This window comes from Janthinobacterium sp. BJB304 (assembly GCF_002735765.1).
Lineage (GTDB): Bacteria > Pseudomonadota > Gammaproteobacteria > Burkholderiales > Burkholderiaceae_D > Janthinobacterium.
Genome location: NZ_PDZN01000004.1, coordinates 112,922 through 170,592 on the forward strand (window position 1 = coordinate 112,922; position 57,671 = coordinate 170,592).

Consider the following 57,671-nt stretch of genomic DNA (forward strand, 5'->3'; position numbering starts at 1 on the left):
CTGAACTTTTCCTGTACCCCGTACCGATTTTTATTGTTGTTTCAAGCCCGGCTGTCTTTGCGAGTCCGGATTGCCCGGACCAAAAAACTGGCGCTTGATGCCGTGCGCTGACGTGGCCAGCCGGCTTTTTTTTCACTGTTGATAGCGCTTGTTGCACCTACCATTACCCCATGAAATTTATTATTGCTCTAAAGGATCAGGAAGTCAAAAGATATGTCAGCATATCCTTAATACTTGTTTGTAAATTGTTGATTTAATTGGATAAACCATCAAATTTTTCATCCATTTCAATGAACCTTTTTGTCCCTTTTAAATCATCATACGACAATTCGCCAGCGCGTGCCGGTGCGTGCCGTGGCGCTGCCGTTGCCGGCGCCACGGCGGTCGGGCGCCGGTGAGGCCGGCCATCTTGCGCTAAGATGCCTGCATGTCTGATGGCCCTGCGCGCCGCGCGCGCGTGCCAGCATTTTTATCGCCACCCTATAAGGAACACCCATGATGAACCCCCAATTGCGCGCGATCGTCCGCGGCATGCCGAAAGCCGAATTGCATATCCATATCGAAGGCTCGCTGGAGCCAGAACTGATTTTCGCACTGGCCGAGCGCAATGGCGTGCCGCTGGGCTATGAATCTGTGGAACACTTGCGCAGCGCCTATGCTTTTACGGATTTACAGTCTTTTCTCGACATTTATTACGCTGGCGCAAGCGTGCTCTTGAAAGAGCAGGATTTCTATGACATGACGCAAGCCTACCTGCGCCGCGCCGAAGCCGATAACGTGTTGCACACGGAAATCTTCTTCGACCCGCAAACGCATACGGCGCGCGGCGTGCCGATGGCCGACGTGATCAACGGCATCCACCGTGCCTGCCAGGACAGCCCCGTCAGCGCAGCCCTGATCCTGTGCTTCCTGCGCCACCTGAGCGAGGCAGAGGCGTTCGAGACCCTGGAAGATGCGCTGCCGCACCGCGACAAGTTCATCGGCATCGGCCTCGACTCGTCGGAAGTGGGCAACCCGCCCGAGAAGTTCACGCGCGTATTTGCCCGTTGCCGCGAGCTGGGCCTGCATCTGGTGGCCCACGCGGGCGAGGAAGGCCCGCCGGCCTACATCCGCACGGCGCTTGACGACTTGAAAGTCGAACGCATCGACCATGGCGTACGCTGCCTGGAAGACGCGGAACTGACGGCCCGCCTGGCGCGCGAACAGATCGCGCTCACCGTCTGCCCCCTGTCGAACACCAAGCTGCGCGTGTTCGACCAGATGCATGACCATAACCTGGTGCAACTGCTCGACGCGGGTCTGCTGGTGACGGTGAACTCGGACGATCCCGCCTATTTCGGCGGCTACATGAACGACAATTTCGACGCCATCTTCGACGCGCTGCCGCTGGGCCTGTCGCACGCGCAGCGCCTGGCGCGCAACGGTTTCATCGCCGCCTTCCTGCCGCAGGCGCAAAAAGATGCGTTTCTTGCCACCGTCGATGCGTATTTCGCCCAGCACGTGGCCGCCCACGGCATCGCGCAATAACGCATCACAACCAACTCGCATAAAGACCCGCCGCCCATGTTCCGCCTCTCCCTGAAAATGACCGGCCGCGACTGGCGCGCCGGGCAACTGCGTTTCCTGCTCGTCGCGCTGATCGTCGCCGTGGCGGCCCTGTCGGCCGTCGGCTTCTTCGTCGACCGCCTGCGCGCGGGCCTGAACCGCGACGCGCACCAGCTGCTGGGGGCCGACCTCGTCATCAGCGCCGACCAGCCCGTCAATGCGGCCTGGCGCGCCGAAGCGCAGAAGCGCGGTTTTATCCTGGCCGACACGGTGACGTTCCCCAGCATGGCGCAGGCGGGCGAGGGCGAGCGATCGCTGTCGCAACTGGCGTCCATCAAGGCCGTCTCGCCCGGCTACCCGCAGCGGGGCAAGCTGAAAATCACGACCAAAGCGAGCGAAGCGCAGGATGCCGTGGGCCAGCCGACGGACCAAGTGCCCGCACCGGGTACCCTGTGGGTCGATGCGGCGATCCTGTCCAGCCTGAACGCGAAGCTGGGCGACACCCTGACCTTGGGCGACAAGGCCTTTACCGTCACGCAACTGATCGCCAGCGAACCGGACCGCGGCGCATCGTTCCTCAATTTCGCCCCGAGGGTGATGCTGCCCTTGAGCGACCTGGCCGCCACGGCGCTGGTGCAGAACGGCTCGCGCGTGTCGTACCGGCTGCTGCTGTCGGCGCCGCCCGCCAAGGCGGCCGAGCTTGCGCAATATCAAACCTCGCTGGAAAGCCAGATCAAGGCGCAGTCAATAAAAGGCGTGCGCATCGAATCGCTGGAATCGGGCAGCCCGCAGATGCAATCGACCCTGGACCGCGCCGACCGTTTTCTGTCCCTCGTCGGCCTGCTGTCGGCCATGCTGGCGGCCGTCGCCGTGGCCATGGCGGCGCGCCGCTTCATGCTGCGGCACCTCGACGCCTGCGCCATGCTGCGCTGCCTGGGCTTGACGCAAAACCAGGTCACGGCCATGTACGTGATCGAATTTTTATTGGTGGGCCTGGTGGGCAGCGTGATCGGCGTGCTGGTGGGCTTCGGCGGCCACCTGGTGCTGCTGGAGTTGCTGGGCAAGCTCGTGCAGAGCGACTTGCCGCCCGTCTCCATGCTGCCCGCGCTGCAGGGCGTGGCAACCGGCATGCTGCTGTTGCTGGGCTTTGCCCTGCCGCCGATTTTGCAGTTGCGCAATGTCCCGCACAACCGCGTGATCCGCCGCGAACAGGAGCCGCCGCAGGCGCTGGCCCTGGCCACCTACGGCCTCGGCATTGCCGCCTTCGTCGTGCTGCTGTTGTGGCAGGCGGGCGACGTGAAACTGGCCTTGCTGACGGCGGCCGGCTTCCTCGGCGGCTTCGCGCTGTTCGGCCTGGCCGGCTGGCTGGGCATCAAGTCGCTGAAAAGCCTGCGCGGCGCCTTCAAGCATCAGGGCTGGCGCTTTGCCGTCACGTCATTGCAGCGCCGCCCGGGCGCCACCGTCATCCAGGTGGTGTCGCTGGCCTTGGGCCTGATGGCCTTGCTGCTGCTGACGGTGGTGCGCGGCGACCTGATGGTGGCCTGGCGCAACGCCACGCCGCCCGATGCGCCGAACCGCTTCATGATCAATATCCTGCCCGAGCAGAAGGACCCGATCGCCGCGCGCCTGGCGCAGGCGGGCGTGGCCAATGCGCCTTTGTATCCGATGATACGCGGGCGCCTGGTGGCCGTGAACGGCAACGCCATCACGGAAAGCACGTACGAGGATGACCGCGCCAAGGGCCTGGCCGACCGCGAATTCAATCTGTCGACGATGGCCACGATGCAGGAAGAAAACAAGCTCGTGGCCGGCAAGTGGTTCAGCGACAAGCCCGGCGCGCCGGCGGAAGCGTCGGTGGAGGAGGGCATCGCCAAGACATTGAAGCTGAAGCTGGGCGACAAGCTGCGCTTCGACATCGCCGGCCAGAGCGTCGAAGCGGCGATCACGAGTCTGCGCAAGCTGGAATGGGGTTCGATGCGCGTCAATTTCTTTGTCATCATCAATCCGGCCGCCATGGCGGACACGCCGCAGACGTGGATCACGGCCTTCCACCTGCCGCCTGCGCAGGCGGACCTGGGCAACGCCCTGCTGCGCGACTATCCGAATTTGACGGTGGTCGATGTGGGCGGCGTGCTCAAACAAATCCAGGGCGTGCTGGACCAGGTGGTGACGGCCGTCGAATTCCTGTTTGCCTTTACCTTGGCCTCGGGCTTGCTGGTGCTGTATGCGGCCTTGATGGGCTCGCAGGACGAGCGCACGCGCGAAGCGGGACTGCTGCGCGCCCTGGGCGCCACGCGGCGCCAGCTGGCGCAGGCGCAGCTGATCGAGTTTTCCCTCGTCGGCGCGCTGGCCGGCTTGCTGGCGGCATCGGGCGCGGCGGCCATGGGCTGGGCGCTGGCGACGTACCAGTTCAAGTTCGCCTGGAGCTTCGCGCCGGGCGTGTGGGCCTTTGGCCTGCTGGCCGGCGCCCTGTGCGCGATCGCCGGCGGCTGGCTGGGCTTGCGCAATGTCCTGAAACATCCGCCGCTACAGACCTTAAGGGAAGGCTAAACACTGACGCCGTCGCCCGCGCCCGCGCGTAGAAATTGCGCGTAGGACATCACCGGTTGTCCCAGCTGGTGCGCCGGCACGTCGAACAGGGCCCAGAAATAGGTCACGCCGCCCAGGCAGATGGTGGGCGCGGCGCAGTAGCGAAACCAGTTCTCGCCTATCTGCGCTGCGTACATGCCGTCGCTGTCGGCGTCGGAAAAGTAGGGAATCACGCGCATTTCCAGCAGGGCCAGCAGCAATGACTCGGGCGCGTCGCTGTCGCGCGCCATTTCATACTGCGTGTGCAGGCTGCGTTCCGTCTCGATGATCATCAGCTTGGCGTGGCCGTCGCGCGTGAAGAACAGGATGCCGCTGGGATTGGGGAAAATATAAAACTCGACGAAGCCGTGGCGCTGGCACAGCTCGTGCACGACGGCGGCCAGCGCCTCGTCTTGCAGGAAACTGTAGTCGTGCAGCATCAGCAGATCGCGCACGGTTTCCGATTGCTGCAGGAAGAATTCGCGCTGCAGGGCAACGATTTCCTGTTCCAGGATGTCGAGCGCATCGTCGTCGCTCTTCTTGATGTAGCGGTCGATCAAGCCCCGGTTGAAGGCCGTCACGGCCACCTTTTCATCGGCCGCGCCCGTAAATAGAATCTTCTTGCACGGCAAGTCGCGCACGGCCTGGCAGAATTCCAGGCCATTCATCTGCGGCATCGAATAATCGACCACCAGCACGGAAGGCACGGCAAAGCGCTGCGCCTGGCCGCTGATGCGCCAGATGCGTTCGATGTCGAGCGCCACGTTGCACTGGTCGGGCGGCAGGTTTTGCGTGTCGAAATTGACGTGCAGCGGCGTCTCGCCCGGCTGCGTACTCTGGCGCAGCCAGTGCAGCGCGCTGCTCGTGTCGTGGAAAGTCTTGCGCGCCAGGCCGGGATCGAGCTGGAACGCCAGGCTTTTCAGGAAGGAATCGCTGTCGTCGATCAATACGGTCAGGGTCGGATGGGTGTAGACGGGCAGTTGCATGCGTCACCTCGCGCGGTGGATGGATGGAAAACGGTTGTGCGTGGGCACGGGCAGGGGCTGGGGAAATTCCAGCACGAAGATGGCGTAGGCGCCTTCGCGCGCGACGCAGCGGATGCGTGCCTGCCAGGCTTGCATGATTTGCCGGCACAGGGCCAGGCCGATGCCGCTGCCGTTATGCGAGGGATACGAATAGAAGCGGTCGAAGATCAGCGGCAAGCGGCTGGTGGCGATGCCGCAGCCCGTGTCGATGAACAGCAGGCGCGGCACGGGATGGGCGCCATCGATGATGATGCGCACTCTTCCCTTGCCGGCGCGGTGGATGCTTTTCAAGGCATTGCGCAGCAGGTTCAGCAGGATGACCACGCACAGTTCCGACTGGCCGGGAAACGTGAAATCGGCGCGCACGTCGACCTTGACGATGTCGCGCTGGGCCGTGCTGGTAAATGGGTAGCGGCGCAGCACGGCCGTCACGCTGTCGTGCATGGCCACCGCCTCGTTGGCTTCGAGCTTGCGGTTGACGGCGCTGGCGCTGAGCAGGAACAGATCGATCATGTGGTGCATATGGCGCACTTCGAACTGGATGCGCGCCAGCGCTTCCCGGCTGGCCTCGTCCGGCGGCTGCCCTTGCAGGTTTTGCTGCAGGCCGCGCTGCAGGCCGCGCACGTTTGCCTCGACGCTGACGAGGGGCGTGCGCAATTCGTGCGCCACGCTGCCCAGGCCGGCCGCCAGCCCGGCCAGTTTCTCCTGCGCGCCCACGTTGCGGCCCACCTTGACGACGGACAGCACGGCAATCGTGAACCAGTGCACGGGCAATTGCTGCAAGACGTCGCGGCTGAGCAGGAAGGCGGGATCGCCGGCCACGGCAAACGCCAGGCAAGCCAGCAGGGTGCCGCCCAGGTAGGCCAGCACGGCGATGCGCGTATCGAAGTGAAACAGCACGACCAGCGCCACCAGCAGTGAATGCATCCACAGCGTCGAGGCGTGGTTCATCAGGAACATATATGTAAAGAAAAACGGCAGTTCGAAGGTCAGCCCCAGGAACAGGTAGACGCTGAACCAGGTATTGCTGAAGCGGCCGGGCCACAGCGCGGGCAGGAACAGCAGCGCCGCCACCGTGCGCAGCAGCGGCGATTCGTATTCTTGCGGAAAGAAGTAATGCCACAGCGCGTAGTACAGGGGCATGCCCAGTGCACCGATGAGCGCCAGGGTGCGCACCTGCGCACGCCGCACGGGCGTGTGTTCGATGGCGTCGTGGAAATGCAGGAAAGGCTGGAGCAGCTTGCCTTGCCACCGTTTTCCGGAAGGGGACTGCGCATGCATCATGATCAGGGGGGCGTGTTCGTTGAGGCTTATCAATGCAACATGATCGGCGGGTTCCCTCTGTATCAGCACAATATCGGCACAACTGTTGAGCTGTATCAAACTCTTGCCGGATGACTCGCGCATGTTGGACGCGGTAGTTCCCACCGCAACCAATCAGGAGTCCCTATGTCACACGCCCTTTCCCCTCTGTCGTCCCGCGCCATCCATGCCGAGCAACGGATGCCCGCCTTCGTGCGCGCGCGCATGGATGAGCACTATGTCGAGCGCATCGAGAAGCTGCTCGGCGGCGAACACCTGCATGAATGGCAAGCCGTGCCGGCCGGTGCGGTCATGCTGGCAGGTAATGATTACCTGAACATCGCCGGCGAGGCGGCGCTGCTGGCGGCCCAGGCGCGCGTCTTGCAGGGCGGCGGCGCCATGCTGATGTCGTCCGTGTTCCTGCAGGAAGGCAGCCGCCAGCACCGGCTGGAACACAAGCTGGCGGATTTTCTCGGCAGCGAGGCGTGCGTGCTGGCGCAGTCGGGCTGGGCCGCCAACGTGGGCTTGCTGCAAAGCCTGGCCGGCCCCGGCATTCCCGTGTATCTGGACATGCAGGCGCATGCGTCGTTGTGGGAAGGCGTGCAATCGGCGCAAGCCGTGCCCGTCGCTTTCCTGCACAACGATGGCGCCCACCTGCAGCGCCAGCTCGACAAGCATGGCCCCGGCATCATCATCGTCGATGCGCTGTACAGCACCAACGGCAGCGTGGCGCCGCTGCTGGACATGGTGGAAATTGCCGAACGCAGCGGCAGCATGCTGATCGTCGACGAGTCGCACTCACTGGGCACGCACGGCCCGCAGGGCGCGGGGCTGGTGGCGGAGCTGGGCCTGGCCGAGCGCGTGCATTTCCGCACGGCGTCGCTGGCCAAGGCGTTCGCGGGGCGGGCGGGGCTGATTACCTGTTCGGCCCGTTTCAAGGGATATTTTTTGTCCGCTTCGCGGCCCGCCATCTTCAGTTCCTGCCTGCTCGAACACGAGCTGGCGTGGTTCGATGCGGCGCTCGACTTCATCCGCGCCGCCGATGGCCGCCGCGCCGCGCTGCACCGCCACAGCGTGCAGCTGCGCCAGGGGTTGACGGATCTCGGCTACAACGTCAGCGACGGCACCGAGCAGATCATCGCGCTGGAAGCGGGCAGCGAACCCGATACCTTGATCCTGCGCAAGGCGCTGGAACGGCACGGCATCTACGGCGCCGTCTTTTGCGCGCCGGCCACACCGAAGAACCGTTCGCTGGTGCGCCTGACCCTGAATGCGGGCTTGCGCGAGGACGAGTGCGCAAGGGTGCTGGCCGCCTGCGCCGCCATCCGCGACGAGACGGGCATGGCGCGCTGGCCATCGACGCGGCGCCTGCGCAAGCTGGCGCTGGTGTAGCGCGCGTCAGCCGTTCGCGGGCTGGTTGCCGGCGATCGTGCCCAGCAGCATGGACAGGGGCGCCAGCTGGTCCGCGCTGGCATTGCCCAGCAATTCCTGGCCCAGCGCCTGTGCCGTCGTATGCGCGTGCGCCAGCAATGCCAGTCCCGCTTCGGTGATGGCGGCGTAGCCGACGCGCGCATCGCGTGCATCGGCCTGGCGCGCCACCAGGCCAATTTTTTCCAGCGGCATCAGCGAGCGCGTGATGCCGGATGCCGTCAGCGCCAGGCGCTCGGCCAGGTCGATGCGGCGCAGGCGTCCGCCGGGCGCGCGCTGCAAGTGGTACAGCAATTGGTAATCGCTGAAGCTCAGGCCGTGCAGATTGCCCAGGATGCTGTCGAAGCGGCGCACGATGAGCGCCTGGGCGCGCGCCAGGCGCAGGCAAAAGTCCAGCGCGCCGCCGCCGTCCGGCGTCGGGAGAGTGTGTTCGGTCATGACATCCTTTTCATTTGCTGCGCAGTGCGTGAGTGCGCAAGTATAAAGCATGGCCGCTCAATAGCGTGCTTGTCCCTGTTCCAGCAGCTGCGCCTGGTGCAGCGCCAGCAGGGCGTCCAGCTCGGCGTCCGCATCGAAGGCGGGATCGGCGGATTGATCGACGGTGTCGATGATGTCGAAGCGGAAAGCCGCGGCGCCATCGCGCCGCCAGTCGGCCTGCAGCGCGGCATTGCGGTGCTTGCCCAGGTTCAGTTCGAAGCGGTGGCGGTTCAGCGTGCCGGGCGCGTTGCGGCTGCGTTCGAGCAAGGTGCATCCGCTGGGCAGGTGGCGCAGCGCGATGATGCCCAGCGCGGGCGCTTGTTGCCGGTAAGCTGCTTTCAAGGCTGCTTGCTGTGTTTTATCCATGTTGTGATTTCCTTAAGCTTGGGTGACGTAATCGGTGCTTGCGATGTGAGCAATATCCGTGAACAGGGCGGCGGCGATGGCGGCGGCCAGCAGCAAGGCGCCGCCGGCGCAGAACAGCTCGCCAACGCTCACGTGGCGCAGCAGCGCACCCGTGGCCGCCGCCGACAGGGGCGCCAGTCCCAGGAAGATGCCCATGAACACAGCCATCGCCCGGCCCAGCATAGCGGGCGCCACGCGCCGCTGTATCCAGGTAAAAATGGCCACCTGCACATAGCCGCCCAGTACTCCCGTGACGGCCAGCAGGGCCGCGCCGTGCCAGGCGCTGCTGATCTGTCCCAGCGCCATCAACAGGCAAGCCACGATGGCGTCGGCGGCCAGCAGGGTGGCGCCGAAATGGCGGCGCAGCCAGGCGCCGCCCAAGCTGGACGCCAGCATCCCGGCCAGGGTGCCGGCGCCGTGCGCGCCCATCAGCATGCCCAGCGCCGCGGCGCCGTGCAGGCGCTCGTTGGCCAGCACGGGCAAGGCGACTTGCAGCGGACCCATGACGAAGAAGGCCACCACGGCCCAGTAGGCATAGCAGCTGCGCAGGGGCAAGTCGCGCCACACCATGGCCAGGCCCGCCGCCATGTCGCGCCACATGCCTTGCGGCGCCGCAGCCGCAGCCAGGGGCCGCAGCCTGACTTGGCGCAAGGTCCACGCGGAAAACACAAACGTCAGCGCATCGATGGCGAAGGCGGCGGCCAGCGCCGCCATGGAGGTGTGCTGCCCGTTACCGTGGGCACCCAGCACGAGCGCCGCCAGCAACGGACCGGCCAGCAAGGACAACTGGCGCACACCCATCTGCAAGCCATTGGCTTTCTGCAATGATGCTGCAGGCACGGCTTGCGGCAGGATGGCCGTGCCGGCCGGAATGCCGAAGGCGGACGCGACGCCGAGCGCCAGCGCGGCCGCATACGCGAGCGCCAGGCTGCCCAGGTCCAGCACCAGCAGCCCCGACAGTGCCAGCAGGATGGCGGCGTTCGCATATTTGCTCAGCAGCAGCACGCGCCGGGGCGAATAACGGTCGGCGATGGTGCCGCCCAGCAAGATGAGCACGGCGCGCGGTGCGCCCATCAGGGCCACGGCGATACCGAGGCTGAGGCTATCGCCCGTCAGGCTCAGCACGAGCCAGGGCAGGGCCAGCAGGCTGAACTGATCGCCCAGCATGGAGACGAGTCCGCCGCCGAGCAGCCAGCGGAAGTTGGTATTGCGCAGCAAATCAGTGTCTGTGGCGGTTGGCATATTCGTCTTGTCCCTGTTTTTAAAATTGCATAGTAGTTGATAAAAGCTTGATTAGTCAAGTATATTGCCATTTATTGCGGCAGGGAGCGCTGGCGCTGCATGGAGCGCCGATGCTTGCGCTATCATGGCGGCCATGACTGATACCACTGCCCCCACCCTGTACGAGACCATCGGCGGCGCCCCCGTGCTGCGTGAAATGGTCGACCGTTTTTATGACTTGATGGAACTCGAACCCGAGTTCGCCGGCATCCGCGTCATGCATCCGCCCTCGACCGACGGCTCGCGCGACAAGCTGTATTTCTTCCTCACGGGCTGGATGGGCGGCCCGGATTTGTATATCGAGAAATTCGGCCACCCGCGCCTGCGCGCCCGTCACTTGCCCTACGCCATTGGCACCAGCGAGCGCGACCAGTGGCTGCGCGCCATGGCCTGGGCCATGGAAGACACGGGCATCGAAGAATCCTTGCGCGTGCGCCTGATGGAATCGTTCTATCAGACGGCCGACTGGATGCGCAACAAAGCTGACTGATCCCATGAGCCCAATCGAGTTCTACAGCCTGCTGGGCGCCGCCATCGCCGCCATCGTCCTGTTGTTCTTGCTGCTGCTGCGCCCCCGTGGCGCGGCCGGCGATGGCGCCACCACCCTGGCGCTGGTGCAGCAGCACCAGCAGCAAAGCCTGGAACGCATCGACCGGGTCGAGCGCGAAGTGCGGCTGCAATTGCAGGCATCGGCGCAAGCCACGCGGCAAGACCTGGCCGCCGGCCTGGCGCAATTCCAGGCGGCGACCCTGCAACAGCTCGACAGCCTGCGCACGCAGATGCAGGCGCAGGGGAAAGTCGGGCGCGAAGAACAGGCGCAAAGCCTGGCGCGCTTTGCCGAGAGCACGAATCAAACCCTGTCCCAGCTGACGGAATCGAATGCGCAGCGCATGCTGGAAGTGCGCGCCACCCTGGAGAACAAGATCCGCGACTTGCAGGCCGACAATGGCGCGCGGCTGGAAGAGATGCGCAAGACGGTCGACGAGAAACTGCACGCCACCCTGGAAACGCGGCTTTCCGCCTCGTTCCAGCAAGTGTCGGAGCGGCTGGAAAAAGTCCACCAGGGACTCGGCGAGATGCAGCAGCTGGCGCTGGGCGTGGGCGATTTGAAGCGGGTGCTCACCAACGTCAAGACGCGCGGCACCTGGGGCGAAGTGCAGCTGGAAATGCTGCTGGAGCAGGTACTTACTGTCGACCAGTACGCGAAGAACGTGGAAACGTTGCCGGGCAGCGGCGCGCGCGTGGAATTCGCCCTGAAGTTGCCGGGCATGGTCGATGGCGGTCCGCCCGTGTGGATGCCCATCGATGCGAAATTTCCCAAGGAACAGTACGAGCGCCTGGTCGAGGCGGCCGAGCGGGCCGATGCGGACGCCGTGGCCCTGGCCGGCCGCGAACTGGAGCGGGCCGTGCGGGGCGAAGCGAAAACCATCGCCGAGAAATACCTGGCGCCGCCGCTGACGACGGATTTCGCCATCCTCTTCCTGCCCACGGAAGGCCTGTATGCGGAAGTGCTGCGCCGCCCGGGCCTGGCCGACGAATTGCAGCGCGTGCACCGGGTCAGCATTGCCGGGCCATCCACCCTGACGGCCTTGCTCAACAGTCTGCAGATGGGTTTCCGCACCCTGGCGCTGGAAAAGCGCTCGTCCGAAGTGTGGCAAGTGCTGGGCGCCGTCAAGACGGAGTTCGGCAAGTTCGGCGACGTGCTGTCGCAAACCCGGCTGACCCTGGAAAAGGCGGCGAAGAATATCGAAAGCGCGGAAGTGCGCAGCCGGCAGATGGCGCGCAAATTGAAATCCGTGGAAGCCTTGCCGGGCGAGGCGGCCGCCTTGCTGCTGGGTAAGGCGGACGGCGGCGCCGGCGACGGCGAGTAGCGCGCCGCCTCAGGCCGCCCGCGCAGTGCGGCGGCGCAGCGCGCTGTAGCCGATCAGCGCCAGTCCCGCCAGCAGCATGCCCCAGGTTTGCGGTTCCGGCACGGCCGGCAAGACGGTCGGCACCGTCGGTGGCAAGCTAGGGATGATCACGGTGGGCGGCACGATGATGCTGCTGCCCCGGTCCGGCGGCACGCTTCCGCCACCACCACCACCACCGCCCATGCCGGCCGGCGGGCCGATATCGCTGACGGTACGCACGTAATCGAAGGGCAGGAAAGGAATGCTGGCCACCTCGGGCGGCATGGCGCCGCCCGTGAACGAGCCGCCGCGCAAGGCGTCGGGATTGTCGATCAGGGGCACGCCTGCCGTTTCCGGGGCGGCGGGCGCGGCGGCAGCGGGTGCTGCACCGCCGGGAGCGGCACCACCGGCCGCCGGCGGCGCCGACGCGGGCGCCTGCGTGATGCGGCTGACGTTGCGGCAAATCGTCGGCACCAGGATGCACTGGCCCTGCACGCAATACACGAGGCCCCGTTCCTGCATCTGCTCGTTCCAGCCCGCACGCGTGACGTTGCGGCAGACGCGGCCGGGGCCGAAATGCATGTCGCTGATGCGCGCGTTGTAATTGCCCTTGCCGCGGATGGCGTCGCGGCTGATCACCACGATCTCATCGTACTGGCGCGCGCGCATGCGCGCCTTCAATTGTTCGCGCACTGGCGGCGCGATATCCGTATAGCGGTCCACGGCCGCCACCACGTCACCCATGAACGGGTCGACGCCGGGACGGTTCCAGTTGCAGTTGTCCAGCACGTCGGCGCGAGCCACGCCTTTCGCATACGCGGGCAGGGGAGCCAGAGACAACATGCCGAATAGGACTGCCGCACCCAGCATGCAGGTGCTCGCCAACCATGGGCCGTGTTTCATTGTTAGTTTCCTCGTGAAAACAATATCAAAATTGAACTTTTGCGTGAGTTCGAATGTTATCACCGAAGAAACTTCAATATCAACTAATAAATGAAATTATTACAATTAGTGTTGTGTTTATTGATTTATTTTGACAAGAAATGATTAATATTTTTATCTCGGCAGGCGCAGGTGTGCCACGCAGGAGAAAATTGATTGCGAAGGGGAAATGCAAACGGCCCGCGCAGGGCGGGCCGTCAAGGAGAGGGGGAGGGCAGTTGCTTTACATCAGGCCATGGAACAGCACAACGTCGACGAGGTCGCCGGCCGCCACGTGGCCTTGCGCTTCATGCAGCACGATCATGCAATTGGCTTGCGTCATCGAGCGCAGGATGCCCGAGCCTTGTGCGCCCGTCACGCGCACGTGCTGGCGCCCGTCCGCGCCGCGCTCGACGATGCCGCGCTGGTATTCCGTGCGGCCCCGTTTCTTGCGGATCGGCGCTTGCGCCGCCACCTGCAGCAGGGGCAGGCTGGCCGTGTCCGTGTCCGCGTCGGCGCCCATCAGGCGCAGCAGGGTGGGGCGGGCGAGGAAATAAAACGCCGCCATCACGGCCACGGGGTTGCCGGGCAGGCCCAGCAGCAAGGCCGTGTCGCCCTCGCTGGCAATCCGGCCAAAGGCCATGGGGCGGCCCGGGCGCATGTTGATCTGCCAGAAGGCCACGTCGCCGAGGCGGGCCAGGATGTCGCGCGTAAAATCGGCCGCGCCGCTGGACACGCCGCCCGAGGTGATGATGACGTCGGCCTTGGCGCAGGCGCCGCGCAGGGCCGCTTCCAGCGCCTGCGGATTGTCCTTGACGATGCCCATGTCGAGCACCTCGCAGCCGAGGCGGGTCAGCATGCCCAGCAGGGTGTAGCGGTTGCTGTCGTAGATGCAGCCCGCATCGAGCGGCTCGCCGATCGAGCGCAATTCGTCGCCCGTGGAAAAGAAGGCCACGCGCAGGCGGCGGCGCACGGGGACGGCGGCGATGCCCAGCGAGGCCAGCAAGCCCAGTTCGGCCGGCCCGAGTATCTTGCCTTGCAGCAAGGCCGGCTGGCCCTGCATCAAGTCTTCGCCCTTGAAGCGGCGGTTGTCGCCGGGGCGGATGCTGTCCGGCGCCAGCGTGATGCTGGTTTCATTGACTTGCAGCACCAGTTCCTGCGGCACCACGCTGTCGCAGCCGTCGGGCATGACGGCGCCCGTCATGATGCGCGCGCATTGGCCGCGCTCCACTTTGACCGTGCCGGGACGGCCCGCCAGGATGGTGTCGACCACGACCAAAGTCACTGGCGTGCCGCCGCCCAGGTCGGCACCGTGCAGCGCATAGCCATCCATGGCGGAATTGTCGTGCGCGGGCACGCTGATGGGCGAGATGATGTCGGCCGCCAGCATGCGCCCGAACGCCTGCGGCAGCGGCAATTCCTCGATCCCGGTCACGGGCGCGACGGTGTCGGCCAGGATGGCTTGCGCCATCGGCACGCTCAATCCCCGCGCCTGCAAGGCGGCCAGCTCGTCCGGGGTATTGATGTTGCCGAACGCGGCGCCATCCTCGAACAGCACTTCGGCCAGCTTCAAGGGGCCGTGCCAGGTGCGCATGCGGCGTTCGCCGCCGCGCAGGTAGGCATCGAGCTGGGGCAGGGCGGCAGTCTTGACGAGACAGAAGACGGGGTGCGGCCGGCGCACGGCCGATCCCGTCGCCGGATCGGTTTCCTCGGTGACGGCGATGGCGAGGTCGGCATCGTTTTCGACCAGGCCGGCGGCCAGGCGCGCGGCCAAGTCGGGCGGCAGCAGGGGCGAATCGCACGGCACGGTGAGCAGGTAGGGCGTGCCGGCGTGCCGCATGCCGCTGTGTAAACCTGCCAGCGGACCCAGCTGGCCCGGCAGCACGTCCGGCCAGACTGGCAGGCCGAAGCGCGCGTAATCGCCTGCATCGGCGTGGACGCTGATGGCCAGCTGGCCCACTTGCGGCGCCAGGCGCTGCAGCACGTGGCGCGCCAGGGGCTGGCCATGCAGGGGCAGCATGCCCTTGTCGCGCTGGCCCATGCGCGTGCCCAGGCCGCCGGCCAGGATCAGGCCGGTAATGTCGTGTTTGTTGATCATGTCAGGTAGGAAAATGGGTGCATGCGCCATGGTAGCAGCGGCGGGCGTGCGCCGCGCCCGATTCAGCCGCCGATGTACGACATTTCCACTTTCTTTTTACCGTGCTCAAGCGCGCCGCCCGTCAAATCCGTCTGGCTGGTGCGCAATTGCGAATAGCGGTCGCCGCGGCCGCGCCACAGCTGCGCCACGGCCGAGGAAATTTCCGCGTCGCTGTGGCCGCCGCGCAGCAGGCTGCGCAAGTCGTGGCCGCTGCTGGCGAACAGACACGTGTACAGCTTGCCTTCGGTCGAGAGGCGGGCGCGGCTGCAGTCGGCGCAGAACGCTTGCGTGACGCTGGAAATGAGGCCGATTTCGCCGCCGCCATCGGCGTAGCGCCAGCGCGCCGCCGTCTCGCCCGTGTAGTTCGGGTCGATGGGCAGCAAGGGCATGTGTTCGCCGATACGACGCACCACCTCGGCCGACGGGATGACTTCCTGCAAGTTCCAGCCGTTCGAGGCGCCCACGTCCATGTATTCGATGAAGCGCAAGATGTAGGGCGTGCCCTTGAAGTGGCGCGCCATGGGCACGATTTCCTGCTCGTTCATGCCGGCCTTGACGACCATGTTGATCTTGATCGGTCCCAGACCCGCCGCATGCGCGGCATCGATGCCTTGCAGCACGTCGGCCACGGCGAAATCGACGTCGTTCATGCGCTTGAAGGTGGCGTCGTCGAGCGAATCGAGCGACACGGTGACGCGGTTCAGGCCCGCATCCTTCAAGGCTTGCGCCTTTCTGGCCAGCAAGGAACCGTTGGTCGTCAGGGTCAGGTCCAGCGGCTGGCCCGACGGCGTGCGCAGTGCGGCCAGCATGGCGATGAGCTTTTCGATATTCTTGCGCAGCAGCGGCTCGCCGCCCGTCAGGCGGATCTTTTCCACGCCATGCGCGACGAACAGGCGCGCGATGCGCGTGATTTCCTCGAACGACAGCAAATCCGTGTGCGGCAGATACACGTGGTTCTTGTCGAACACGTCCTTGGGCATGCAGTACACGCAACGGAAATTGCAGCGGTCGGTGATCGAGATGCGCAAGTCGTGCAGGGGCCGGCCCAGTTGATCGTTCAGCAGGCCTGTTGGCGCTTCCAGGGCGGCCGGGATGGCCGGAGCGGCCCGTCGCCGTTCCGTCATCATGATGATTTTTTCTGACATGAGCCTAATAATCTTGCTGTTTTTCTAATTCCGGCGCCGCATAAGGGCCGCCGGATTCGCTAACCATACCACGATCGGGGCGCGGTCGTCGGCGGCCGGCTAGAAACCCGCTTCGCGGCGCGCCACGCCCGCGGCCGCGCGCAGGAAACGCCATGCCGGCGCTTCCCATTCCCCGGCGATGGCGACCCTGCCGCGCCAGGCAGGGCTGCTGGCCGGCAGTTCGGCGTCCGCATCGAGCAGCACCCGGTACACGGCCTGTTCGGGATACAGCACGCCGTTCTTTTCGCGCACCAGCACGTCGCCGCCGAACAGCGCCGCCAGTTCCGGCTCGTTCAGGGTGCGGCTGGCATCGCGGTCGATGCTGGCCACGGTCAGGCGCAGGGCGGGGCCGGCCAGGCCGTCGGCGAGGAACAGGGCACGGTCGCCGCGCGCGATGCGCCGCACGGCATCCTGGTCGACGTAGGTCACCACCTGCCAGCGCCCGGCGCCCACCAGCGAACCCAGATATTCCTGCCCTTTGAGCCATTCGCCGGGCCGCAGGTCGGGATCGACGTCGACCAGCACGCCCGCGAACGGCGCCAGCGGCCGGTAGCGCTGCAAGTCCGCGCCCACCGTCGCATGCTCGGCGCTGGCGTAGGCCAGCTGGTCGTTCAGCACTTGCCAGTCCTTGCGGCTGGCGACGTCCAGGCCCGCCGCTGCCGATTGCCATGCCAGCAAGTCCTGGCGCGCGCCCGTCTCGCCTTCGCGCAGCGCCAGTTCGGGCGATGACAGGCGCAGCAGGGACTGGCCGGCGGCGACGCGCTGGCCATTGGCCACCGGCAGCGCTTCGAGCGCCGCGTGCGCGGGCGCGTAGAGCGCCAGGCGCGTCTGCGGCTGCAGCACGCCGGAGGTCAGCACCCGGTCCGGCCATGGCAGCATCAGCAGCAGCGCAAGCAGCGCGGCCAGGCCGGCGCTGCGCCAGGCGCGGCGGCTGTGCCGCAGGGCGTCGCGACGCGAGCGCCACACCTGCAGTTCGCGCCACAGCGGCAGCGCGACAAACCAGCAGATCTCGACGAGGAACAGCAGGATGCCGACGGCCTTGATGAAGAAGTGGTACACGAGTGCGGCGATGCCCAGAAACAGCACCAGCCGGTAGATCCATACGGCCCAGGCGAACAGGATCAGGCCGGCGCGCCGGCGCGGCGGAAACGATTCCGGCGCCGGCTCGTTCAGCGCGAACAGGCGTTCGCGCAAGTCCCAGCGGGCCAGCGCGAATGCGCGGCTGTGCAGGTTGGGCAGGCCCAGGTAATCGGACAGCAGGAAGTAGCCGTCAAAGCGCATGAAGGGACTGGCATTGATGGCCACGGTGGTGATCCAGGTGGTGGTCGAAAGCAGGAAGGCGACCTGCTTGGGGCCGCCATCGGGCAGCCAGGTCCAGGCCAGCGTGGCCCAGGCGGCGATCATCAGTTCCGTCATGATGCCGGCGCCCGCCACGGCCAGGCGCTGCTCGCGGCGCGCCAGCTTCCACACTTCGTTGGTGTCCGTGTACGCCACGGGCCACATCACCAGGAAGGCCAGGCCCATGGTCGGCACGCGGCAGCCGTAGCGCTTGGCCGTCAGCGCGTGGCCCATCTCATGGCAGACCTTGGCGAAGGTGATGGCGGCGCCGTACAGCAGGGCACCATGCCAGCTCAGCGTGTCGAGCAGGGTGGCGGAAAAGCGTTCCCAGTCGCGGTAGGCGCCGGCCACTCCCAGCAGGCCGGCGGCCAGCGTCAGCCAGCGGAAGGCGGGCGAAAACAGCCACCCGAGGCGCGGCGCGAGCCAGTCCAGCCAGCGGTCCGGACGCACCAGCGGGATGCGGAAAAACAGGTAGTTATGCAGCAGCCATTGCTGCCAGCTGCCGCGCTGGCGCTGGCGCGTGGCCGCCATCGCCGCCGCGGTGCCCTGGCGCGGCTGCAGCAGCTGCTGCTCGCGCAGGAAGTCGAGCAGGCGCTCGATGGCGCCGCCATCGAGTTGCAGGGTGGTGCTTTGGTTGATGTCGTCGATGAGGGCCTGGGCGTCGTTGTTCTCCCAGCGGCGCAGCATCTCGAAGCTGGGCCAGTCGAGCTGGAAGAACAGGTTGCGCACGGGGTCGTGCAAGGTCCAGCTGGGCTGGCCGTCGGGCAGGCGTGGGCCGGCATGGATGGACAGCTCCTGGCGCAGCAAGGGTAAGGCGTGCATGCGGTTCCGTTCTACAGGGCGATGAACTGGCGGATGCTGGCCAGCGGCCGTCGCAGTATCCAGTAGAGCAGCGGCACCCGTTCGCCGCCCAGCTTGGCCGTGCCCTTCAGGCCGATGCGCTGGCCGGTGGCGCCGTCCAGCCTGGCGCGCACGCGGTAGGCATAGCTGCCGTCGGGGCGCGCGGTGGCGCGGTGGCTCATGTAGCGCACATATGCTTCGAGCGGCGTCAGCGGCGCGGCGGCCAGGTACAGCTTGAGCGGGGCCCGCTCGGCCAGCGGAATGGCGTCGCCGATCGGCACCCACGCTTCGATCTCCACGTCGTCGGCGGCCGCCACCTGCATGATGCGTTCGCCCGTCTGCACGGGCCGGCCTATCCATTCCGACGGGTCGTCGAACAGGGCGATGCCGGCATGCGGCGCCAGCACGCGCGAGCGCTGCGCCTGGCCCTCCAGGAACGCTGCCTGCGCCTGCTTCTCGGCGATCTTGCCCAGCAGCGCGGCCAGCTGCGTCTTGGCGCGCGGGTCGCTGAGTATCATCTGCGCCGTCTGCCGGTACTCGGCCTGCGCCGTGGCCAGCCCTTCGCGCGCGACGTCGAGGCGGCTGCCGATGGGGGCCTGGTCGAACGAGAACAGGGGCTGGCCGGCGCGCACGACCTGATTCGGGCGCACGGAAAATTCGGCGATCACGCCATCGAGGGGCGCGCGGATGGTGGCCGGATTGGCCGCCACCAGCTCGCCCGGCGCCAGTACCGTCAGGCGCACGGGAAACAGCAGCACCGCCAGCACTGCCAGCGCGGCGCCCAGCCGGCGGCGCCAGCGCTGGCCTTGTCCATCGCCCTGCCACCACAGGCGCAGCCGCGCCGGCAGCGCCGCCGGCGACCAGCGCGCGGGACCTTGCCTGGCGCGCCACGCATGCTGCCAGATATCGGCCCATTCGGTGAGCAGGGCCAGCTGCCCTGGCTGCAACGGCGCGTCGCCGGCTAGCAGCAGGCCCGCCTGCTCGCCGGCGCGGCCCGTGGCGCGCAGCGGCACCCAGGTGACGGCCACCGGCAGCCATTCGTCCCAGGCGGCGGCGATGGCGGGCGGCAGTTGCGCGGCCTCGACGGCCAGCGGCGCGGCGTCCGCATGGCGCTCTGCCAGCGCCCGGCACAGCTGCCCGAGCCACTGGGCATACGGGGCGTTGGCTTCCACTTCCACCACGCCGGACAGGGTGTGCACGCCGCCGGCGTCGAACCACAGCGCCGCCTGGCGGTACGGCGCCAGCGCGCGGCTGTCGTTCACCAGCAGGAAAGCCAGTTCATTGGCGCTGGCCGCGGCGCGTGCGCGCTGGGCCAGTTCGAGCAAGGTCAGCAGGGGATCAAATGCCACCGCGTCGTTCATGCATGCGCTTTCGCCGCCGCCGCGCTACGCGACAACGCCGCCAGTCGCTCGGCGCCCGCGCCGCGCACGGCGCCCAGTTGCGCACTCAGGCCGGGACGTCCCACGGGGTCGGCCGGGCCGGCGTCGCGCGCCGAGGTCTTGATGACCTGGCCATCCCTGGTGATGACGATCTTGAAGGTCTGCACGGCGACGCGTCCCTGGGCGTCGCGCGCCGTGACCGTGAAGTGCAGCGTGCCTTCGAAGCCCGGCGGCGCCGTTCCCTCGAAGCGCGCCGCGCGGCTGTCGAACCTGATCCAGGCAGGCAGGGGCCTGCCGTCGGTCTGCTGCGCGCTGAGCTGGAACGGCGTGCCGCCGCCGGACTGCACGAAGGTGTCGGGCGCCAGTTGCACCGCGATACGTTCGCCGCTGCCGAACGCCTTGTCGCCGATCGGCACCTGCGAGAACAGCGCATCGCTGCGCGACGGCAGTTCCGGCAAGCCGGTCGGCGTGAAGGCCGTCAGCAGCATGGCGGGATTGGTCAGTGCGGCGATGCTGACGGGGGCCAGCGGGCTCCTGGCCACGTCGGCCCCGCGCCCACCGCTGGCGCCGCTGCTCGGGCTGAACAGCGCCAGCGTGTCCGTCGCCAGCACGCCGGGAAGGGCTCCGGCGGCAGCGCTGGCGGGGGCCTTTTCGGCAACCTTGTCCGCCGGCGCGGGGGCTTCCGGCAGCACGCGCACGGGCGGTACCACCACGGGCGGCACCACGACGGGCGGCTTCACCGGTACGCTCACTTGCGCCGCCAGGATGGCGCCGTTGTTGCCGGCCGTATCGCGCACCACCACTTGCACCTGGCCGGCGGCGACGCCGGCCAGCGACCAGCTGTTGCCGGCCACGCCAGCCACCTGCCAGCTGGCGCCGCCATCGCGCGAGACGAGTACCGATTCGCCCGCCGCCAGCGGCGCCGAGAGGTTGCCGCCAAGCACATTCTCGCCCGATAGCGTGGCCGAGGTGGCCGTGGCGACGGGGGCGACGGTGTCGAGCACATACGCTTGCGCGAAGGCGGGACCGTTGCCGGCGTCGTTGCTGACGCGCGCCATGAGGGTGCCGCTGCCGCCCAGCGTGACATTGATCGACCACGCCGTCGCGCCGCCGGTAGCCGCCGCGCTGCGCCAGCTGGCGCCGCCGTCGAGCGAGACTTCGACGCGCTGGCCGGCGGCCAGCGGCGCGGACAGCGTGCCGCTGATCGTTTGCGCGGCCACGTTGGTGATGAAGTCGCTGTCGCTGGCGCCCGTGTCGGCCGACAGCGTGGTGCCGGTGATGCCGGTCGTGGGCGGGGTCAGGAGCGTGCCGATGGTGAGTTCGCCATTGCTGCTGTCGCTGGCGACGTTGCCGGCCAGGTCAGTGACGCTCGCCACCACCTCGTAGCGCTGGTTCAGGGCCAGCGTCAGCGTGCCGCTGAGCGGTACGGCGGTGGCCAGGTCCAGGCTCCAGGCGCCCGCTGCGGGAACGACGGCATAGGTGGCGCCGCCGACGGAGACGGTCATGGTTTCGCCCGCCGACAGCGTCGCCGAGCCGCTCAGCACTGGCGTGGTGCTCATCGTCGCCAAGGTGGCCACGGTGGGCACGCCGGCTGCCGTGTCATAGATATACGCCTGGCTCGCCGCGACGCCGTCGTTGCCGGCCGTATCGGCCACCTTGACCAGCAGGGTGTTGCTGGAGGTCAGGGTCTGGCCGGCCAGCGACCAGGTGTTCTGGCCGACGCTGGCGGCGGCGGTGGCCCAGGTGGCGCCGTTGTCGAGCGAGACGAGCACGCGCTCGCCGCTGGCCAGGTTGGCCGACAGGGTGCCGCTGACGGTTTGCGCCGCCTCGTTGGTGATGAAATCGGTGGACGAGGCGCCGCTGTCGGCGGACAAGGCGATGCCAGCCACGCTGGTGGCGGGGGCGATCGTGTCGAGCACGTAGGCCGTGCCGGTGGCGGCGCCGTCGTTGCCGGCCGCGTCGGTGACGCGCAGCTTCAAGGTGTCGCTGGCGGCCAGGGTGACGCCGGTCCAGGTCAGCGTGGTGCCGGATACCTTGCTGGTGATGTCGGTCCAGGTGGCGCCGTTGTCGAGCGAGCCGTAGACGATGTCGCCGGCGGCCGGCGCGCCGCTGAGGGTGGCGCTGATGGTCTGCGCCGCGGTGTTGGTGATCAGGTCGGTGCTGCTGGCGCCGGTGTCGGCCGACAGCGCGATGCCGCTGAAGCTGGTGGTCGGCGCCGTGGTGTCGAGCACATAGGCTTGCGCGTAGGCGGTGCCGTTGTTGCCGGCGGCATCGGTGACGCGCACCTTCAGGGTACCGCTGCCCGACAGCGTCTGGCCGGCCAGCGACCAGGTGTTGGCGCCGGTGCTGGCCGTGGCCAGGTTCCAGCTGCCGCCGTTGTCGAGCGAGACGTAGACGTTCTCGCCGGCCGCCAGGTTGGCCGCCAGCGTGCCGCTGATGGTCTGGGCCGCGGTCTTGGTGATGAAGTCGGTGCCGGAAGTGCCGGTGTCGGCCGAGAAGGTGGCGTTGGCCACGGTGTTGGTCGGCGCGGCGGAGTCGATGACGAGGTCCTTGTTGGCGCCCAGCGAGCCGGCCGTGCCCGGCGTGGCCAGCGTGACGTCGGCCGGCTGGTTGGCGCCGCCGGCATCGACGATGGTGGCGCCGTTGAGCACCAGCGCGGCGCTCGAGCTGTAGTCGAGATCGGCGCTGTTCTGGCCGGCGCCGACCGTGTAGCTGAACGTCAGGGTGCTGGTGCCCGAGCCGCCGGCATAGGTGGCTTGGCCGCCGCCGTCGAGCGTCAGGGTCGGCGTGCCGCCCGTGGTATCGACGTTGACCGCGGTGGAGAAATCGACCGTGATGGTGATGGTCTGGCCGGCGCCGTAGGCGCCGTCGGCGGTGCTGGCGCCGACGCCGGTGACGCTGGGGTTGCTGCCGTCGACATTGACGCCGGCCGTGCTGCCGACGCTGTTGAGCGTGACCACGGCGTCGTTGCCGGCCGTATCGCGCAGCGTGCCGCCGTGGGTCGACAGTGCGCCGACCGTGATGCCGTTGGCGTCGATGTCGCCGCTGGGCACGGTGTAGCGGAACAGCAGCGCGCTGGTGCCGGAGCCGGACACGTAGTCGGCGTAGCGGGTAGTGGCGCCGACCACGAGGGCGATGCGCGGCGTGCCGCCGGTGGTGTCGACAAGGACGGCCTCGTTGAAGTTGACCGTGAAGTCCAGCGCGCCGCCGCTGTAGTAGGTGCCGTTGGCCGGCACCGCCACCGTGGCGACGGCCGGGGCGGTGGTGTCGACCTCGATCGTCAGCGCGGCCGAGGCGGCCGAGGCGTTGCCGGCGGTGTCGGTGGACACGACCGTGATGGTGTGGGAGCCTTCGGCCAGCGCGCCGGTGGTCAGCGTCCAGCCGCCAGCGCCGGCGGTGACGGTGCCCAGCAGCGTGGCGCCGTCGAACACGGTGACGGTGCTGCCGTTCTCGGCCGTGCCGCTCAGCGTCGGCGTGGTGTCGCTGGTGATGCGGTCGTTGTTCTGCACGCCGGTGTCGCTGGCCGTGGCCAGCACCGGTGTGCCGGGCGTGGCCGGCGTGCTGGTATCGAACACGTAGGCCTGGGTCTTGACGCTGCCGGTGTTGCCGGCGGCGTCGACGACCTTCAGCTGCAGCGTGTCGCTGCCGGCCAAGATGACGCCGTCCCAGCTCAGGCTCGTGCCGCTGATCTTGCTGGTGATGTCGGTCCAGGTGGCGCCATTGTCGAGCGAGCCGTAGACGATGTCGCCGGCGGCCAAGGTGGTGCTCAGGGTGGCGCCGATGGTCTGCGCCGCCGTCTTGGTGATGAAGTCGCTGGCGCTGGCGCCCGTGTCGGCCGACAGCGCCAGGCCGCTGAAGGTGATGGTCGGCGAACCGGTGTCGAAGGTATAGGCTTGCGACAGCACGGCGCCGTCGTTGCCGGCCGTGTCGCTGACCTTGACCTTCAGCGTGCTGCTGGCGCTGAGCGTGCGGGCCAGCGACCAGGTGTTCTGGCCGACGGTGGCGGTGGCGGCGGCCCAGGTGGTGCCATTGTCGAGCGAGACGAGCACGCTCTCGCCGCTGGCCAGGTTGGCCGACAGGGTGCCGCTGATGGTCTGCGCCGCCGTTTTGGTGATGAAGTCGGTCGGCGACGTGCCGGTATCGGCCGAGAAGCTGGCCGTGGCCACGCTGGTGGTGGGCGCGGTGGTGTCGAGCGTGTAGTTCTGGAAGCTCAGCGAACTGTCGTTGCCCGCCGCGTCGGTCACCTTGAGCATGATGGCGTTGCTGCCAACGCCCAGGGTGGCGCCATTCCAGGTCAGCGTGGTGCCTGCAACCTTGCTGGTGACGTCGGTCCAGCTGGCGCCGCCGTTGACCGAACCCCAGACGATGTCGGTGCCGGCCGGTGCGCCGCTGAGCGTGGCGGTGATGGTCTGGCCTGGCGTCTTGGTGATGAAGTCGGTGCTGTTGACGCCGGTGTCGTCCGACAAGGAGATGCCGGTGAAGGACGTGGTCGGCGCCGTGGTGTCGAGCGTGTAGCTGTGCGTGTAGGCGGTGCTGGAGCCGTCGGCGTTGGTGACGCGGGCCTGGAAGGTGCTGCTGCCGGCCAGCGTGGTGACGGTGCTCCAGCTGCTGGAGCCGACCGTGTAGGTGGTGGCGTCGCTCCAGCTGCTGCCGTTGTCATACGACACCTGGACCTTTTCGCCCGTGCTCAGCGTGGTCGACAGCGTGCCGCTGATGATTTGCGCGGCGGTCTTGGTGATGAAGTCGCTGCCGCTGGTGCCGGTGTCGGCCAACAGGCTGGCGCTGCTGACCGTGACCGTGGGCGGGTGCGAAATAGCCTTGACGTCGGTGATGTCGAAATTCTGGAACAGACCGAAATCGCCGGAACTGAACACCACCTGCTTGACGTCGTTGATCGGTTTGTTCAGGCCGGCATTGGACAAGGTCTGCCAGCCGTCGGCAAGCGAGTTGACTATCAACGTGTCTGCTGTATTGTCGGCATATATCAAGTCTATCCTAAGCGTGCTGGTCAGGACGCCGACATCGAACGAGCTGATGTCGAAGCTGTAGCCGGATGCGATGCTTACCGTCAGCTTGATTTCATTGGTGGGGCCCTCATAAGCGTACAGCCCTTCCGTGCCGTAGGTGCCGTCCATGCCCAGGCCGCCGGCGGCGGCGCCGCCGGAAAACGTGACGTTTTGGCCGTTGACCTGTTTGACGACGGTGGGCGAGCTGTAGTTGGCGTCGCTGCCGGAGAAGCTGACCTGTGTGAGCAGGCCCTGGTAGTCGGCGATGTCCAGCGCTTTGGCGTCGATCTTGCCGGCATGCGTTTCAAGCGTCCAGTTGCCGCCGATGGCTGCCGCGCCGGTGGCGTCGCGCGACGCCGCGACATCGGCGCCCGTGACGCGCGCCAGGTCGGCGATCAGCGCGTTATGGCTGCCGGCGGCGACATCGCAGCCGTAGAACAGCAAGTCGCCATCGGCGCTCAGGGCCTGGCCCAGCTGCGCCAGTTCCGATTGGACGGCAGCCGACGACAGGGAGGCATCGGTCAGGCGCGCGGTGCCGAGATTGATGGTGCCTTCGGATCCATGCGACAGGATGTGGATCGCGTCGATTCCGCTCTGGCTGGCCGCCCATTGCGCGATCTGCGCCAGGCCGTCGCGGCTGCCGTCGAATTCGACGATGCCGACGCCGGCGCGCACGCCCGCCTCCAGGGTCTTGTAGTTGGCCACCGAGGTGTCGACCAGCACCACTTCCTTCTTGCCCTGGTCCTTGGCCGGCTCGGCCGCGCGCACCGTCACGGCTGGCGGCGGCGCGCTTTCGTGCGCCTGCGCCGCGTGGGCGGCGTCGGCCACGGCGCCGTCGAACATGAAGCGCTGCTCCAGCGGCAGCAGTTGCGAGGCGCGGCGCAGCGGACGGCGCACGGAAGTCGTTGCCGCGGCAGGGACGAGGGGATGGTTCATGTCAGGCTCCTGGTGATACGTGACTGGCGCGCTTGGGCGGCGTGCCCGGGGCGGCGAATTGGGCGAGGTGGGCGTCGATCTTGCGGTCGAGCGCCGGCCGCCATGCGGGCGGCATGATGGCCAGCACCTGGTCTTGCAGCTGCCGCGCCTGGTCTTGCAGGGCGGGGTCGCTCAGGCGGCTGCGGGCGGCGCTGGCCCACAGATAGGTCTTGGCCAGGTTGGCGGCGCCGGGCGCGCCCGTATCGGCGTCGGGCGGCAGATGGGCGTACAGCGTCGCCGTGGGCAGGTAGGCGGGGACGTAGCCCTTGCTCGCCAGTTCTTCCAGTGCAAGCAGCGCCGCCTCGCCCTCGGCTTCGCCGCCTTCTCCCTGCGCTTGCATGATGGCCAGCTGGTAGCGCGCCTCGTCGACCTGGCGTTCCGCCGCCATGCGGTACCAGTGGCGCGCCATGGCCGCATCGTGCGGCACGTCGCGGTCGTTGCGCAGGTAATTGGCCAGTTTCAGCATGGCCGGCGGCGAACCGGCCTGCGCCGCCTGGGCGCACAGCGCCAGGCCGTGCGGCACGTCCCGGGCGACGTAGCGGCCGCGGACATAGAATTCGCTGGCCGAGCACAGTGAAATGAGGTGGCCGTTCGCGGCGGCGGCCAGGTAGCTGGCCAGCGCGGCGGCGGCATTGCCTGGCGTGTCCGGAGTGCGCATCAGGCAGTCGCCGGCGAAATGCAGGGCCGTCGGTATCTTGCCCTGGGCGGCCTTGCCGAACCACGCGCAGGCGGTGTCGGGGTCGGCTGGCCGGCCCCAGCCATTCTGGTGGAATTGGGCCAGGGTGAACTGGGCGAGGGGATTGTTCTCCGCGTGGCGCAGGAAGGCCGGGTAGGCGTTGGCATAGTCGCCCTTGGCCAGCAAGGCATATGCGGCTTGCAGCGGCAGGGCATGGTCGGCCGGCCGCGCGGCGCGCGCGCCCGGCGCCGCCAGCAGCGTCAGGGACAGCAAGACTTGAAAGAGGCGGTGTGGCTGCATGATGATTTCGGCGGCCGCTCCGCTCGGAGGCGGCCGCGCAACACAAGGTTAGGTGGCGAGGTCCGTCAGTTCGACTGCGGGTAGATGCCGACGGAGGCGATGTAGTAATACATGGCCATGGACGGCTGCATGATGCTGAACGCGGTGCCCGTGCCTGCAGGGCCGCTGACGGCAGCCGGCAGGGAGCCGTTCAGCGTCACCGGGGCGGTACCGGCCAGCGTAATGGCAGGCGAGCCGGCGGAGGTGACGGTGATGCTGCCGCCCAGGGAGCCGCCGCCCATGACCACGTCGGGTGCGCTGGTGTTATACAGCTTCGCCACCGGGCCGTTTACCGCTCCCGGCACGCCGCCGGCAAGCGGCGTGGCCGACGCACCCGCGGCGCTGCTGGCTTTCAGCGTCAGTGTCAGCGCACTGGTATTGGCGGTGTAGGTGACGGGCGCCATCGAAATGGTGGTGGGCGTGCCGGTCGTCTGGGCCAGGTTGACCGAGCCGCTGACTTTGCTCAAGTCGACCGCCGGCAAGGTGTGCGCATGGGCCGGCAGATTGGCCATGGTCAGGGTGGCGTTGACGGCCCCTACCTTCTGGCCCACCGTGTAGCTGGTGTTGGCGTCGACGGTGCCGGCACCGATCACGGTGCGGCCGCGCAGGTCCGGCAGGTTGAAGGTGGTGTTGCCGCTGCCGCCATAGGTCATGCCCAGCAGCGAGTACAGCGCGGCATTCTGGTTGACGTTGAGGGACTGGCCGTTGGCCGGCAAGTAGCCGTACAGGTCATTGCGGGTCCAGGCCATCACGCAGATGCTGGAAACATAGGGTTCGGCGGGGCAGGCGTAGCTGGCCGTGCTCCAGCTGGCTGCGGCCACGGCGACGGCAGCGAGCGTCAGGCAGCGGGCGACGCGGTGCGGACGAGATTTCATGTGCTCTCCTTTTGGTCTAAGCAGGGTGAAAAAATCATTTTGCCGGCGGCTGCATCAACACCTTGCCGCTCATGCCGGCCACCAGTTCGCCGAAGCGCCCGTCGATGACGGCGCTCAGCTTGACGGACTGGCTGACGGGGTCGACGCGGGCGCCGATGCGCTGCACCTTGGCCGGATAGCTCTTGCCCGTTTCGTCGATGCTGACCTGGAAGGGCGTGCCGTTGCGCACCCAGCTCATCCACCGAGATGGAATGATGAATTCCAGCACCAGGGTGCTGTCGTCCAGAATTTCCAGCAGGGCCTGGCCCGGCTGCACGTACTGCTGTTCGCGCGCCTTCTGCTCGGCGATGCGGCCGGCGAACGGCGCGACAATCTGGCATTTGCCCAGCAATGCCCGGTTGGCGGCCACTTCGGCCTGCGCCTTGAGCGCTTCGGCCCTGGAAATGTCGAGTTCGACCTTGCCCACGGAATTGAGGTCGGCGAGTTTCTGGTTGCCCTGCCAGTTGGTCTCGGCCGCCATCCGCGCCGCTTCCGCCTTGGCCAGCTGCGCCTGCTGCAGCACGCAGTCGAACTGCGCCAGCAACTGTCCCTGCTTGAAGGCCGCGCCTTCCGGCAGCGGCAGGCGGTTGATCTTGGCGCCGATCTCGGCGGCCAGGGTGGTGTAGCGGCGCGGCGCCAGCTGGGCGCGGATTTCCCGCGTTTCCAGCGTGGCGCCGGCGCTGGCCGGCTGCGGCGCGGCGGCCAGCGCGGTGTGCTGCAAGGTCAGGGCCAGCGCGCCGGCCAGGGTCATGCGTATTGCGGGTGCGACCAACTTCATGGACGGTCCTCAGGCGATGGCAGCTGTGCCTGGTTCCAGGTCTGCAGCGATTGCGCGACGGCCGCCGTCAGTTCGGCCAGCGGCATGTCGGACGAGCCGTTGACCACCGGTTCCATGCCCAGGGTCGCTTGCAGGCGCGATGCGGCGGCCTGCGCGTTCGACAGTGCCTGGTAGCGGCGCAGCTGCGACAGGACGGCCGTGCTTTGCTGCGAAATGCGGTCCAGCGCCGACTGTTTCTGCGCCTCGGCCTGGTTGGCGATGTGCTGGGCGATACGCCCGTCCACTTCGGCGATGGCGTCGGCGCGCTCATACTGGCGGGCCGTGTTGGCGTATTGCTGACGAGCAATATGAAGCTGGCTCAGCACAGCCATCTGCATGGCCATGCGGCGCTGGTTGGCCAGGCTCACGCCCGCGTCGGCCAGGCGCATCTGCGCCGGCGCCGATAACAGGCCCAGCAGGTTGAACGAGATCTGCGCGCCGGCCTCGTTCCAGTTCTGGTGGATCAGGTAATCGTCGTTGCTGTGCTTGACGCCATAGTTGAATGACAGGCCGGGGAACAGCTTGAGCATGGTGCGCCGGGTTTCCTGCTGGGCGATGCGGGCGTTGTAGATGCCTTCGCGCAGGTCGGGATTGCGCAGCAGCGCCACTTCTTCCATTTTTTCGATCGGCTGGTTCAGCCAGGCCGTATTGACGTCGCCGCCCGCTTCGACCACGCTATAGCCGCTGCTCAGCGGCAGGGCGGTCAGGGCCGCCAGTTCCACGCGTGCCGTCGATAGTTCCTGCTCGATGGTTTCCAGCAGGCGCAGGTTTTCCAGCAGCTGGCGCTGGTAGCGCAACGGTTCCAGTGGCGAACGGATGCGGTCGCTCTCCGCCGTGCGCGCATCCTTCAGGGCCGCCTCCGATTCGGCGATGGTGCTGCGCAGCAGGGGCACCAGCTTCTGCGCCGCCACCACGCGCCAGTAGGCGGTGCGCACGTCGAGTATCAGGTTGTGCAGGGCTTTGCGGCGGCGCTCGCCGGCGATCATCACGCGGTCCGCATTCTGCCGCGCCGCGTAGTAGCTCTGGCCGAAATCGAGCAGGCTCCAGGAAATGCCCAGTTCCGTGCTCAGCACCTGGCGGCTGGACGAGATGTAGGGATTGGCCAGCGACGGCGCGCCCGTGACGGAATCGACGCTGCGCGTGATCAGGTCATTGTTGCGGTCGCGGTAGCCGGCCGAGGCGATCAGCTTGGGCAGCATGTCGAACTGCCCTGCCTCGAAGGTGCCCATGGCCACGGCTTCCTCCATGGCCTTGTAGCGGCGTTCGGCGTTGTATTTGATGGCGCGGGCGATGGCGCCATCGAGGGTCAGGGGGCCGTTCAGCGCCTCCACGTCGCGCGCCAGGGCCGCCTTGTCGTCCTGCAGCGTGGCGCGGACCTCGGCCGTGGAAAGCTTGGCCGTGCCGACGTCGAGTGTCGAGCAAGCGCTCAGCAGCCATAAGCTGGCGCAGCCGAGCATGAGTGTCCTGATCGCGGAAGTGGGCATGGGATGATGTAATTGTTGAGCGCGCATTAATGGATATTTTCGAGGAAACTGCCGGGTTAATGACGGTGAAACAGTTATTTGCTTTGCGGTAAGTATACGTCCTTACCCTCATTCAAATAATCAAATTTTAATTTGTTGCATATATGCCACATTTATTTATTTGAGAATTATATGTCGGGGGTATGACAAATCGATCACGGCGCGGCTGCGCTCGCAGGCCGGGCGCAGCCGCGCAGAGCGTGGCGCCATGCCTGCCGGGTCCAGGCCTGGCTGCTGGCGTGAGAATGGGGAGATACTCAATTGCTGAAATAAATATTCTATTTATTAATGGTATATATAAGCCGCCATTTAAATTGACCTGCATCAAATCCTTATTATTAATAATAATGAAATAATATCCTCCGCGCTTGTTGGCGGAGATTCTGGTGATGCCGGCGGGATGCGATGATTGTCTGGCGCGACGTTTCCGTGTTCAAGCCAGCCAGGCACGCGCCAGGCCGATGGCGGCGCAGACCAGCAGCAATTTGATGGTTCCCACTTGAAACCTGATCAGCGCCACGCCGGCCGCCAGCGCGATGATCATCGCCAGCCAGTCCCAGTGGGGCAGCGGATTTGCTTGCCAGAACACATGGCGGCCAAAGAACAGGGCCAGACTGGCGATGACACCCACCACGGCCGCCGAGATGGCAGTCAACGGCGCGCTCAGGCGCAAATTGCCGCGCGACGCCTCCACCAGCGGCGCACCGGCCAGGATGAAGATAAACGAGGGCAGGAAAGTAAACCAGCTGGCGACGAACGCGCCGCATACGCCCGCCAGCCACAGCTGTTCTCCCGTCACGGCATGGCTCCAGCCGCCGACGAAACCGATGAAGGCGACGATCATGATCAGGGGGCCGGGCGTCGTCTCGCCCAGCGCCAGGCCATCCATCATCTGCGCGCTCGTGATCCAGTGGTAGTGGTCGGCGGTGCCCTGCACCAGGTAGGGCAGCACGGCGTACGCGCCGCCGAACGTGAGCAAGGCGGCCTTGCTGAAAAACACGCCCATCTGCGCCAGCGGCTGGTCCGCCCCGCCCGCCAGCGCCAGGCCCAGCCAGGCGAAGAAGGCCAGCGCCAGGCCCATGGCGGCCGTGCCAAGCAGGCGCGGCCAGCGGAAGCGCGCGTGGTCCGGCGTGGGCGTGTCGTCATCGATCAGGGCGGCGCCGTAGCGGGCCGCACCGCCATGCGAGGTACCGCTGGCATGAAAATGGCCCGGCAGCCAGCGGCCGCCCGCCATGCCCAGCAGGGCGGCGGCGAGCACGATCAGCGGAAATGGCAGCCGTAGCGCGGCGATGGCGACAAATGCCGCCGCCGCGATGGCGATCAGGCTGGGGCTGCGCAAGGTGCGCCGGCCCAGTCGCCAGGCGGCCGCCAGCACGATGGCAACGACGGCCGGCTTGATGCCGTACAGGATGCCGGCGATGGCGCCCACGTTGCCATACGCCATGTAGAGCCATGACAGGGCGATCAGCACCAGCAGCGAGGGCAGCAAAAACAGCAGGCCCGCCACCAGGGCGCCGCGCGTGCGGTGCATCAGCCAGCCGATGTAGATGGCCAGCTGGGTCGCTTCCGGCCCCGGCAGCAGCATGCAGTAATTGAGGGCGTGCAGGAAACGCTGCTCCGAAATCCAGCGCCGCTTTTCCACCAGTTCCGCATGCATCATGGCGATCTGGCCGGCCGGGCCGCCAAAGCTGACGCAGCCCAGCTTGAGCCAGTACCAGAAGGCGCTGCGCAGGCTGACGGGGGCGGGAGAGGGAAGGTTGGCGTTCTCGTGCATGGCGGCTGGCTGGCAAAGGTGGGGACGTAAAAAAGGGGAAGCCTGAGCTACCCCCTTTCATCATTTGCGGCTGGGCGAACCCGGCGCGCTTATGGACGTTGCGTGTTGACCTGGATCAACGGCTCATCCGATTGCGGCGGCAATGGCTTGCGTTCGCGCGGCTTGCGCACGGGAGCGACTGCCTTGGCGGCCGCTTCCTGCGCCAGGCGCAGTTTTTCCGGATCGGTGGCAGCCAGGGTCAGGCCGGCCGAACCGAGCACTGCGTCCAGGTCCAGCGGCGCAGGCACCGGCGATGGAGCTGGTGCGGAAGCTGGAGCAGCGACAGGTGCCGGAGCAGGAGCAGCTTCGGCAACTACCGGTGCAGCTTGCGCCACGGCCGGCGCCGCTTCGGCGACTGGCGCTTCCTCAGCCACGACGACGGTTTCCACGACAGCAACCGTTTCCACGACCGGTGCCGCTTCGACGATGACTTCCGCTGGCGCCGGTGCCGGGGCGGCTTCCGCTTTCTCGGCAAAGCTGTACTCGGCAGCTGGCGCTGGTTCGGCAGCGGCTGGTTCAGCTTTCGCTGCAGCAACGACGGCCTCAACAGGGGCTTGCGGCACGATCACTTCAGCAGTTGGCGCGGCTTCAGCGGCAGGAGCGGCTTCCTCGACCTTGGCGATGTCGACCACCTTGGCCACTTCCACCACTTCGACCACTTCCACGACGGCAGCTTCCACCGGCGCAGCGACGGCGACGACCGCGGCGGCAGCCACGACGGCGACCGGAGTGGCATCAGCGGCGGCTTCCGGCGCCGGAGCGACCGTAAAGCTGATCACTGGCGTGTCCTGGCCTTCGTTTTCGCCGTTTGCCGATTCGATCAGCTCGCCCGTTTCGCGGTCGCGGCGGTTGCGGTTGCGGCCGCCACGGCGGCGGCGGCGGCGCGGTTCTTCGCCTTCCACGTCGGTTTCCGTCTCTTCGCCTTCAGGGCCGGCATTTGCCGGCGCTTTCAGCAAGCTCGTTGGTGCTGCATCAGCGTCCGGGCCATTTGACGCCACGACGACATTCACTGCGCTGGCGCTGGCGCCAACCAGGGCCAGCTCTTCAGCTTTCACTTCAGCAACAACAGCCTTGTCGGCGCGTGGTTCGCGGCCTTCGCGTGGCTGGCGTGGCGGACGCTCGGCACGTTCCGGACGCTCTGCGCGTTCCGGACGTTCCGCGCGCTCAGGACGCTCGCCCCGTTCGCGTGGTGCCGCTGCCGTATCGCCGTTCTCGCGCGCTTCACGCGGTTCGCGTGGCGGACGCGGTGGGCGTGGCGGACGGGCCGCCTTTTCCAGTGCTTCCGCTTCTTTCGCCGCGTCGTCCTGGGCTGGGCGGCCCTGGCCAGGTTCGCGCTCTTCGCGGCCAGGCTTGCCGTTACGGCCACGGCCACGCGGGCCACGGCTGTTGCGGTCGCCACGGTCCGTGCCGGCCGGCTTGGCCGGTGCGACAGGGGCGGGCGCTGGCGCCACCGGTGCCGGGGCGCCGGTGAAGAAGCTGATGATCTTGGCGATCAGGCCTTGCGGCGCGGCAGGCGCGGCCACCGGAGCTGGTTTTGCTTCGACGGGCTTGCGCTCGACCAGCGGTGCTGGCTGGTCAGGGGTGATCGTCTTGACGACGGCTTCCTGGCGCGGCTTCGCTTCTTCCTTCTGGCGCTTGCTGTACGCCATGTCGGTTTCAGCGCTTTCGGCCAGGTTGTAGCTGGCCTGGCTGTCTTCCAGACGCGGATCGTCGTGCTTGATGCGTTCGAGCTTGTAGTGCGGCGTTTCCAGATGCTTGTTCGGGATCAGGATCACGGCGATGCGGTGACGGTTCTCGATCTTCAGCACTTCGCCGCGCTTTTCGTTGAGCAGGAAGGCGCCCACGTCCACGGGCACCTGCACGTGGATGGTGGCCGAGTTTTCCTTCATCGCCTCTTCCTGGATGATGCGCAGCACCTGCAGGGCGGACGATTCCGTATCGCGGATGTGGCCGGTGCCGGAGCAGCGCGGGCACGTCACGTGCGAGCCTTCGGACAGCGAAGGGCGCAGGCGCTGGCGCGACAGTTCCATCAGGCCGAAGCGGGAAATCTTGCCCATTTGTACACGGGCACGGTCATGGTGCAGCGCATCCTTGAGGCGCTGTTCCACTTCGCGTTGATTTTTCGCCACTTCCATGTCGATGAAGTCGATGACGATCAAGCCGCCCAAGTCGCGCAAACGCAGCTGGCGGGCCACTTCTTCGGCCGCTTCGCAGTTGGTGTTGAAGGCGGTCGTCTCGATGTCCGAGCCGCGCGTGGCGCGGGCCGAGTTGACGTCGACGGAGACCAGTGCTTCCGTGTGGTCGATGACGATGGCGCCGCCCGATGGCAGCGGCACGGTGCGGCTGTAGGCCGTTTCAATTTGGTGCTCGATCTGGAAGCGCGAGAACAGCGGCACGTCGTCGCTGTAGCGTTTTACGCGGTGCACCATGTCGGGCATCACGTGGCTCATGAACTGGTGCGCCTGGTCGTAGATCTCGTCGGTGTCGATCAGGATCTCGCCGATGTCGGGCTGGAAGTAGTCGCGGATGGCGCGGATGACGAGCGACGATTCCTGGTAGATCAGGAAGGCGCCGTTGGCCGACTTGCCGGCGCCTTCGATGGCACGCCACAGTTGCATCAGGTAATTCAAGTCCCACTGCAGTTCATCGACGTTGCGGCCGATGCCGGCGGTGCGGGCAATGACGGACATGCCAGCAGGCAAGTCCAGTTTATCCATGGTTTCGCGCAATTCCTGGCGCTCTTCCCCTTCCACGCGGCGCGATACGCCACCGCCACGCGGGTTGTTCGGCATCAAGACCAGGTAACGGCCGGCCAGCGAGACGAACGAGGTCAGGGCGGCGCCCTTGTTGCCGCGCTCTTCCTTTTCCACTTGCACCATGATTTCCTGGCCTTCGCGCAGCGCTTCCTTGACGGAGGCGTTACGAACGTCGACGCCTTCGCGGAAATACGTGCGGGCAACTTCCTTGAAAGGCAGGAAGCCGTGGCGGTCTTCGCCATAGCTGACGAAGCACGCTTCGAGCGATGGCTCGATGCGCGTGATCACGCCCTTGTAGATGTTGGATTTGCGCTGTTCGCGCCCGGCTGTCTCGATATCGATGTCGATCAGTTTTTGTCCGTCGACAATCGCTACGCGCAGTTCTTCTTGCTGCGTGGCATTAAACAACATGCGTTTCATTTTTATAACTCCGCGACCCGTAGGCCATCTCAAAGCCGCTTCCGGGGAAGCGGCGAAGTACAGGGATATATGCGAGAACGGGAGTGCTGGCGGGGGAAATGCCCAGGCGTGCGGAGCAACAACGCGTACGAGGTATACGTTACGGCCGCAACAGGCGCGGTGAGGTCAATCGTCATGCCGAGTGCACGGGACACTTGCAACTCATCTGTAACAGCCCGGATGAGAATGAACTGCATCGGGGGCAGAGAATGCAAGTGGTCAGCAAATTCAGAGCCAAATCGTAAGCCGGCTCATTACAGGGATCGCGATGGCGAGGCTTGGCCTCAGCCTATTCATCGACAACCTCAGGTGGCCGCATACGGGTTTGGCGAAAACGGCAAGCGTTATCAACTTCATCAACCCGCGAGCCCGACTCGATAAGTCGCGCTAACGGGTACTTATCCTTATAATCCCACACTCACTTCAGCATCTCCACGCGTTATCCGATTACAACTACGGTGCAACCTTGATTCGCGCAGGGATGGTGCATATACATTTTTTTCCACCGAATTTGCAATTTGGCGAGGCCGGTGGAGACGCCCCTGTGTAAAATGTGCTTTTATTCTTACACTCGCAGCAGCCAGGGCCGCAGCAAAAACAATTATATATTCAAAATGAAGGACTTAGAGAGATTTCTGGGAAGACATAGTAAATGAAGAGTCAAAATGATGTTGTTCCCCCTTCAACACCCCCGGTTCAGCCGCAAGCCCAATTCGTAACGATCGCCGAGGAAGAAGCAGGCCAGCGCATCGACAACTACTTATTAAGAGTGTGCAAGGGAGTGCCTAAAAGCCACATCTACCGGATCTTGCGATCGGGAGAGGTGCGCGTGAATAAAGGCCGTATCGATCAGCTGTACCGCCTCGCCGCCGGCGACGTGGTGCGCATTCCGCCCGTGCGCGTGGCCGAAAAGGCGCCCACGGGCGCGCCGGCCGCCGAATTCAAGATCATCTTCGAAGATGCGCAGCTGCTCGTCATCGACAAGCCGGCCGGCGTGGCCGTGCATGGCGGCTCGGGCGTGTCGTTCGGCGTGATCGAGCAATTGCGCGCCTCGCGCCCCGACGCCAAGTTCCTGGAACTGGTGCACCGCCTGGACCGCGACACGTCCGGCTTGCTGTTGCTGGCAAAGAAACGCACGGCGCTGACCAACCTGCACGAGCAGATGCGCGACGGCCTTACCGACAAGCGCTACCTGGTGCTGGTGGCCGGCGACTGGAAGAATGCGCGCCAGCATATCAAGTTGCCGCTGCATAAATATACGACGGCCGAAGGCGAGCGCCGGGTGGCCGTGCAGGCCGATGGCCTGGCGTCACACACGGTGTTTTCACTGTTGCATAAATATCACAACTTCGCCTTGCTGGAAGCGGAATTGAAGACGGGACGCACGCACCAGATCCGCGTGCACCTGTCGTCGTCCGGTTTCCCCATCGCCGGCGACGATAAATATGGCGACTTTGCCCTCAACCGTGCCCTGTTGAAAGCCGACAGCACGCGCGGCGCCCTGAAGCGCATGTTCCTGCACGCGCACCAGATCACGTTTACGCACCCTGAAACGGGCAAGACGATGACCCTGAACGCGCCGCTGGCTGCCGAATGCGAGCGTTTCTTGGTAAGCTTGGGCAAACCATTGGCCGTTGCCGCACGATAATTGGGAGTTACTTAACGATCCACCGCGTGCGCGCGACACTACTCACAAGGTAGTCAGTCGCCATCATTCATTCTCAAGGAGCCGGCGGCTATGCCGTCGGGAAACATGGCAAGAAAGCAATTTGATCTGATCGTCTTCGATTGGGACGGTACCCTGATAGACAGTACCTCGACCATCGTCAAGTGCATCCAGGCATCGGCCAAAGACCTGGGCTTGCCCATTCCCACCGAGTTGCTGGCCTCGCATGTGATCGGCCTGGGTTTGCAGGAAGCGATGCAACTGGTGATGCCCGACGTGGAGCCGAAATACCATGCGCGCATGGCCGAGCGCTACCGCTATCACTATCTGTCGCGCGACCATGAGCTGACCCTGTTTCCCGGCGTACACGAGATGCTGCTGGAACTCTCGCAGCAGGCGTACTTTCTCGCCGTCGCCACGGGCAAGAGCCGTGTCGGCCTGAACCGCTCCTTGAATGCCGTCAAGCTGCTGTCCCTGTTCGATGCGACGCGCTGCGCCGATGAAACGTTTTCCAAGCCCCATCCGGCCATGCTGCAGGAACTGACGCGCGAACTGGGGCAGGATATGCGCCGTACCGTGATGATCGGCGACACCAGCCATGATTTGTTGATGGCAAGCAATGCGGGTGCGGCCGGTATTGCCGTAGAGTATGGTGCGCATCCGGTGGCGCAGTTGCAAGCTTGCCATCCCCTGTATTCGGCCGCCACGGTGGCCGACCTGCACCAATGGCTGAGCGAGCACGCATGATGACTGATGTTACGGAAGTGTTGATTTGTGCTGCCGACGCCGTGGCCGATGGCGGCAAGGGCGTGCGCTTTCCCGTCTCGGCCGGTGGCGAAACGACCACGGGCTTTGTCGTGCGCCACGGCGGCAAGGCGTATGGCTACCTGAACCGCTGTGCCCACGTACCGATCGAACTGGACTGGGCCGAAGGCGAGTTTTTCGAGTCCAGCGGCTTGTACCTGATGTGTTCGACGCATGGCGCCATCTATGTGCCGGAGAGCGGCTATTGCGCGGGCGGCCCCTGCAAGGGCGGCCGCTTGCGTCCGATTCCCGTGACCGAGCGCGACGGCCAGCTGTACTGGCAGCCCGACGAGTATGTCCAGCCGCTGCCGGCCTGAAGCCCCGTGCAAGCATTATTGTAATTTAAACAAAGTGAACCATGAGCGAAAACACGAATGACAAGCTGGACAGCAGCGCGCCAGCCGCCGGCCACGGCGCCTCTGCGGGCAACTGGGAGCGCGACGTGCTGGAAAAGCTGGTATTTGCCACGTTGCAAGAGCAGCGCGCGCACCGCCGCTGGAGCATCTTTTTCAAGGTGTTCGGGCTGCTGATCGTGCTGTTTGCGCTGTGGGTGTTTTATGACTACAACACGGCCGACGACAGCGAAACCCTGGGCCGCCACACGGCCCTGATCGACATCAGCGGCGCCATCGAGTCCGAAGGCAGCGGTTCGGCCGCCGTCGTCATTCCCGCGCTGGACAAGGCGTTTTCCGATAGCGGCTCCGTGGCCGTGGTGCTGCATATTAATAGTCCGGGCGGCAGTCCCGTGCAGGCCGGCATGATCGTCGACGAGATGCAGCGCCTGCGCAAGGGCTATCCGGACAAGCCCTTGTATGTGGTGGTCGATGAAATGTGCGCCTCGGGCGGCTATTACATCGCCGCCGCCGCCGACCGCATCTACGTCAACAAGGCCAGCGTGGTCGGCTCGATCGGCGTGCTGATGGATGGCTTCGGCTTTACGGGCGTGATGGAAAAGGTGGGCGTCGAGCGGCGTTTGCTGACGGCGGGCGAGAACAAGGGCTTCATGGACCCGTTCAGCCCGCTGACGGAAAAACACAAGGCGTATGCGCAAGGCATGCTCAATGAAATCCATCAGCAATTCATCGAGGTGGTGCGCGCGGGACGGGGCAAGCGCCTGAAGGAAACGGCCGATACCTTCTCGGGCCTGTACTGGACGGGGGCGAAAGCCGTGGAAATGGGTCTGGCCGACGATTTCGGCACGGTCGACAGCGTGGCGCGCGACGTCGTCAAGGCGGAAGACATCGTCGACTACACGCAACATGAAGGTTTGCCGGAACGGGTGCTGAAGAAATTCGGCGCGGCCATGGGCGCGGGCGCCATGAAGGCGGCCGTGCAGCAGTCACAACCGGCGTTGCGCTGATGACATCACTCTTGGCTGGCAGGCAAGCCAGTCGAGAATGATTTTCAATAAGGGGGTAAATTGGCTTGAAAAAGGGGCTGCTTGGGCTATAGTGAAAGCGTAGTTCTTTTCAAGGAGGGGCGATATATCAACTATGTTGTCAGTACTAACTTGATTGGTAGGTCTTGGAACTACTCGCCGCATCGTAGATGTGGTTTTGAGTGAATTTACATTCCTCACTGAAGTCCCGATGGGGCTTGGGAACGGCGGCGCAATGCCGCCGTTCCCTTTTGTGCGTCGTCCGTGCCGGATGGACCGGTGTTGCCGGATCCTGTATCTGGGCGTGCTGGCAAGGCAGGCATGCGAGGGCTGGGCATGGCTGGTTGGATGGGCCGGTTTCAGACGGCGCAGCCGTTGCAGTGCGCGGGCACGCTGCTTGCCTGCCGGGTCGGCGTCGCGATGGTGCTGGCGTTGGTGCCGGAACTGATGTCAGGCGGCGTGTCCGCCATGGCGGGGGCGGTGTCGATTTCCGCGTTCGTGTTTTCGTCCGCATCCGCGTGCGCAAAACCTCCCAGTTCCAGCCAGCACATGAAATGGCATTGGGCCGCGGCATGCCAGTGCGTCTGGCTTGCTGGCGACGGCGTTGCGTCCCCGTCCTGCTGCGCAGGGGTGTTGCTCCAGCGCGCCACGCCGAGTCTGACCTTGTGCATGGCCGCCTGTTCCGCGGCGATGCGCGTGCGCATGTCGGCGATGCTGCCTTGTAAGGCGATGGTATCGGTATGCTTCATACAATGTCCTTGTGAGAGCAGTGGCGACTGCCACAATTCCTAAAGTAGGTTAGGCGGATTCCTAACGAAGTTTCAGTCTATCGATGCGATATTCCGAGCATTTGATATTGCTCAAAGGAATTGTCCATTTATATCGAAATCTCACCTTGTACTTCAGCTTATCTATGCCTGCGCAAGGCTGGTGCGCCCTTGGCGGCCTGGTGCCAACGCCAGGTGTCGCCGCTTCACGCTGCCAGCCGCTTCTGGTAAAGTCACGCCCATGAGTAAATTATCCCTAGACCGCATCCTGCAATCGCAGGGTTTTGGCACCCGTAAATATTGCCGTTCCCTTATCGAGGAAGGCGATGTCGTCATCGATGGCGTCACCCAGACCAATTACCGCACCACTGTCGAGACCGACGGCCTGGTGCTGCACGTGTTCGAAGAAGAGTGGGTGTACCGCGCCCACCTGTACCTGGCGCTGAACAAGCCCGCCAACTTCGAATGCTCGCGCAAACCCAGCCATCATCCCGGCGTGCTGACCCTGCTGCCGGAACAGTTCACCTGGCGCGAAGTCCAGCCCGTCGGCCGGCTCGACCACGATACGACGGGCATGCTGCTGATGTCCGACGATGGCCCGTTTATCCATGCACAATCGTCGCCGAAGCGTCACGTTCCGAAAATTTACCAGGCCACGACGCAGGAGCCCGTGACCGATGAACTGGTGGCCCTGCTGCTGGCCGGCGTGCAATTGCACGACGAACCGGCCCCGCTGGCCGCCCTCGTCTGCGTCAAGCGCGGCGAGCACCAGCTGGAAATCGTGCTCGAGCAAGGCAAGTACCACCAGGTCAAGCGCATGCTGGCCGCCGCCGGCAATCATTGCAGCGCGCTGCACCGTTCCGCCATCGGCAGCCTGACCCTGGAATCGCTGGGCATCGCGGAAGGCGAGTGGTGCTACCTGACGCCCGAGCAGATCGCTCTTCTCGCGTAAAACTCCTCTGACCGTCAAAGCCGGGAATGTCCCGGCTTTTTGGCGTCTTTAGCCTTCAATTGCCTGCATTTGACGAAGTTTTCCCTACATGAAATTAGCAACCCTGAACGATGGCACGCGCGATGGCCAGCTGGCCGTCGTCTCGCGCGACCTGAAAACGGCCCATCTGGCCGACGGCATCGCCTCGACCCTGCAAAAGGCGCTCGACGACTGGAGTTTCATCGCGCCCCAGCTGGACTTGCTGTACCAGACCATCAATAGCGGCCGCGGCCATCGCGCCTTCGAGTTCGATCCCGCCAACTGCATGGCGCCTTTGCCGCGCAGCAGTTTGCGCGTGGCCGGCGCTTCTTATCTGCAGCAGATCGAGCGGGCCTGCAAGGCCGCTGGCGTTGACGCACCCGCCAATCTGCGCGAATCGCCGCGCATGTACCAGGGCGCCAGCGACGATTTCCTCGGCGCCCATGACGACATCACCCTGGCGCACGAGCAGTGGGGTATCGATTACGAAGCGGGCATCGCCGCCATCACGGACGACGTGGCCATGGGCTCGACGCCCGACCAGGCGCACCTGAACATCAAGCTGTTGATGCTGGTCAACGACGTCACCCTGCGCAACCTGGCGCCGGACGAGCAGGCGAGCGGCTACGGCTTCCTGCAGGCGAAACCGGCGATGGCGTGCTCGCCCGTCGCCATCACGCCAGACGAGCTGGGCGACGCCTGGCGCGGCGGCAAGGTGCATTACGCCTTGCGTTGCAGCCTGAACGGCAAGTTGACGGGCCAGCCCCACGCGGGCGCCGACATGGCGTTCAATTACCCGCAATTGCTCGCCCATCTGTGCCAGACGCGCAACGCGCGCGCCGGCAGCGTGGTCAGCGCGGGCGGCATCGCCAACAAGGAGATCAAGAAGGGATTTTCCAGCATCGTTGAGCGACGTAACCAGGAGATGATCGCCGATGGCGTCGCCAGCACGCCGTACTTGCTGTTTGGTGATGTTGTTCGTTTGGAAATGCTGGGCGATGACGGCAAGTCCCTGTTTGGCGCCATCGAGCAGACCGTGAAACAGGCCGAAGCACGAAAAAATCGTTAGGAGCCCCGAGAAAATGGCCATGACTGCGTTGCAGCCCCTCGCCGTACTATTCGTACTGTCTTCGGGGCTGCGCCTTGTCCTGACCATTTTTCGGTCCCCTCTGAAATGGGCGCCTGGGGCGCCTTGTTTCATTCAGGCAAAGGAAAAGCAGGGGATTCGCCCCCCTTTTCCCTTGATGGCGTTGTGCTGATTGAACCGATAATGCGTCATGCCCAGTCCGTATTGCGCCTAGCCAGGCTGCAGGACTTCACCGGAGTTGATTGATGTCGGAAGACAGCGACGCAGAAAAGACCGAAGCCGCGTCACCGAAGCGCCTCGAGCAGGCGCGTGAGGAAGGCGACGTTCCGCGATCGCGTGAAGTGGCCACGTTTACGGTGTTGATGGCGTCCGGCTGCTGTCTGTGGTTTGCCGGCGACGCCATCGTGCGGCGGCTGACGGCTGTCATGGTTTCCGGGCTGACCCTGGACCGGGAGCAAATCCTCAATCCCGACGCGATGATGTTGCGCATCGGCTACGACGTGGGTTCCGTTCTGCTGACCTGCCTGCCGTACGCCGCGGCCATCATGCTCGTCGCCCTCGCGTCGCCCGTGCTGGTGGGCGGCTGGCTGTTCAGTTCCAAGGCGTTCACCCCCAATTTTGGCAAGCTCAACCCGATTCGCGGCCTGGGCAATATGTTTTCGAAGAATGCGCTGGTGGAGCTGCTCAAGGCCATCGCCAAGACCCTCGTCGTCGGCGTCGTCGCCTGGATGGTGATGCAGCATCAAAAGGATGCCGTGCTGGGCCTGTCGGTGGAATCCTTGCGCGCCGGTTCGGCCCATCTGATCAGTCTGCTGATCACGGCCTTCCTGCTGATCGTCGGCGCGCTGGGCTTGATCGCCGCCATCGATGGTCCGTACCAGATGTGGCACTACGCCAACAAGATGAAAATGTCCTTGCAGGAAGTCAAGCAAGAGGCGAAGGAGTCGGACGGCAATCCGCAAATCAAGGCGAAGATACGCCAGATGCAGCACGAAATGTCGCGCCGCCGCATGATGGCCGACGTGCCGACGGCCGACGTGGTGGTGACCAATCCTACCCACTACGCCGTGGCCTTGAAGTATGGCGAGAATTCGCGCGGCGCGCCGCAGGTGGTGGCCAAGGGCATCGACGAAGTGGCGGCGAAGATCCGCGAACTGGCGGGCGAACACAAGGTCGCCATCCTGGAAGCGCCCGCCCTGGCGCGCGCGCTGTACAAGCACACGGACATCGGCGACGAGATTCCCGAGGCGCTGTACGGCGCCGTGGCCGAAGTACTGGCCTACGTGTTCCAGCTGCGCAGCTACGGCAGCGGCCATGGCGAGCGCCCCGACAAGCCGAAAAAACTCGACGTGCCGCCCGAGCTCGACCCGCTCGACCCCGCATCGCAGACCAAACCCGCAGCAGACGCGGCAGACAAGAATAAAGGAAGCACACCATGAACGGCCTGACCATGCCAGCCTGGCTCAGCGGATTGAAAGGCAGCGCCAGCAAGGGTGTCGCCGCACCGATCATCATCATCATGCTGCTGGCGATGATGGTGTTGCCGCTGCCTGCCTTCATCCTCGACATTTTCTTCAGCTTTAATATCGCGCTGTCCATCATCGTGCTGCTGACGGCGCTGTACACGGTCAAGCCGCTCGACTTCATGGCGTTCCCGACCATCCTGCTTGTGTCGACCATGCTGCGCCTGTCGCTGAACGTGGCGTCCACGCGCGTCGTGCTGACGGAAGGCCATACGGGCGCCGACGCGGCCGGTAAAGTGATCGAAGCGTTCGGTCACTTCTTGATTGGCGGCAACTACACGGTCGGTATCGTGGTGTTTATCATTTTGACGATCATCAACTTTACCGTCGTGACCAAGGGTGCGGGCCGTATCGCCGAGGTGGGTGCCCGCTTCGCGCTGGACGCCATGCCGGGTAAGCAGATGGCCATCGATGCCGACCTGAACGCCGGCCTGATCGGCGAAGATGAAGCGCGCCGCCGCCGCACGGAAGTGGCGCAGGAAGCGGAATTCTACGGCGCCATGGACGGTGCCAGCAAATACGTGCGCGGCGACGCCATTGCCGGCATCATGGTCACCGTCATCAATATCGTCGGCGGCCTGCTGGTGGGCTTGCTGCAGCATGACATGGGCTTTGCCGATGCACTGAAAAACTACACCCTGCTGGCCATCGGTGACGGCCTGGTGGCGCAGATTCCTTCGCTGATCATTTCCACGGCGGCCGGTATCGTCGTCTCGCGCGTGGCCAGCGAACAGGACATCGGCACCCAGCTGGTGGGGCAATTGTTTGCAAAACCACAAGTGCTGTACATTACCGCCGGCATCATCGGTGGCATGGGCCTGATCCCCGGCATGCCGAACATGGTCTTCATCCTGCTGGCCTCGCTGCTGGCCGGCTCCGCGTATTTGATCAGCAAGAAACGCACGCAGGAAAAAGCGGCGGCCGAAAAGCCGGCCGAAGCGCCGCCAGCCACGGTGGCGCCCGAGCAGGAAGAAGCCAGCTGGCAAGACATCATGCCCGTCGACACCCTGGGCCTGGAAGTGGGCTACCGTTTGATCCCCCTGGTCGACAAGACGCAGGGCGGCGAATTGCTCAAGCGCATCAAAGGCATCCGCAAGAAATTTGCCCAGGAAGTGGGCTTTCTGGCGCCGCCCGTGCATATCCGCGACAACCTGGAATTGAAGCCGTCCGCCTACCGCATCACCCTCAAGGGCGTGGAAGTGGGCGTGGGCGAAGCGTTCAACGGCCAGTTCCTGGCGATCAATCCCGGCATGGCCAGCGGCACCTTGCCGGGCCTGGCCACGAGCGACCCCGCGTTCGGCTTGCCTGCCACCTGGATCGACGCCAGCCTGCGCGACCAGGCCCAATCGATGGGCTACACGGTCGTCGATGCGGGCACCGTGGTGGCCACGCACTTGAATCACCTGATCACCTCGCATGCGTCCGAGCTGCTGGGCCGCGCGGAAGTACAGTCGCTGCTCGACCACCTGGGCAAGGATGCGCCGCGCCTGGTGGAAGACCTGGTGCCGAAGATGCTGTCGCTGTCGACCCTGCAGAAAGTGCTGCAGAACCTGCTGGCCGAGGGCGTGCACATCCGCGACATGCGCACCATCATCGAAACCCTGGCCGAGCATACGGTCCATACGCAAGACCCGAACGACCTGACGGCGCTGGTGCGCGTCTCGCTGGGCCGCGCCATCGTGCAGCAGCTGTTCCCCGGTGCGGCCGAGTTGTCCGTGATGACCCTTGACAGCCGCCTGGAGCGCCTGCTGATGCAGGCGATGGGCAATGGCGGCGACGGCGCCGGCATCGAGCCGGGCCTGGCCGATACCATTGCCCACCAGGCGGGCCTGGCCGCGCAGCAGCAGGAAGCGCTGGGCCTGACGCCCGTGCTGCTGGTGCCGGCGCCGCTGCGCGCCCTGCTGTCGCGCTTCCTGCGCCGCGCCTTGCCGCAGCTCAAAGTGCTGTCGCATGCGGAAGTGCCGGAAACCAAGACGATCCGCGTTACGGCGCTGGTGGGGGCGCAGTAGTTGACATAGTTAATGCCGGGGTCAGACCCTCAACACCGCCAACATGAAGGTCATCGCCAACGTGCGAGGGGGACTCGGCGTCCCCGTCTGACCCCAGATGTCGTTAGCGTTAGTGGGGGTCTGACCCCAGCTTCTCGGCCCTTGCTTTTGGTCAAATAAACATCAATTTCCTGCCGGCAAACTGAATAACGGGTACTTTCCCGTCCTGTTCCTTCGATCATTTCCTGCAAGCATCGCTAATAATAGAAACTGTCCGGGTGATCTGTGTCCATGTGGAAGACAGCACCCAAGCAACAGGAGTCGATGATGGTCACACAGTTCAGCCAATATTGCGCCACCCCCGCCTTGGGAGGCCGGTCATGAATGTGAAGAAATTTACGGGCGCCTCGTCGCGCGATGCGCTGCGCAAGGTGCGCGAAGCATTGGGTCCCGACGCCGTGATCCTGTCGAACCGCCAGACCGATGGCGTGGTGGAAATCCTTGCGCTGGCCAATGACGATGCCGCTTCGCTGGCGTCGCCGCCGGCCGCGTCCGAAATGGCCCAGCCCCGTCCCCAGTTGCAGACCCAGTTCGCCACGCCGCAGCGTCCGGCCGCCCCGGCCCAGCGCCCGGCCGCGCCCCGTCCTGCCGCGCCGCGCCAGGCAGCCGGCGAGCCAGTGGACATGGCCCGCATGCAGCAGATGATGGCCAGCGCGCTGGCGCACGTCAAGGAAAACGCCGCCGCCGAGATGAGCGGCATGATGAATGAAATCCGCGCCATGCGCGGCATGATGGAAACCCAGCTGGCGGAAATTTCGTGGGGTTCGACGCAGCAGCGCGAGCCGCAAAAAGCCGTCGTGCTGCGCGAAATGCTGGCGGCCGGCTTCTCGGCCAGCCTGGCGCGCTACCTGATCGACAAGCTGCCCGCCGGCCTCGACGGCGCGCAAAGCATGCGCTGGATCAAGACCGTCCTGAGCCGCAACCTGAACACGGTCGCCAATGAAGACGCCATGCTGGAGCAGGGCGGCGTGTTCGCGCTGGTCGGCCCGACCGGTGTCGGCAAGACCACCAGCACGGCCAAGCTGGCGGCCCGCTGCGTGATGCGCCACGGCCCGGAAAAGCTGGCCCTGATCACCACGGACGCCTACCGTATCGGCGCGCACGAACAGCTGCGCATCTACGGCAAGATCCTCGGCGTGATGGTGCATTCGGTGAAGGACGAAGCGGACTTGCGCATCGCCCTGAAGGAACTCAAGAACAAGCACACGGTGCTGATCGATACCGTGGGCGTGAGCCAGCGCGACCAGATGGTGACGGAACAGGTGGCCATGCTGTCGGGCGCCGGCGCCGACGTGAAGCGTTTGCTGTGCCTGAACTCGACGGCGACGCAGGAAACGCTGAACGAAGTGGTGCGCGCCTACCAGGGCAGCGGCCTGGCCGGCTGCATCATGACCAAGCTCGATGAAGCGGCGTCGATCGGCAACGTGCTCGACGTGGTGATCCGCCAGAAGCTGAACCTGTTTTATGTGTCGAACGGCCAGCGCGTGCCGGAAGACCTGTACCTGGCCGACCGCGGCTACCTGATCGACCGCGCCTTCAAGCTCAAGCGCGACTCGGCGGCCACGCAGTTTTCCGACGCCGAACTGCCGCTCCTGATGGCGCAGGCGGCCGCCCGCAACAATGAAGCGCGCGGGGTGCACCTTGGCTAATTTCGATTTCGACCAGGCCGAGGGCTTGCGCCGCATGCTGGCCGGCCCGCAGCCGCGCGTCATGACGTTCCTCTCGGCCACGCCGCAGGACGACAAGGGCGCCATGCTGGTCAACCTGGGCGCTTCGCTCGCCTATGGCGGCAATGACGTGCTGCTGCTTGACGCCAGCGGCGGCAGCGATGGCGTGGCTGCACGGCTGGGACTGGCGCACGGCGCCAGCCTGCGCGACGTGGCGCGCCAGCAGTGCGGCCTGAACCAGGTCATCCATCAGGTGCCGCAAGGCTTCGGCGTGGCCAGCCTGGGCGCGCGCAACCACCTGATGGACAGCATGGACTATGCGGGCGAGGACGAACTGCGCCGCCTGGGCAAGACCTTCGAGGTGCTGGCGCGCCAGAGCGGCATCGTGCTGGTCGACGGCGTCGTGGCCGACGAGGGCGATTGCTTCCCCGTGCCCTTGATGGCCTCGTCGGATATCGTGGTGCAAGTGTCGACCAGCGCCACTTCGATCAAGGCGGCCTACTGCCTGATCAAGCGCCTGAGCCAGGAACTGGGACGCCGCCCGTTCGGCATTCTCGTCACGGGCGCTTCCGAATCCGAGGCAAAAGTGGTATACGATAATATGGCACAGGCGGCGAGCCGCTACCTGGCCGTGAAGCTGACCTCGATGGGTTCGGTGCCTGCCGATGAATATCTGCACCGCGCGGCGCGCCTGGGCCGCAGCGTGGTCGATGCGTTTCCGCTGGCGGGCGCCTCGGTGGCGTTTCGCGGACTGGCCGAGCGGCTGGCCCGTTCGGCGGCGCCGGTGCTTGGCGGCACCTTGTACCAGACGGGGAGCCCGCACCAGTTCAGCGCCTGAATCGAACCGCAGCACCAGATAAGATGAGAAAACAATAAGCAGCCTATGTACACGGTCAAAGGGAAATCGAACAAGGACTATTTGCTGACGGAGCACATTCCGCTGGTGAAGCGTCTGGCGCACCATATGAAGGCGAAATTGCCGCCTTCGGTCGAGGTCGATGACCTGATCCAGGCCGGCATGATCGGCCTGCTCGATGCCATAAGCCGCTATGAAGAGACGCATGGCGCGCAGTTCGAGACCTATGCCGTGCTGCGCATCCGCGGCGCCATGCTCGACGAATTGCGCACCAGCGACTGGCTGCCGCGCAGCATGCGCCAGAACATGCGCAAGATCGAAGAGGCGATGAGCACCTTGCAGCAGCGCCTCGGCCATCCGCCGACGGAATCGGAAGTGGCGAAGCTGCTCAAGATGTCGCTGGCCGACTACCAGGAAATGCTGGGCGACGGCGGCGGCCACCAGCTCGTGTATTACGAAGACTTTCATGACCCGGACGGCAATGACAGCTTCCTCGACCGCCACTGCGTGGACGAGGACAGCGACCCCTTGCGTTCCCTGCTCGATACCGATTTCCGGCAATCCGTGATCGATGCCATCGACGCGCTGCCACCACGCGAGAAAATACTCATGGGCCTGTATTACGAAGAAGAGCTGAACCTGAAGGAGATCGGCGCGGTGATGGGCGTATCCGAATCGCGTGTCTCGCAGCTGCATACCCAGGCCGTCGCGCGCCTGCGCGCAACCTTGAGGGAGCAGGCGTGGACTGGTCCAGCGTAATCGGGCTGGCGCTGGCGCTGGCGGGCCTGCTGGTCGGCCAGGCACTGGAAGGCGGCAAGATGGCCTCCCTGCTGCAGCCGGCCGCCTTCGCCATCGTCATCATCGGCACCTTCGGCGCCGTGCTGCTGCAGACGCGGTTGCGCACCTTCGTGCGCGGCCTGGAAATGCTGCGCTGGGTCTTCCTGCCGCCCGCCGACACGCGCGCCGCGCTGGCGCGCGACATCGGTCAATGGAGCCTGACGGCGCGCCGCGACGGCCCGCTGGCGCTCGAGCGGCTGATGGAAAACACGGCTGATCGCTTCAACGCCAAGGGCTTGCGCATGATCGTCGACGGCATCGCGCCCGACAAGCTGCGCCAGCTGCTCGACGTGGAAATTTCCGCCTACGAAATGGCCGAGCGCCAGGCCGTCAAGGTGTGGGAATCGGCGGCCGGCTATTCTCCCACCATCGGCATCCTGGGCGCCGTGCTGGGCCTGATCCACGTGATGGAAAACCTCACCGACCCGAGCAAACTGGGCAGCGGCATCGCCGTGGCTTTTGTTTCCACCATCTATGGCGTGGGCCTGGCCAATCTGCTGTTCCTGCCGGTGGCGAACAAGCTCAAGGCCATCGTCTCGCGCCGCGTGCTGCAGTATGAAATCACGGCCGCCGTGCTGTACGACATCGCCACGGGCGACCATACGCGCATCATCGAAGAGCGCGTGTCCAGCCTGCTGCACGAGCACTGATCATGATGCGGCGCGCGCGCAGGAAGTATGACGAGGAACCGGACAACCAGGACCGCTGGCTGATTTCGTACGCCGACTTCATCACTTTGTTGTTCGCGTTCTTCGTCGTGATGTACGCGATTTCGCAAGTCAACGAAGGCAAGTACCGCGTCTTCCAGAATGCCATCGGCCAGGCCTTCAGCCTGGAAAAGGGCGCGCCGCCCATCATCATGGAAGCGCCGCAGGCGATCCCGTTGCCGAATCCCGCCCTGAAACGCCGCACGGAAGCGATCCGCCGCGAGCGCGAACACATGACGCGCCTGGCGCAGGACCTCACGTCCACCTTGGCGCCGCTGGTCAAGGAAGGCAAGGTGCGGGTCACGCAGACGAGCCGCGGCGTGAGCGTGGAAATCAATGCCAGCGTGCTGTTCGACCCGGGCGCGGCGCGCCTGACGGCGGAATCGGACCAGGCCCTGCGCGCCGTCGCCGTGCTGCTCAAGGATGACACGCACGACGTGCAGGTGGAAGGGCATACGGACGTGCAGCCGATCAGCAATTCCAATTTTGCCTCGAACTGGGAATTGTCGGCCGCGCGCGCCAGCGCCGTGGTGCGCCTGTTCATCGCCAGCGGCGTGCAGGCGTCGCGCCTGACGGCGGTGGGCCACGCCGACAATATCCCGGTGGCGCCCAACGAAACCCCGGAAGGGCGCGCGCGCAACCGCCGGGTCGCCGTGACGATCCTCTCGGGCATCCCGGAAACGGTGACGGAAGTGCCGACGGCGCCTGTGGCGCCGGCACCGGTTCCCGCCAACTGAACGCCGCCGCTTGCTACAAGCGCGGCCATCTTTCTTTTATTTCTACCTATTATCTCTCCATCATGAAAAGCAGCTCCCTGGGCGGTCTCGTCTATTCCACTGAAACGGGCCGCATGTGTCCCGCCTGCCGCCAGCCGCTGGCGCAATGCGCGTGCAAGGCGCAAGCCAAGACGGCGCCGGCGGGCGATGGCGTGGTGCGCGTGTCGCGCCAGACCAAGGGCCGCGGCGGCAAGAGCGTGACCGTGGTCAAGGGCTTGGCGCTGGACGCCATCGCGCTGGCCCTGCTGGGCAAGCAGCTGCGCACGCAATGCGGCTCGGGCGGCACGGTCAAGGATGGCGTGATCGAAGTGCAGGGCGACCATGTCGAAACGGTGATGGCGGCGCTGGCCAAGCTGGGCCACCAGCCGAAAAAGGCCGGCGGCTGAGCGTGCGGAGGCGTGCGGCCTGCTGCCGTGCGCCTGTGGTAACGTGCATTTCCTTTTATGCGCCACCTCATATGAACAGCAAACTGAGCGGTATTGCCATCGCCGCTGCCATCACGGCAGTGCTGGCGCTCGTATACTGGCCCGCACCCGATGGCGGCGCGCCGGACACTGGCGCCACCGCTGCCGCCAGCGCGCCGGCGGGACGCAGCCTGGCGTCGTATTTGAATATCGACGCCACCTCGGTCGCCGATGCCGCGCCCGTTGTCGTGTCCCTGGCACAGCGGCTCGAACGCCTGGGCGCCAGCGGCAAGCCGGAGGACGCGTATGCGGCCTACAACCTGATCGACGACTGCATCGTCTTCCAGCGCGAAAACCGCTTGCCGGGGATGGAATTCGAGTTGGGGCGCGAGATGACGGTGGAAGAAAAAACCGCCCAGCAGCAGCTGTGCGCGGGTCTGACGCAGCGCCAGCGCGAGGACCGCCTCGGCTACCTGGCCACTGCCGCGCAAGGCGGCGTACCGGGCGCGGCTACCCTGTTCCTGTCGGAAGGCCCGTTCGGCGACCGCAGCGCGCTGCGCAACCGTCCCGATGATCCGCTGGTGCAGGCATGGAAGCGGCAAGCCATCGCCCAGCTGACGGCGCAGGCGGATGAGGCGGAACTGACCAGCGTGTCGACCCTGATGATGGCCTACCTGCGCGATGGCGATGTGGTGCAGAAAGACGCGCCGCAAGCGTATGGCTACCTGCTGGCCCTGCGCATGGTCTACGACGACATCCTCACGCCCGGCACCACCAATCCCTACCAGGACAGCTACTGGCACTGGCTGCAAAATGAGTTGACACCCGAGCAGCAGGCCGCCGCCCTGATCAAGGCGAATGGCATCGCCGCGAAATTCCGTCAGCATACGGGCCGGCCCACGCACGGTTGAGTGCGTAGACCAGCCCCTGCATAGGCTGGCCCGTGCATAAGCCAGTCCGTGCATAGGCCAGTCCGTGCATGGCCAGTCCGTGCATGGCGTCGCCGCACCGGCGCCAGGTCTGCCAGCTACGGCAGTGCTTGCAGGCACCGGGTGCGGGTCAGGCAGCCGTCTTGCGGCGCCGTACGCTATACCCGATCAGACCCAGTCCCGCCAGCAGCATGCCGTAGGTTTCCGGTTCGGGCACGGCCGTGGTGATGGAAATGTCCAGCACGGAATCACGCACGCCGAGGCCCGTCGCCACCAGGGTGTAGGTGCCTGCTCCCAGCAGTCCGCTGAAGGTGGAATGGGCGAAGCTGCCCAGTACGCCGGTGAACGTATCCGATTGCACCAGGTTGTTGCTGGAGTCGAACAAGTCGATGTTGACGCCAGTCAGGCGGGGACCGAATTCGCTGGCGCCCGTGACCAGCCAGGCGGCGTTGCCCGTGAACGATTGCACGCCGCTGCCGACCGTAAACGTGGTTGTTTGCAGCAGCGAGCCGCGCTCCGTCGTGAAGGTGTCGACGAACAAGGTGTCTTGCGCCAGCAGCGGCGTGGCCACCACGGCCGTCGATACGAGATGGTTGTAGAACACGGCTTGCGTCTCGGCCTGCGCGGCTGGCGCCAGCAGGGTGCAGCCGAGCAGCAGCGCCGCGCCAGCCTTGGTTACTGAGAGAGAGTTCATATCATGCTCCTGTGTACTTGCAGTTGAAGTGGTGTGCGTCATGGCGCAGCGCAAAAGCGCAAGCCGGACGCGTGCAATGGATTAGCTATGCCTGCGGGAACGATGTTCGTGTCGGCGAGGAAAGTCCCACCATGTATTGGTGCGGCGTATGCTAGGGATTAGCATATAGTCATCATTCCCCTCAAGTTTGAGCGTGCTCAAATGTGTGGGCGTGAAGGGGGGGGGGGCGCTGTTGTTTTGGCGTGCGGCGTTGTGGAGGGAATGCGGGCATGCCGGCTCTGCCGCAGCCTCCCTGGAGGGGCGCCGCGGCGGTGATGTGCAGGATGGTCGTGGTATGGGGCCGCTGTTCGGGACGGCGTCAGGCGTGCAGCAATGGCTTATTGCTGTGCCTGTCGCTGCTGTTGCCTGCGCTGGGGGAAGACGGGAGGCGCTTAGCCGATGACGACGCGCCGGCTGGCCGTGTTTGCCATCGGTTGGCCGCTGGGGCCGTAGAAATTGCCGCTTTGGGCAGTGGGGCGCATGGCGTTCAGGGCGCCTTGCGTGTGCAGCATGTGTTTGTTGACCAGCAGACTGTTCAGCCGGTTCTGTTCCTTCGCTTCGCGCGTCGTCTCGAGCAGGGCTTTCCACAGGGGCGCCGCCTCGGCGTCGCTGGTGCTGACCAGCCAGTCTTCCATGCCCGCTTCGGCGGCCGTGAAGCCGGCCGCCGCCAGCGCCTGGTGGCGTTGCGCCGCCAGCTGGCTCAATTGCCCGACGAGCGCCGTCTTGCGGGCCGTGAGCTCCGTGATTGCATCGATGTCAGCCGCAACCAGATGCCGCTGTTCTTCTTTCATCAATGCCAGCAATGTGGTCATGAGCTGTTGCTCGTCGCGCAGGCTGGAAAACGGAGTCACTGATTGCATGAGGTAACCTATCTATTTCGTGAGTGCAGCAAGTCCTTGACCGTGTCGAGGAGACCGTCCGCCACTTTTTCAGAGTTGACCTGGAACTGGCCGTCGGCGATCGCCAGCTTGATGCGTTCGACTTTCTTCGTGTCGAACACGGCGCCGCTGCCGGCAGTTGCACTGGCCGCTAATGCCTGTCCTTGCGGCGACAGGCGTACATTGTCCGACGTTGTCGGTGTTGCCTGGGCTTTCTCGGCATTCCGGGCGCCCGAGGTATTCGCAGGCGCCACCGGCAGGCCGGGATTGCTTTTAATGGTGTTATCGGTAATTTTCACAGCGTGATCCTCGTCTGGTCGAAGTCAAAAAACTCCGGGATATGACTTCTTATCGGCATCTTATCCAGGAACTTTAGTGCGCCAGACTACAATATCGCTATCCATCCGCGTTCAGAACGCCACCTCCACCATGCCGCCAGCCCGCGCCACGCCGCTGATCTGCTGGCCGCTCTGCGTGCGTACCTGTACCGTCTGACCGTCGCCGGCGCTGCCGATGGCGCGTCCTTCTGATGCCACTTGGAAACCGTTGCCGCTGGAAACAACGCGCACCAGCTGGCCCTGCATCACCACCGGCTTGCGGCGCAGGGTGTCGAGGCGCATCGGCGTGCCTGGCGGCAAGGAAATATTCGTGCTGGCGCCCACGACCTGGGCCATGTCTGTGGCGATGCCTGCCGGCAATGCTGCCAGGTCGCCCTGCATCGTCACCAGCTGGCTGGCATCGATGGCTTGCCCTTGCGCCAGCGGCACGGCGCTGGCCACATAGTCGCCCACGACGGCCACGTTCGCCTGCAGATAGATGGTCCAGTTGGCGGGGGCCGTGCAGCGCACGCCCACGGTCGTCTTGCCCCAGGCGCGCGCGCCTGGCGCCATGAAGGCTTGCGGCGCTGGGCAGGCGGCCAGGTTCAGGCGCGGATCGACGGCGCCGACGGTGACCGTCACCTTGCCCGGCAAGCCGTTGCTTTGCACTTGCAGGAATTGTTCCACGCTGTTGCGCAGCGCTTCCGGCGTCTGCCGGCCGGCGTTTTGCGCCTGCGCCAGCAGTGGCAGGGCGGCAAGAGCGAAGAAGAAAGCAAGCGGTGTTTTCATGGTATAGGCCTCTGGAATAGTGCCATGATAGTGGGCGCCGCTCCGTTTGAAGCGACGATTAAGGGGTAAAAGTACGGTCTGATCCGACGATGGTCTTGCCGGCGGGCGCCGTACTATGTTTCCTGTCATCACTATACCGCCATCCTTCCGCCATCTCAGGCGCCAGTGGCAGATCTTTCCGGAGCCTGACATGATAGGGAAACTCGACGATTACATGCGCTTCAACGAGACGGCGCTGAGCCTGCGCTCGACGCGCCAGGAATTGCTCGCCTCGAATATCGCCAATGCCGACACGCCCAACTACAAGGCACGCGACGTCGATTTCGCCAGCGCGCTGAAGGGGGCGATGGCGCGCAAGGATGGCGTGCAGCCGGCCCTGAAGGGCACGGCGCCGCAGCATATGCCGGGCAAGGGCGTCGCCGCCGCCGTGGGTGGCAGCACGGGCGGCAAGGTCGAGACCCTGGCCGACGGCACGCCGCTGCTGTACCGCGCGCCGGCTCAGGGCGCCGTCGATGGCAACACGGTCGACATGGACCTCGAGCGCAATGCCTTTGCCGATAACGCCATCCGCTACGAGGCGGCCGTAACGTTCCTCAACTCGCAGATCAAGGGCATGCTGACGGCCATCCAGGGAGGACAATAATCATGTCGCTATTTAATATTTTCAATGTTTCCGGTTCAGCCATGAGCGCCCAGGCGCAGCGCCTCAACACGGTGGCCAGCAACCTGGCCAATGCCGACAGCGCCACCAGCGCCACGGGCGAAGCCTACCGCGCCAAGCAGGTGGTGTTCGAAGCCGTGCCCATGGCCAACGGCGCCACGGCCGTCAAGGTGCAGAAGGTGATCGAAGATCCGTCGCCGATGAAGCTGGTCTACGACCCGAAGAATCCGCTGGCCGACGAGAAGGGCTACGTCACCATGCCCAACGTGAATACGGTCGACGAGATGGTCAACATGCTGTCGGCCTCGCGCTCGTACCAGACCAACGTGGAAACCATGAACGCGGCCAAGTCGCTGCTCCTGAAAACCCTCACCCTTGGCCAATAAGGCTGACTGATCATTATGGCAACCATCGATACCAGCACCGCCACCGTCACCGACCTGATGGCGACAATGAATCCGAAGAAGACGACGGCCGCGAAAGGCAGCGTCGAGGAAGAAACGAACAAATTCCTGACCCTGCTGGTGACCCAGCTGCAAAACCAGGATCCGATGAACCCGCTGGACAATGCGCAGCTGACCAGCCAGTTGGCCCAGCTGTCCACGGTGACGGGCGTCAACAAGCTCAATACCACGCTGGAAACGCTCAAGACCAGCTACCAGCAAGCCGAATCCATGCAGGCGGCCAATATCATCGGCCATGGCGTCTTGACTGCAGGCAAGAGCATTAACCTGAGCAAGAGCGCAGCCCTGCTGGGCGTGGACCTGGCGACGCCGGCCGACAAGGTCAAGGTCATCATCTACAACAGTGCGGGCAAGGAAGTCCATTCCATCGACCTGGGCCCGCAGGACGCGGGCACCTTGCCGCTGGGCTGGAACGGCTCCACGGCCGAGCTCGACAAGGACGGCAAGCCGGTCGTGCTCGCCGACGGCGCGTACTCCTTCACGGTGGAAGCCACGCGCGGCGGCGCCAAGCTCACGGATGCGACGGCGCTGATGTTCGGTTCGGTCGCCAGCGTGTCGACGGGCGCCGGCGGCGTGAAGTTGAATGTGCCGGGCGTGGGCAGTATCACCATGGCCGATGTAAAACAGATTTTGTAAGCCGCTCATTTGTAGCGTAGACCCTCTACCCCTAATTTCTACCAGGAGAACACAATGTCTTTCCAACAAGGCCTGAGCGGCTTGAACGGCGCCGCCAAATCGCTGGACGTCATCGGTAACAACATCGCCAACTCGGCCACCGTGGGTTTCAAGCAATCGCAGGCGCAGTTCGCCGACATCTATGCCAACTCGCTGTATGGCGTGGGCGGCAACCAGCCCGGTATCGGCGTGTCCGTGTCGCAGGTGGCGCAGTTGTTCAACCAGGGTAATCTGGAAAGTTCGTCCAATCCGCTCGACATCGCCATCAATGGCGGCGGTTTCTTCCGCACCAGCGTGAACGGCGCCATCCAGTATTCGCGCAACGGCCAGTTCCAAGTCGACAAGAGCGGCTTCATCATCAATGCGCAGAAAGCCCAGCTGACGGGTTATCCGGCCGATGCGAACGGCAAGATCCTGGCCGGCGCCACCGTGCCGCTGCAGATCGACCCGTCCGACATGGCGCCGCAGGCCACCACCAAGGTCGATACCCAGATCAACCTCGATTCCAAATCGGCCATGCCGACCGTGGTGCCGTTCACCGTGGGCGAGCAAAAGTCGTGGACCCAGCAATTCCCCGTGCCGGTCTTCGACTCGCTGGGCAATGCGCACACCATGTCCAATTTCTACGTCAAGACGGGCACCAATACCTGGGATGTCTACTCGGCCACTGACGGCAAGGAAATCACCAGCGCGAAAGTGGCATCTGCAGCGCAGACCGATGCCGCCTCGGTGGCAGCGCGCGCCGCCTACCAGGCCGCCGTCACGGCCGTGCCGCTGGTGCCCGCCAATATCACGGCCGCCGCCGTCGCCTATGGCAATGCGGCCGGCGCCGCCGTGCGCACCGCCGCCGCAGCGGCCGGCGCCAGCCCGGCCCAGCTGGCCGCCATCAGCGCCACCTATGGCAGCGCCGTGCCCAACGGCGTCAATTCCAGCCTCACGCCGGACCAGATCGACGCCAATATCTCCTCGGTGACGGAAGTGCCCGCCGTGAAGTCGGCTTCGCTGGTGTTCAACAGCGTCGGCAGCCTGGACAAGGCAGCCATGCTGGCACTGACGCCGCCGCAAACCTTGCCGGTAACGGTGAACCTGCCCGTCTTCCCCGCCACGGGCGCGAACGCGAACCTGGCGATCAAGGTCGACTTCACCAATTCGACCCAGCTCAGTTCGTCCACCAGCGAAAAGCGCACCGTGGCCGATGGCTACGCGGCCGGCCAGCTGAGCCGTTTCGTCGTGGGTTCCGATGGCGTGATCCAGGGCCAGTACAACAATGGCAAGACGCGCGACCTGGGCCAGGTGGTGCTGACCAAATTTGCCAATCCGAATGGCCTCGAACCGCTGGGCAACAATGCCTGGGCGGAAAGCTCGGTCTCGGGCAGTCCTATGACGGGTTCGCCGAGCTCGGGCGGCCTGGGCGACTTGCGCGCCTCGGCGGTGGAAGTGTCGAACGTGGACCTGACGGCGGAACTGGTCAACATGATCACGGCCCAGCGCGCCTACCAGGCGAATGCGCAGACCATCAAGACGCAGGATTCCGTCTTGCAAACACTCGTCAACCTGCGTTAATAGTACCGGGGTCAGGCCCGCCGGGTCTGCCCCCAGCTTTCTGCCTTGGGTTGAAGGCAACAGGAGAAATAAAAAATGGACCGTCTCATCTACACCGCCGGCTCCGGCGCCAAGCACATCCTGGACAAGCAGGCGACCACGGCGAACAACCTGGCGAACGCCACCAGCACGGGTT

The 57,671-nt window shown here is 65.3% G+C and carries 47 protein-coding genes (1 of these 47 cut by a window edge); 25 read left to right on the top strand and 22 right to left on the bottom strand.

The window, feature by feature from the left end:
• The first annotated feature begins 495 nt into the window (after positions 1–495).
• Positions 496–1,527, top strand: coding sequence for an adenosine deaminase (locus tag CSQ95_RS06225; protein ID WP_099408885.1), 1,032 nt, complete (start codon positions 496–498; stop codon positions 1,525–1,527).
• 36 nt (positions 1,528–1,563) lie between these two features.
• Positions 1,564–4,095 carry an ABC transporter permease gene (locus tag CSQ95_RS06230; RefSeq protein WP_099408886.1) on the top strand — a complete coding sequence of 844 codons (2,532 nt, stop codon included), beginning with the start codon at positions 1,564–1,566 and terminating at the stop codon, positions 4,093–4,095.
• Here the strand turns inward: CSQ95_RS06230 and CSQ95_RS06235 are convergent.
• Positions 4,092–5,099 carry a response regulator gene (locus tag CSQ95_RS06235; RefSeq protein WP_099408887.1) on the bottom strand — a complete coding sequence of 336 codons (1,008 nt, stop codon included), beginning with the start codon at positions 5,097–5,099 and terminating at the stop codon, positions 4,092–4,094. The two genes, CSQ95_RS06230 and CSQ95_RS06235, sit on opposite strands and share 4 nt — an antisense overlap.
• 3 nt (positions 5,100–5,102) lie before the next feature.
• A complete protein-coding gene (locus CSQ95_RS06240; RefSeq protein WP_257217965.1) occupies positions 5,103–6,455 on the bottom strand; it encodes a HAMP domain-containing sensor histidine kinase in 1,353 nt (450 codons plus the stop codon).
• A 132-nt stretch (positions 6,456–6,587) separates the two neighbouring features.
• On the opposite strand from CSQ95_RS06240, the gene cqsA reads away from it, so the two are divergent.
• On the top strand, positions 6,588–7,832 hold the full coding sequence (gene cqsA / locus CSQ95_RS06245) for an alpha-hydroxyketone-type quorum-sensing autoinducer synthase (RefSeq protein WP_070224548.1): 1,245 nt from the start codon (positions 6,588–6,590) through the stop codon (positions 7,830–7,832).
• A gap of 6 nt (positions 7,833–7,838) precedes the next feature.
• On the opposite strand, the gene CSQ95_RS06250 is transcribed toward cqsA, so the two are convergent.
• Genes CSQ95_RS06250 through CSQ95_RS06260 form a run of 3 tightly spaced genes read right to left on the bottom strand, consistent with a single transcriptional unit; the run spans position 7,839 to position 9,992 of the window.
• Positions 7,839–8,306 carry a MarR family winged helix-turn-helix transcriptional regulator gene (locus tag CSQ95_RS06250; protein ID WP_070312152.1) on the bottom strand — a complete coding sequence of 156 codons (468 nt, stop codon included), beginning with the start codon at positions 8,304–8,306 and terminating at the stop codon, positions 7,839–7,841.
• A 57-nt stretch (positions 8,307–8,363) separates the two neighbouring features.
• Positions 8,364–8,711 carry a GIY-YIG nuclease family protein gene (locus tag CSQ95_RS06255; RefSeq protein ID WP_070312151.1) on the bottom strand — a complete coding sequence of 116 codons (348 nt, stop codon included), beginning with the start codon at positions 8,709–8,711 and terminating at the stop codon, positions 8,364–8,366.
• A 12-nt stretch (positions 8,712–8,723) separates the two neighbouring features.
• A complete protein-coding gene (locus CSQ95_RS06260; RefSeq protein WP_099408888.1) occupies positions 8,724–9,992 on the bottom strand; it encodes an MFS transporter in 1,269 nt (422 codons plus the stop codon).
• Between the two features lie 133 nt (positions 9,993–10,125).
• Here CSQ95_RS06260 and CSQ95_RS06265 point away from each other — a divergent pair, with 133 nt between their 5' ends.
• Together CSQ95_RS06265 and rmuC are read left to right on the top strand one after the other, a co-directional pair.
• Positions 10,126–10,521 (top strand): group II truncated hemoglobin, encoded by a 396-nt coding sequence (locus CSQ95_RS06265; protein WP_070289162.1) that lies wholly within the window; start codon positions 10,126–10,128, stop codon positions 10,519–10,521.
• A gap of 4 nt (positions 10,522–10,525) precedes the next feature.
• A complete protein-coding gene (gene rmuC, locus CSQ95_RS06270; RefSeq protein WP_099408889.1) occupies positions 10,526–11,902 on the top strand; it encodes a DNA recombination protein RmuC in 1,377 nt (458 codons plus the stop codon).
• A 9-nt stretch (positions 11,903–11,911) separates the two neighbouring features.
• Here rmuC and CSQ95_RS29610 read toward each other — a convergent pair whose 3' ends face one another.
• The 12 genes from CSQ95_RS29610 to CSQ95_RS06335 form a co-directional block, all read right to left on the bottom strand.
• Complete coding sequence (locus CSQ95_RS29610) at positions 11,912–12,823, bottom strand: MHFG family PEP-CTERM protein (RefSeq protein WP_257217966.1); 912 nt, start codon at positions 12,821–12,823, stop codon at positions 11,912–11,914.
• A 262-nt stretch (positions 12,824–13,085) separates the two neighbouring features.
• The gene (glp, locus tag CSQ95_RS06285) at positions 13,086–14,939 is read right to left on the bottom strand and encodes a gephyrin-like molybdotransferase Glp (protein WP_257217967.1); all 1,854 of its coding nucleotides are present in this window, start codon (positions 14,937–14,939) and stop codon (positions 13,086–13,088) included.
• Between the two features lie 62 nt (positions 14,940–15,001).
• Complete coding sequence (moaA, locus tag CSQ95_RS06290; RefSeq protein WP_099408893.1) at positions 15,002–16,123, bottom strand: GTP 3',8-cyclase MoaA; 1,122 nt, start codon at positions 16,121–16,123, stop codon at positions 15,002–15,004.
• Positions 16,124–16,222: 99 nt separating this feature from the next.
• The gene (locus CSQ95_RS06295; protein WP_180278971.1) at positions 16,223–18,322 is read right to left on the bottom strand and encodes an HlyD family efflux transporter periplasmic adaptor subunit; all 2,100 of its coding nucleotides are present in this window, start codon (positions 18,320–18,322) and stop codon (positions 16,223–16,225) included.
• A gap of 11 nt (positions 18,323–18,333) precedes the next feature.
• Positions 18,334–19,701, bottom strand: a complete 1,368-nt coding sequence (locus CSQ95_RS06300) for an efflux RND transporter periplasmic adaptor subunit (RefSeq protein WP_180278972.1) — start codon at positions 19,699–19,701, stop codon at positions 18,334–18,336.
• The gene (locus CSQ95_RS30275) at positions 19,698–25,661 is read right to left on the bottom strand and encodes an Ig-like domain-containing protein (protein ID WP_099408894.1); all 5,964 of its coding nucleotides are present in this window, start codon (positions 25,659–25,661) and stop codon (positions 19,698–19,700) included. The genes CSQ95_RS06300 and CSQ95_RS30275 overlap by 4 nt, the downstream gene beginning before the upstream one ends.
• 1 nt (position 25,662) lies before the next feature.
• A complete protein-coding gene (locus CSQ95_RS06310; RefSeq protein ID WP_099408895.1) occupies positions 25,663–26,676 on the bottom strand; it encodes a tetratricopeptide repeat protein in 1,014 nt (337 codons plus the stop codon).
• Positions 26,677–26,741: 65 nt separating this feature from the next.
• A complete protein-coding gene (locus CSQ95_RS06315) occupies positions 26,742–27,590 on the bottom strand; it encodes a phage tail protein (RefSeq protein ID WP_099408896.1) in 849 nt (282 codons plus the stop codon).
• Between the two features lie 34 nt (positions 27,591–27,624).
• Complete coding sequence (locus CSQ95_RS06320) at positions 27,625–28,407, bottom strand: efflux RND transporter periplasmic adaptor subunit (RefSeq protein ID WP_257217968.1); 783 nt, start codon at positions 28,405–28,407, stop codon at positions 27,625–27,627.
• Complete coding sequence (locus CSQ95_RS06325; protein ID WP_070220192.1) at positions 28,404–29,903, bottom strand: TolC family protein; 1,500 nt, start codon at positions 29,901–29,903, stop codon at positions 28,404–28,406. The genes CSQ95_RS06320 and CSQ95_RS06325 overlap by 4 nt, the downstream gene beginning before the upstream one ends.
• A gap of 499 nt (positions 29,904–30,402) precedes the next feature.
• A complete protein-coding gene (gene chrA / locus CSQ95_RS06330; protein WP_099408898.1) occupies positions 30,403–31,743 on the bottom strand; it encodes a chromate efflux transporter in 1,341 nt (446 codons plus the stop codon).
• A gap of 89 nt (positions 31,744–31,832) precedes the next feature.
• Positions 31,833–34,958 (bottom strand): Rne/Rng family ribonuclease, encoded by a 3,126-nt coding sequence (locus CSQ95_RS06335; protein WP_099408899.1) that lies wholly within the window; start codon positions 34,956–34,958, stop codon positions 31,833–31,835.
• Between the two features lie 691 nt (positions 34,959–35,649).
• On the opposite strand from CSQ95_RS06335, the gene CSQ95_RS06340 reads away from it, so the two are divergent.
• From CSQ95_RS06340 to CSQ95_RS06355, 4 genes are all read left to right on the top strand, one after another.
• Complete coding sequence (locus CSQ95_RS06340) at positions 35,650–36,645, top strand: RluA family pseudouridine synthase (RefSeq protein ID WP_070220186.1); 996 nt, start codon at positions 35,650–35,652, stop codon at positions 36,643–36,645.
• 105 nt (positions 36,646–36,750) lie between these two features.
• Positions 36,751–37,410, top strand: a complete 660-nt coding sequence (locus tag CSQ95_RS06345; protein ID WP_070289164.1) for an HAD-IA family hydrolase — start codon at positions 36,751–36,753, stop codon at positions 37,408–37,410.
• Positions 37,407–37,784, top strand: coding sequence for a Rieske 2Fe-2S domain-containing protein (locus CSQ95_RS06350; protein ID WP_180278973.1), 378 nt, complete (start codon positions 37,407–37,409; stop codon positions 37,782–37,784). The genes CSQ95_RS06345 and CSQ95_RS06350 overlap by 4 nt, the downstream gene beginning before the upstream one ends.
• A 41-nt stretch (positions 37,785–37,825) precedes the next feature.
• Positions 37,826–38,827: a S49 family peptidase gene (locus CSQ95_RS06355; protein ID WP_099408900.1), complete on the top strand. Its 1,002-nt coding sequence runs from the start codon at positions 37,826–37,828 to the stop codon at positions 38,825–38,827.
• Positions 38,828–39,204: 377 nt separating this feature from the next.
• Here the strand turns inward: CSQ95_RS06355 and CSQ95_RS06360 are convergent, their stop codons facing one another.
• A complete protein-coding gene (locus CSQ95_RS06360) occupies positions 39,205–39,594 on the bottom strand; it encodes a hypothetical protein (protein ID WP_099408901.1) in 390 nt (129 codons plus the stop codon).
• Between the two features lie 259 nt (positions 39,595–39,853).
• Here CSQ95_RS06360 and CSQ95_RS06365 point away from each other — a divergent pair, with 259 nt between their 5' ends.
• From CSQ95_RS06365 to CSQ95_RS06415, 11 genes are all read left to right on the top strand, one after another.
• Entirely contained in the window at positions 39,854–40,564 is a 711-nt protein-coding gene (locus CSQ95_RS06365; RefSeq protein ID WP_099408902.1) for a pseudouridine synthase, read from the top strand.
• Between the two features lie 88 nt (positions 40,565–40,652).
• A complete protein-coding gene (locus CSQ95_RS06370) occupies positions 40,653–41,651 on the top strand; it encodes a fumarylacetoacetate hydrolase family protein (RefSeq protein WP_099408903.1) in 999 nt (332 codons plus the stop codon).
• 263 nt (positions 41,652–41,914) lie between these two features.
• Positions 41,915–43,108, top strand: coding sequence for a flagellar biosynthesis protein FlhB (gene flhB / locus CSQ95_RS06375; RefSeq protein ID WP_070312136.1), 1,194 nt, complete (start codon positions 41,915–41,917; stop codon positions 43,106–43,108).
• Positions 43,105–45,201: a flagellar biosynthesis protein FlhA gene (gene flhA, locus CSQ95_RS06380; protein ID WP_099408904.1), complete on the top strand. Its 2,097-nt coding sequence runs from the start codon at positions 43,105–43,107 to the stop codon at positions 45,199–45,201. Before flhB ends, flhA begins: the two co-directional genes overlap by 4 nt.
• A gap of 359 nt (positions 45,202–45,560) precedes the next feature.
• The gene (gene flhF / locus CSQ95_RS06385; protein ID WP_070220172.1) at positions 45,561–46,889 is read left to right on the top strand and encodes a flagellar biosynthesis protein FlhF; all 1,329 of its coding nucleotides are present in this window, start codon (positions 45,561–45,563) and stop codon (positions 46,887–46,889) included.
• Positions 46,882–47,745, top strand: a complete 864-nt coding sequence (locus CSQ95_RS06390) for an antiactivator of flagellar biosynthesis FleN protein (protein ID WP_070220170.1) — start codon at positions 46,882–46,884, stop codon at positions 47,743–47,745. Before flhF ends, CSQ95_RS06390 begins: the two co-directional genes overlap by 8 nt.
• Before the next feature lie 45 nt (positions 47,746–47,790).
• Positions 47,791–48,522 (top strand): RNA polymerase sigma factor FliA, encoded by a 732-nt coding sequence (locus tag CSQ95_RS06395; RefSeq protein WP_010400804.1) that lies wholly within the window; start codon positions 47,791–47,793, stop codon positions 48,520–48,522.
• Positions 48,504–49,250, top strand: coding sequence for a flagellar motor protein (locus CSQ95_RS06400; RefSeq protein WP_046685945.1), 747 nt, complete (start codon positions 48,504–48,506; stop codon positions 49,248–49,250). The genes CSQ95_RS06395 and CSQ95_RS06400 overlap by 19 nt, the downstream gene beginning before the upstream one ends.
• A 5-nt stretch (positions 49,251–49,255) precedes the next feature.
• Positions 49,256–50,044, top strand: a complete 789-nt coding sequence (motD, locus tag CSQ95_RS06405) for a flagellar motor protein MotD (RefSeq protein ID WP_070220198.1) — start codon at positions 49,256–49,258, stop codon at positions 50,042–50,044.
• Positions 50,045–50,106: 62 nt separating this feature from the next.
• A complete protein-coding gene (locus CSQ95_RS06410; protein ID WP_099408905.1) occupies positions 50,107–50,469 on the top strand; it encodes a translation initiation factor Sui1 in 363 nt (120 codons plus the stop codon).
• A gap of 71 nt (positions 50,470–50,540) precedes the next feature.
• Positions 50,541–51,398, top strand: coding sequence for a hypothetical protein (locus CSQ95_RS06415; protein ID WP_099408906.1), 858 nt, complete (start codon positions 50,541–50,543; stop codon positions 51,396–51,398).
• Positions 51,399–51,546: 148 nt separating this feature from the next.
• Here the strand turns inward: CSQ95_RS06415 and CSQ95_RS29615 are convergent, their stop codons facing one another.
• The 4 genes from CSQ95_RS29615 to flgA form a co-directional block, all read right to left on the bottom strand.
• Positions 51,547–52,110 carry an FxDxF family PEP-CTERM protein gene (locus tag CSQ95_RS29615; protein ID WP_180278974.1) on the bottom strand — a complete coding sequence of 188 codons (564 nt, stop codon included), beginning with the start codon at positions 52,108–52,110 and terminating at the stop codon, positions 51,547–51,549.
• Between the two features lie 431 nt (positions 52,111–52,541).
• Positions 52,542–53,009, bottom strand: coding sequence for a flagella synthesis protein FlgN (locus tag CSQ95_RS06425; RefSeq protein WP_070220165.1), 468 nt, complete (start codon positions 53,007–53,009; stop codon positions 52,542–52,544).
• A gap of 8 nt (positions 53,010–53,017) precedes the next feature.
• Positions 53,018–53,326: a flagellar biosynthesis anti-sigma factor FlgM gene (gene flgM / locus CSQ95_RS06430; RefSeq protein ID WP_034754089.1), complete on the bottom strand. Its 309-nt coding sequence runs from the start codon at positions 53,324–53,326 to the stop codon at positions 53,018–53,020.
• Between the two features lie 111 nt (positions 53,327–53,437).
• The gene (gene flgA / locus CSQ95_RS06435) at positions 53,438–54,133 is read right to left on the bottom strand and encodes a flagellar basal body P-ring formation chaperone FlgA (RefSeq protein ID WP_099408907.1); all 696 of its coding nucleotides are present in this window, start codon (positions 54,131–54,133) and stop codon (positions 53,438–53,440) included.
• A 190-nt stretch (positions 54,134–54,323) separates the two neighbouring features.
• On the opposite strand from flgA, the gene flgB reads away from it, so the two are divergent.
• From flgB to CSQ95_RS06460, 5 genes are all read left to right on the top strand, one after another.
• Positions 54,324–54,776: a flagellar basal body rod protein FlgB gene (flgB, locus tag CSQ95_RS06440; protein WP_070220161.1), complete on the top strand. Its 453-nt coding sequence runs from the start codon at positions 54,324–54,326 to the stop codon at positions 54,774–54,776.
• 2 nt (positions 54,777–54,778) lie between these two features.
• The gene (flgC, locus tag CSQ95_RS06445; protein ID WP_071075845.1) at positions 54,779–55,180 is read left to right on the top strand and encodes a flagellar basal body rod protein FlgC; all 402 of its coding nucleotides are present in this window, start codon (positions 54,779–54,781) and stop codon (positions 55,178–55,180) included.
• A gap of 15 nt (positions 55,181–55,195) precedes the next feature.
• Positions 55,196–55,894, top strand: a complete 699-nt coding sequence (locus tag CSQ95_RS06450) for a flagellar hook assembly protein FlgD (RefSeq protein WP_099408908.1) — start codon at positions 55,196–55,198, stop codon at positions 55,892–55,894.
• A gap of 54 nt (positions 55,895–55,948) precedes the next feature.
• Positions 55,949–57,496, top strand: a complete 1,548-nt coding sequence (locus CSQ95_RS06455) for a flagellar hook protein FlgE (RefSeq protein WP_099408909.1) — start codon at positions 55,949–55,951, stop codon at positions 57,494–57,496.
• 75 nt (positions 57,497–57,571) lie between these two features.
• A protein-coding gene (locus tag CSQ95_RS06460) for a flagellar basal body rod protein FlgF (RefSeq protein ID WP_034787153.1) crosses the window boundary here: on the top strand, positions 57,572–57,671 show its beginning. Its footprint extends 644 nt past the window's final position; only the first 100 of its 744 coding nucleotides appear in the window; its start codon is at positions 57,572–57,574; the stop codon falls past the right edge of the window.

Bases quoted from the DNA above. Each gene is read 5' to 3' on its own strand.
- CSQ95_RS06355 (WP_099408900.1), top strand. From the start codon at position 37,826: ATGAGCGAAAACACGAATGACAAGCTGGACAGCAGCGCGCCAGCCGCC.
- CSQ95_RS29610 (WP_257217966.1), bottom strand. From the start codon at position 12,823: ATGAAACACGGCCCATGGTTGGCGAGCACCTGCATGCTGGGTGCGGCA.
- CSQ95_RS29615 (WP_180278974.1), bottom strand. From the start codon at position 52,110: ATGAACTCTCTCTCAGTAACCAAGGCTGGCGCGGCGCTGCTGCTCGGC.
- CSQ95_RS06450 (WP_099408908.1), top strand. From the start codon at position 55,196: ATGGCAACCATCGATACCAGCACCGCCACCGTCACCGACCTGATGGCG.
- flgA (WP_099408907.1), bottom strand. From the start codon at position 54,133: ATGAAAACACCGCTTGCTTTCTTCTTCGCTCTTGCCGCCCTGCCACTG.
- CSQ95_RS06360 (WP_099408901.1), bottom strand. From the start codon at position 39,594: ATGAAGCATACCGATACCATCGCCTTACAAGGCAGCATCGCCGACATG.
- CSQ95_RS06415 (WP_099408906.1), top strand. From the start codon at position 50,541: ATGAACAGCAAACTGAGCGGTATTGCCATCGCCGCTGCCATCACGGCA.
- CSQ95_RS06295 (WP_180278971.1), bottom strand. From the start codon at position 18,322: ATGCACGCCTTACCCTTGCTGCGCCAGGAGCTGTCCATCCATGCCGGC.
- CSQ95_RS06370 (WP_099408903.1), top strand. From the start codon at position 40,653: ATGAAATTAGCAACCCTGAACGATGGCACGCGCGATGGCCAGCTGGCC.
- flhB (WP_070312136.1), top strand. From the start codon at position 41,915: ATGTCGGAAGACAGCGACGCAGAAAAGACCGAAGCCGCGTCACCGAAG.
- CSQ95_RS06235 (WP_099408887.1), bottom strand. From the start codon at position 5,099: ATGCAACTGCCCGTCTACACCCATCCGACCCTGACCGTATTGATCGAC.
- CSQ95_RS06345 (WP_070289164.1), top strand. From the start codon at position 36,751: ATGGCAAGAAAGCAATTTGATCTGATCGTCTTCGATTGGGACGGTACC.
- CSQ95_RS06225 (WP_099408885.1), top strand. From the start codon at position 496: ATGATGAACCCCCAATTGCGCGCGATCGTCCGCGGCATGCCGAAAGCC.
- CSQ95_RS06265 (WP_070289162.1), top strand. From the start codon at position 10,126: ATGACTGATACCACTGCCCCCACCCTGTACGAGACCATCGGCGGCGCC.
- chrA (WP_099408898.1), bottom strand. From the start codon at position 31,743: ATGCACGAGAACGCCAACCTTCCCTCTCCCGCCCCCGTCAGCCTGCGC.
- CSQ95_RS06315 (WP_099408896.1), bottom strand. From the start codon at position 27,590: ATGAAATCTCGTCCGCACCGCGTCGCCCGCTGCCTGACGCTCGCTGCC.
- flhF (WP_070220172.1), top strand. From the start codon at position 45,561: ATGAATGTGAAGAAATTTACGGGCGCCTCGTCGCGCGATGCGCTGCGC.
- CSQ95_RS06250 (WP_070312152.1), bottom strand. From the start codon at position 8,306: ATGACCGAACACACTCTCCCGACGCCGGACGGCGGCGGCGCGCTGGAC.
- CSQ95_RS06395 (WP_010400804.1), top strand. From the start codon at position 47,791: ATGTACACGGTCAAAGGGAAATCGAACAAGGACTATTTGCTGACGGAG.
- CSQ95_RS06320 (WP_257217968.1), bottom strand. From the start codon at position 28,407: ATGAAGTTGGTCGCACCCGCAATACGCATGACCCTGGCCGGCGCGCTG.
- CSQ95_RS06340 (WP_070220186.1), top strand. From the start codon at position 35,650: ATGAAGAGTCAAAATGATGTTGTTCCCCCTTCAACACCCCCGGTTCAG.
- flgC (WP_071075845.1), top strand. From the start codon at position 54,779: ATGTCGCTATTTAATATTTTCAATGTTTCCGGTTCAGCCATGAGCGCC.
- CSQ95_RS06335 (WP_099408899.1), bottom strand. From the start codon at position 34,958: ATGAAACGCATGTTGTTTAATGCCACGCAGCAAGAAGAACTGCGCGTA.
- CSQ95_RS06410 (WP_099408905.1), top strand. From the start codon at position 50,107: ATGAAAAGCAGCTCCCTGGGCGGTCTCGTCTATTCCACTGAAACGGGC.
- glp (WP_257217967.1), bottom strand. From the start codon at position 14,939: ATGATCAACAAACACGACATTACCGGCCTGATCCTGGCCGGCGGCCTG.
- CSQ95_RS06230 (WP_099408886.1), top strand. From the start codon at position 1,564: ATGTTCCGCCTCTCCCTGAAAATGACCGGCCGCGACTGGCGCGCCGGG.
- CSQ95_RS30275 (WP_099408894.1), bottom strand. From the start codon at position 25,661: ATGAACCATCCCCTCGTCCCTGCCGCGGCAACGACTTCCGTGCGCCGT.
- CSQ95_RS06365 (WP_099408902.1), top strand. From the start codon at position 39,854: ATGAGTAAATTATCCCTAGACCGCATCCTGCAATCGCAGGGTTTTGGC.
- CSQ95_RS06255 (WP_070312151.1), bottom strand. From the start codon at position 8,711: ATGGATAAAACACAGCAAGCAGCCTTGAAAGCAGCTTACCGGCAACAA.
- CSQ95_RS06260 (WP_099408888.1), bottom strand. From the start codon at position 9,992: ATGCCAACCGCCACAGACACTGATTTGCTGCGCAATACCAACTTCCGC.
- flhA (WP_099408904.1), top strand. From the start codon at position 43,105: ATGAACGGCCTGACCATGCCAGCCTGGCTCAGCGGATTGAAAGGCAGC.
- cqsA (WP_070224548.1), top strand. From the start codon at position 6,588: ATGTCACACGCCCTTTCCCCTCTGTCGTCCCGCGCCATCCATGCCGAG.
- rmuC (WP_099408889.1), top strand. From the start codon at position 10,526: ATGAGCCCAATCGAGTTCTACAGCCTGCTGGGCGCCGCCATCGCCGCC.
- CSQ95_RS06300 (WP_180278972.1), bottom strand. From the start codon at position 19,701: ATGAACGACGCGGTGGCATTTGATCCCCTGCTGACCTTGCTCGAACTG.
- CSQ95_RS06455 (WP_099408909.1), top strand. From the start codon at position 55,949: ATGTCTTTCCAACAAGGCCTGAGCGGCTTGAACGGCGCCGCCAAATCG.
- CSQ95_RS06425 (WP_070220165.1), bottom strand. From the start codon at position 53,009: ATGCAATCAGTGACTCCGTTTTCCAGCCTGCGCGACGAGCAACAGCTC.
- CSQ95_RS06350 (WP_180278973.1), top strand. From the start codon at position 37,407: ATGATGACTGATGTTACGGAAGTGTTGATTTGTGCTGCCGACGCCGTG.
- CSQ95_RS06325 (WP_070220192.1), bottom strand. From the start codon at position 29,903: ATGCTCGGCTGCGCCAGCTTATGGCTGCTGAGCGCTTGCTCGACACTC.
- moaA (WP_099408893.1), bottom strand. From the start codon at position 16,123: ATGTCAGAAAAAATCATCATGATGACGGAACGGCGACGGGCCGCTCCG.
- CSQ95_RS06310 (WP_099408895.1), bottom strand. From the start codon at position 26,676: ATGCAGCCACACCGCCTCTTTCAAGTCTTGCTGTCCCTGACGCTGCTG.
- flgB (WP_070220161.1), top strand. From the start codon at position 54,324: ATGATAGGGAAACTCGACGATTACATGCGCTTCAACGAGACGGCGCTG.
- motD (WP_070220198.1), top strand. From the start codon at position 49,256: ATGCGGCGCGCGCGCAGGAAGTATGACGAGGAACCGGACAACCAGGAC.